The organism is Nonomuraea candida (assembly GCF_000725485.1).
GTDB classification, from domain to species: Bacteria; Actinomycetota; Actinomycetes; order Streptosporangiales; family Streptosporangiaceae; genus Nonomuraea; species Nonomuraea candida.
This window is the reverse complement of sequence record NZ_JOAG01000055.1, coordinates 1-56,063: the sequence shown is the minus strand read 5'-3', so window position 1 is coordinate 56,063 and position 56,063 is coordinate 1. Positions and strand designations below refer to the sequence as shown.

Genomic DNA, 56,063 nt, shown 5'->3' with positions numbered 1-56,063 from the left:
TCTGGACGGCCGACCGCGCCCCGCTGCTCGGCGCGCTGTCGATCCTGCCCGAATACCTCAGGAACGCCGCCACCGACTCCGGCTCCGTCGTGGACTACCGGGACTGGCAGGTGCCGCTGGGCCGGCGGTTCAGGGCGCTGAAGTTGTGGTCGGTGATCCGCTGGTACGGGGCCGAGGGGCTGCGCGCGCACATCCGCAAGGGCGTCGCGCTGGCCGGGGAGCTGGCGCGGTGGATCACCGCCGACCCCGGGTTCGAGCTGCACGAGCCGCGCCCCCTGGGCCTGGTGTGCGTGCGCCCGCTGTGGCCGGGACTCACCGAGGAGGAGGCGGACGAGGCCACGCTCCGGCTGATGGAGCTGCTCAACGCCAGCGGCACGATGTGCCTGACCCACACCAGGATCGCCGGCCGGGTGACGCTGCGCATCGCCATCGGCGCCCCGGCGACCGAACGGCGGCACGTCGCGCAGGCGTGGGCGCGCCTCCGCCGGGAGCACGCCGCCCTGCGCGCGGCACTCGCCGGCCGCCCGCGCGTCAGGAAGGGGCGCGGTAGCGGGTGACGAGTTCGGCGCCGATCCTGGCCAGCTCGGCCCTGACCTCTTCCGGCTCCTCGACCTCGACCCGCGCGCCCCACCCGGCGAGCTGCTCGGCGATCGTCACCGCCATCGGCGCGGCCACCCGCACCCTGACCCGCCCGTCCTCCGTCTCCCCCAGGGTCTGGCAGTGCCGCCCGAAGTGGTCGCGCAGGACGGGCAGGAACCGGGCGGCGATGAGCACGGTCGCCGAGACGGTCGAGCGCCGCCGCTCCATCTCCGTCACCACCTGCTCCCAGGCCCGCGCCAGCTTGAAGTCCCCCGGCCGCTCGAACTCCTCCTCCGTCACCACGGCCGCGACGATCCGGTCCACCCGGAATGTGCGCTGCCCGCGCTCGGTGCCTGCCAGGAGGTACCAGACGTCGTCCTTGTCCACCAGCCCCCACGGGTCGACCAGGCGTTCGGTGCGCCCGCGGTCGCGGCGGCCCTCGTACGCGAGCCGGACCCGGCGCCGCCGCACGGTGGCGTGCTGGAGGACCCGCACCAGCTCCGGCCGTTCCTTCTCCGGCTCGCCCCAGCGGGCCGGGTCCACCACGACCGCGCTTGCGGCGGCCTCCGCCTCGGCCCTGAACGTCTCGGGCAGCGCCCGCATCAGCTTGCGCAGCGCGGACCTGACCTCGGGGGCGGCGGGCGCGGCCGGCCCGGCGAGCAGGAAGAGCGCCTGGGCCTCGTGCGCGGTGAGCCCGGTGAGGTCGGTACGCGCCCCGCCCAGCAACTGCCAGCCCCCGCCCCGCCCCGGCTGGGGGTAGACGGGCAGGCCGGCGGCGGACAGGGCTTCGAGGTCGCGGCGCGCGGTGGCCACGGAGACCTCCAGCCGTTCGGCCAGCTCCGCCGCGGTCACCCGGCCGCGCGCCTGCATGAGCAGCAGCGCGGCCACCAGTCGCTCGGCACGCATGCCCCCATCATCCCTCGCAAACCGCTCACCTCCTGAGCACTTTGCCCCCGCCCCCGGGCACCATGGAACGATCGGACAACCAAACGAGACGACGGGCGGGGCGGGCATGGTGACACGGCGGGCGGGGCGGCTCGTGCTGCTCTGCGGGCTGCCGGGCTCGGGGAAGACCACGCTGGCCAGGCGGCTGGCCGCCGAGCTCCCGGCCGTGCGGCTGTGCCCCGACGAGTGGCTGACGGCGCTGGGCCTGGACGTGTGGGACGACCGGGCCCGCGACCTGCTGGAGCGGCAGCTCTGGCGGCATGCCCAGGACCTGTTGCGGCTCGGGCAGACGGTCGTCCTGGAGTACGGCTTCTGGGCCAGGCAGGAGCGGGAGGCGCTGCGCCTGGCCGCGCGGGCGCTCGGCGCGGCGGTCGAGCTGCGTTACCTCACGGCCCCCTTCGAGGAGTTGTGCCGCCGTCTGGAACGCCGGGGCACGACCGGCTCGCCGGGGACCGTGCCGGTCACCCGCGAGCTGCTCGAACGCTGGACGCCTCTCTTCGAGGCGCCCGATGAGGAGGAACTGGCGCTTTATGACGCGCCGCTGTGAACGGGGTGGAGCTATGGGGATTCGAACCCCAGACCTCCTCCATGCCATGGAGGCGCGCTACCAACTGCGCCATAGCCCCTTGCGATCAACAAGTGTAACGGACTTCCGGACCCCTCGCGCCACGCCGGCGACGGCCGTGAACCGCCCCGGGCCACGGCCGGACGGCCCCGGCCATGCGCCTGGTGACCCGAGGGGTGATCCGGCCCGGATGGCTCAGGAGGTGCGGTTCGGCCCGGATGGCTCAGGCGGCGCGGCGGGCCGGGATGCCGGCCTCGTCGACCAGCCGGCGCACGTTCACCCCGGAATCCCGCAGGATCCGGGCTGCGCCGTTCTTGCCGTCGGCCAGCAGGCCCCACAGCAGCCGCTCCCCCGTGACGGGCCCCGGCTTCCACATCGCCACCTCGATCACCTTCCTGGCGTGCATGGCCAGCGGGATCTCCCCCAGCGGCCCGTACAGCGTCACGCGCAGGGGGCGCACGCGGGAGCGGCGCAGCGTCCACGCGCCGGGGTCGTCCGCGAGCGTCGCGGTGCGGCGGCGCACCTCGTCGAGGTCGATGCCCAGCGTGGCCAGCAGCGCGCGGGGGTCGGGCACGCCCACGCGCTCGCGCACGTCGGCCGCGGAGGCGGTGAACGACGCCAGCGCGAACGGCCGCACCTCCGCCACCCCCAGCAGCATCAGCCCGGCGTCGAGCGCGGGCCGCCCGGCGTCGAGCGCGTGGATCCCCGCCCTGACCACCGCCCGGCGGGCTTCCTCTGTGAACCTGGCGAACATCACCCGTCTACCTCCCCGTCCTGCGCGCGTGCTTGCGGTGTGCCGACTGCCGCCTGACCCCGAGGGCGTCGGCGATCTGCTCCCATGACCAGCCCTGGGCGCGGGCGGTGGACACGTGAACCGCCTCCAGCTCTTCGAGCAGGGCTCTGAGCGCGGCCACGGCCCGCAGCCCCACCCCCGGGTCACGATCGACGGCCGCCTCGGCCAGCTTGGTGACTTCCATGTCGTCAGCATGCGCTGACAAGCACCCGCTTGTCAACACATGCTGACGGTCGTCCGCATCGTCAGGGTCTGCTCCTCCGGCGACAGTGTCAGCGCGACCTCGACCCGGCCCAGCTCCGCCGTGCCCCGCACGTGCGTGCCGCCGCACGGGATCGACGCCTCGCCCTCGGGCAGCGAGCAGTGCCACGTACGGCGGGCGGTCAGCCCGGCGTCCGGCGCCACCACCCGGACCGGGGCATCGGCGGCCACCCACGCCGCCAGCCGCTCGTTCACCTCCCGGGCGGCCTTCTCCGGGTCCAGGCCCTCGGCGGAGAAGCCCTTCTTGCGCAGCGACTTGCCCAGGCGGTAGACGTCCTGGCTGGCGTGCGGGGCGATGCGCGAGGAGGTGATCGCGCTCTGGTCGAAGTCGGGGTGGCCGAGCGCGTCGGTCCTGGCCTCCTTGCGCCAGTGACCGGCCAGGGCGGCATTGAGCGCGAAGGCCGCCAGGTGGCAGGCGGTGTGGCCGGCCGAGAGCGCCGCCCGGAAGTCCGCGTCGGCCTCCAGGTCCACCTCCGCCCCCACCGGCAGCGGCGCCTCGGTCACGTGCACGACCAGCCACGCCCACTCCTCGGCGCCGCGCCGGACCGGGATGTCCGCCCCGACGAACACCTCGCCGGCCTTCGACCGGGCCCCTGTGACGCAGTCGACGACCGGCAGCCCGCCGATCGTGCCGCGGTCCGCGGGCTGGTCGGGCCAGGTGTGGTCAAGGGGGTGGAACGGCGTCTCGGCGACGACGAGGCCGTGCCGGTCCCCCACCGGCACGGCCTCGACGATCGCGGAGCGGCCCCTGGTCAGGCCGCCGGGAAAGGTGACGAGGGTGGAATTCATCCGGCCATTCTGGCAGCCGTCTCCCGCTCGTCCTCCAGGTAACGGTTGCGGCCGGCGTACAGGCCGGTGACGAGCTGCGCGACGAGCACCACGAAGATCAGCGTGTACGGCAGCGCCCACCCGCCGGTCGTCTCCCGCAACACGCCCACCAGCAGCGGGCCCGCGCCGGCGATGAGATAGCCGACGCTCTGGCCGAACGCCGACAGCGCGGCCGTGGCCCCCGGCGTACGGGTGCGCAGCGCCAGCATCATCAGCGCCAGCGGGAACGAGCCCATCCCCAGGGCCACGAACACCACCCAGACCATCGCCGTGGAGATCGGCGCGAACCACAGCCCGAGGAAGCCGACCACGTAGAACGCGACCAGCGCGACCACGGTGGGCCGCTGGTCCCGGAAGCGTGAGGCGACCATCGGCACGGCGATCGAGACGGGGATGTTCAGCGCGGTGAAGACGCCGAGGATCAGCCCGGCCTCCGAGGTGCTGTAGCCGCCGTCGGTGAGGATCGTGGCGAGCCAGCCGAACATGATGTAGGCGATCATCGACTGCGTGCCGAAGTAGATCGCGATCATCCAGGCCAGCCGGCTGCGCACCAGCCGCCCGATGCCCGCCTCCCGGCCGCCCGTGTCCCGCTCCGGCTCACTGCGCAGCAGCGCAAGCCACGGAATGGCGGCGACGGCGGCCAGGGCCGCCCACACGCCGAGCGCGATGTGCCAGTCCCCCGAGGCGCGCTCGATCGGCACGGTCGCGGCGGCGGCCAGCATGGTGCCCGCCGCCAGGGCCGTGGTGTAGACGGTGGTCATGATCCCGGTGCGGGCCGGGAAGTGGCGCTTGATCAGCGTCGGGATGAGCACGTTGCCGACGGCGCCGCCGGACAGCGCGACCGCGCTGCTCAGCAGGAACACCGGGGCCGAGCCGACCATGGACCTGACCAGCAGGCCCACGCCCAGCGTGACGAGGGCGAGCAGCAGCAGGCGGTGCTCGCCGACGCGCCGCGACAGCGTCGGGGTGATCGCTCCCACGCTGGCGAAGGCCAGCACGGGCAGGGTGGTCAGCAGTCCCGTGCCGACGCTCGACATGCCGAGGGCGGCGGCGAGCTGGTCGAGCAGGGGGCCGACGCTTGTGACGCCGGTGCGCAGGTTGAGTGCGGCGAGGACGATTCCCAGCACGAGCAGCCAGGCCAGCGGCGCGGTTCTGTTACGGGACTCGCGGGACTCTTGGGCGAGCACGCTCATGACAGGGGTTGTCCTCCACTCATCAAATCATGGGACGAATGCCACCTTAACAGGACCGAAATGGACTTTTATTCCTGGCGCCTACGAAGACATGACAAAACCCCCGGGCATGGGCACCGGGGGTCTTGTGGCAGCTCAGAGCGCGGGGCGCGGACCGGCCTGGGGCCTTGGACACCGGCCGCGATCACCGAGAGGAGCTCTGAGCGCCGCGCTACGGCGGTCCTCCGAGAGTCCTACGAGGGTCCTTCGAGAGTCCTTCGAGGTCCTTCGAGGTCCTTCGAGGTCCTTCGAGGTCCTTCGAGGTCCTTCGAGGTCCTTCGAGGTCCTTCGAGGTCCTTCGAGGTCCTTCGGGGGTCAGAGCACGGGGCGGGGGCCCTGCGGCGGCTCGTGGCCCGGGGGGACCGGTCCGGGGGGCGGCAGGGTGCCGCCGGGCGGCGCGCCGGGCGGGTATTCGCCGCGGCCGACGGTGCCGGGCGGCTCGTCGCCGCCGCCGATCGTGCCGGGCGGCACGGGCCGGGTGGTGTCGCCGTACGTGGAGCCGTGCTCGTGCGGGCCGGGCACGTCGCCGCGCCAGCCGCCGGTCTCACCGCCGTCGCGCGACTCGATGAAGGTCTTGAAGCGTTTGACGTCGCCGATCACGCGCATCCGCACGAGTTGCAGCCAGTCGGCCGCGGTCTCGAGGAAGCCCTCGGGGTCGTACTCCATCTGGAGCGTGACCCTGGTCGTGGCGTCGTCGAGCCGGTGGAAGGTCACCACGCCGGCCTGGTGCGGCTTGTCCACGCTGCGCCAGGCGATGCGCTCGTCGGGGTGCTGCTCGGTGATCTCGGCCTCGAACTCGCGCCTGACCCCGGCGATCTCCGCCACCCACGCCGTACGCGTGTCGCTGAGCTGCTTGACCGACTCCACTCCCTCCATGAACTCGGGGAAGCTCTCGAACTGCGTCCATTGGTTGTATACCGCCCTGATGGGGGCCCTGACGTCTTCGGAATGTTCGATCGTGCTCATGGGGTGTGCCACTGCCCCCGCGGACCGGGGCCTAACGCCTGCGCCACAGCCAGTAGAGGCCCACCAGCGGCAGCACGAGGGGGATGAACAGGTAGCCCCTGCCGTACGCCGACCACACGGTCTCGTCGGGGAAGGCGGCGGCGTCGAGGAGGCTGAGCGTGCCGATGATCAGCACGCCGGCCAGCTCGATGCCGAGCGCCACCAGCGCCAGGCGGCGCGCGCCGCGCCAGAGCGCGACCGTGAGCAGGATGTAGACCAGCGCCGCGAACGCCGACAACGCGTAGGCCAGCGGCGCCTCGGCGAACCTGGTGGCGATCTGCACGCCCGCCCGCGCCCCCGCCGCCAGGGAGAACAGCCCGTAGAGCGCGATCAGCGCGCGCCCCGGGCCGGAGCCGATGGAGGTGGCGGTCACGCCACGCCCTGCCAGATCTGCAGCAGCCTGGCCGTCATCACCGCGATCGCGAACCCGGCCAGGGCCAGGATCCCCGACCCCCACCTGCTCCGCTCGGCCAGCGCCAGGAACACGCCGGCGGGCGGGATCAGCGCCTCGCCCCCGACGTAGCCGAACAGCGTCACCTTGTCGTCGGGCCCCGCGCCGCCGGCCACCGCGGCGATCACGAAGCCCGCCTGGACCAGCACGGCCACTTCGAGCAGGGCGAAGCCGACCAGGAGCACCATGCCCATCGGCTTGTCGCGGAAGGCGTTGATCAGGCTCATCAGCATCAGCAGCACGGCGCCGGAGATGACGATCGTGGAGACGACGGTGTTCATCGGGGCCAAGGCTACCGCCCGGATGCCTCGCCCCCGATTCCGGAGGAACGGCTGGCAGGGCGCGGGCGGTCAGGGGTTGCGCAGGTGGGCCTCGATGCCGTCGAGGACCCAGGTGAGCCCGCGCTCGAAGTTGTCGTCCGCGCCCGGCACGCCCTGCTCCAGGATCGGCGCCAGCCGCGGGAACTCCCCGCCGTCGATGAGCTCCCTGAGGTACGGCTCCGCCGGCGCGGCCCGCTCCTCCTCGGTGACCCCCTCCCGCCCGGGCGCGCCCCGCTCCGTCGCCTCCCTGACCACGAACCCGGTCACGTAGTCGTTGACGGCCGCCAGGAACCGCCAGGCGGTCAGCCGATCGACCCCGAGCCCGTCGAAGGCCGCCAGCTTCTGCTCCACGTGCCGCAGGCCGTTGGGCCCGACGGCCACCCGCTGCCCGATCAGATCGACCCGCCAGGGGTGACGCCGCACCAGCTCGCGCTCGCGCCGGGCGAGCAGCAGCAGCGCCTCCCGCCAGTCATCGGGCAGCGGCCCCTCGGCCAGCGTCTCGGCGGCGATCTCCGGCTTCACCGTGCTCGTGCCGCTCCACAGCCAGCTCGCCCGGGGCGGCGGCGCGCTCGACGCGGGGCTGCTGCTGGCGCCGATGGGGATCCGCGCGGCCATCACGATGCCGCTGGCGGGCCGCCTGACCGACAGCAGGGGGCCGCGCGGCGTCGGGGCGGCGGGGGTGCTGCTGGCGGTGGCGGCCATCGCGGCGTACGTGCTGCTCGGGGAGGGCCCGGCGCGGCTGTCCGAGGCGGCGTCCGGGGCGGCACCCGGGGCGGCACCCGGGGCAGTGTCCGAGGCGGCGTCCGGGGCGGCGTCCGGGGCGGCGTCCGTCCCGTTGTTCGGGGTGATGTTCGTGCTGGGGCTCGGGCACGGGCTGGTGGCCACGTCGGTGGGGGCGGCGGCGTACCGGACGCTGGAGCGCGCGGCCCTCCCGGCGGCGACCACGCTGAGCACGATCGCGGTACGCCTCGCGGCGCCGTTCGGGGTCGCGGTCCCGGCCGTGCTGCTGCAGGCGTTCACCGCGGCGGGGGTGGCGCGGCCGTTCACGTACGCGTTCTGGGCGGTGCTCGGGCCGGCCGCGGTCTCGCTGGCGCCCATCGCGCTCATAGGATCGAAGACGTGGAGAAGATCCTCGTCAGCGCCTGTCTGATGGGCCGCAAGGTGCGCTACGACGGCGGCGCGAAGACCAGCTCGGCCGCCTGGCTCGCCGGGTGGCGGGAGGAGGGGCGGCTGGTGCCGTTCTGCCCCGAGGTGGCGGGCGGGCTGCCCGTCCCCAGGCCCGCCGCCGAGATCGAGGGCGGGGCGGGCGGGGCGGCCGTCCTGTCCGGGGAGGCCCGCGTGCTGGCGACCGACGGGTCCGACGTGACGGCCGAGTTCCTGGCGGGCGCGGAAGGGGCGCTCGCGGTGGCCCGCGCGCACGGGATCAGGATGGCGGTGCTGAAGGAGGGCAGCCCCTCGTGCGGCGCGCTGGCCATCTACGACGGCAGCTTCCGGGGGCGGCGCGTCCCCGGCCGGGGCGTCACGACGGCGCTGCTGGAGCGCAACGGCATCCGCGTCTTCACCGAGGACCACCTCCCCGAGGCGGCCGACTACCTGCGCACCCTGGAGTCGTGACGCCGGCCGCCTCCTGTCCGCAGGATCTCCGCTACCTGCGCACCCTGGAGACGTAGAAGGCGCCGCTCAGGCCGGCGGCCAGGGCGACCGCCATCGTGCCGTGATACCAGGTGAGCAGCGGCGTCTCCTCGGCGCCGTCGCCGAAGGCCAGCGCCAGGATGCCCAGCAGCACGCCGCCCAGCGCCGCCGCGTGGCCGTAGACGAGCCCGTCCCACGCCCACGCCCGGCCGGCCAGCGCGCCGTACGCCCCCGCGAGCACGGCCGAGGCGCACAACGTCTCGGCGATCGCGGCCGGCACGATCACCGGCTGGCTCACCGGCCCGAGCGCGATCCCGGCGTGCAGCAGCCCGAACACGAGGAAGACCAGCGCGTAGAGCAGCGACAGCCCGCCCAGGGCCCTGCGAAGTGCGTCCATGCCGCCACGCTGCCACCACGCGGCGGCGGCGCGAATCGTCCCTAGGGAGTCGCCCGCGCTACGTCCGGCGACGTAGGCAGCATCCTGCGTACCAGGCGAATCACCTCGTCGATCGTCACCTCGGCGTCCCGCTCGGACTCGCACGCCGCCACCTCCCGCCCCGCCTCGCCCATCATCGTCGTCAGCAGCACCACGAGCACCTGGCTCTCGCGCGAGTCGTCCAGGCCGAGCAGGCGCTTGTTGCCGCCGATCCAGTCCCAGCCGCGCTGCCTGCGCAGGGTGGTGAACTCGGCGGGCCCGTCGTTCTCCAGGAACAGCCGGGCCACCTCGCGCTGTTCCCACGAGCCCTCCAGGTACGCCCGGGCCCCGGCCAGGAAGCGCTCCGCGGTGCCCGCCGTGGCCTTGGCGGCCCTGGACGTGCGCTCCTCCTGGCCGCGCATGAACTGCTCCCACAACGCCAGGAACAGGCCGGGCTTGCCGCCGAAGTGGTGGTACAGGCTGCCGACGCTGATCCCGGACGCGTCCACGATGTCGGCGACCGTGGCGTCGCCGTACCCCTTGGCCAGGAAGACGTCGCGGGCGGCGCGCAGCAGCGTGTCGCGGGTGCCGCTCGACCTGCTCCAGCCCCTGCTCCTCATCAGTACTCCCAGGTGTCGGTGCGCTGCTCGTGGCCGATGCAGAACACGCCCGTGCCGTGCCCGTCCCTGGCCAGGTCCACCCGGATCCAGCCGTCGGCGCGGGCCACCTTGGCGGTGTAGCCGCCGGCCGGGGTGGCGGAGACCAGCCGGCAGCTCCGGCCGCCGAGGGAGAACACCACCTCGCCGCCCGTCACGCTGATGACCTTGAGCGCGCCCCCGGACGCCGCCGCGCGCGCGGGCCGCGGGGACGGGGCGGAGGTCTTCGACGGCACGGAACGCGAGGGCTGCGGGGTCTTCCTGAACGAGGTCGCGGGGGGAGGGGAAGGTTCCGGCGAGGTGGCGCCCCGCGGCGCAGGGGTGGCGGGGACCGGCGCGGCGGGCCCGGCCCGCTCGTCCGCCGCGGCCGTCTGCGCGAGGAACGGCCCGACGTTCACGTCGTCCACGAACTCGTTGCGCAGCACGCCGCGTACGCCGAACCACGAGACCGACACGGCGACCGCGGTGGCTCCGCACCAGATCGCCGCGTATTTCAGGGCTCGACGCATGACAGGCATTATGTACGGTGGGGCCCCATGGCGACGGTTCTCGTAGTCGAAGACGACGAATTCGTCAGGTCGGCGATCATCCACGAGCTGGGCCTGCGGGAGCACGCCGTCCGCAGCGCGGGCTGCGCCCTCGACGCGCTCAGGGAGATCTCCCAGTCCCCTCCCGACGCCGTCATCCTCGACCTCGGGCTGCCCGACCTCGACGGCTCCGAGGCGCTGCGCATGGTGCGCGGCATCTCCGACGTGCCGGTCATCGTGGCCACCGCCCGCGACGACGAGGCCGAGATCGTCCGGCTGCTGCGCGCCGGCGCCGACGACTACCTGGTCAAGCCCTTCTCCGGCGACCATCTCAGCGCCCGGCTGGACGCCGTGCTGCGCCGGGCCAGGTCCGCGCCCGCGCCGCGCACGTTACGGGTGGGCGGCCTGGTCGTGGAGGTGGACCGGCGCGAGGCCGCGCTCGACGGCGCGCCGCTCGCGCTGACCAGGCGCGAGTTCGACCTGCTCGCCTACCTCGCCGCCCGCGCCGACCGGGTCGTCACCCGCAGGGAGCTGCTGTCGGAGGTCTGGCGGCTGGCCTACGGCGACGACCAGACGATCGACGTGCACCTGTCGTGGTTGCGCCGCAAGCTCGGCGAGAGCGCCTCCCGGCCCCGCTACCTGCACACCGTGCGCGGCGTGGGCTTCATGCTGTCGGCCCCCCGATGACCGGCCCCCCGATGACCGGCTCTCCGATGACCGGCCCTCCGATGACCCGCCCCACGACGACCGGCTCTCCGATGGCCGGCGAATCGCGAAGAGGGCCGCGATGAGGCGGACGCTGGCGGTGCTGATGGTCGCCGTCACCTCGATGGTCGCGCTCGCCTTCCTGGTGCCGCTCGCGCTGATCGTCAAGGAGACCGCGCAGAGCAGGGCGGTGGCGAACGCCGAGCGGCAGGCGTCGGCGCTGGTGCCGGTGCTGGCGCTGACGACCGGGAGCGACGACCTGGGGCACGCGATGGCGCGTACGGAGGCGGGCCGGCGCGGCCTGCTGGCCGTCCACGTCGAGGGCGGCGCGACCGTGGGCACGTCCCGCGCGCCGGCCGCCGAGGTGTCCGGGGCCGCGGCGCAGACCAGGGCGGGCACGGTGCCGCTGGACGGCGGGTACGCGCTGCTGCGCCCCGTGGCGCTGGACGGCGGCCGGAGCGCGGTGGTCGAGGTGTTCGTGCCCGCCGACGACCTCAACCGGGGCGTGTTCGCCTCCTGGGCGGTGCTGACCGGGGTGGCCGTGGTGCTCGTGATCGGCTCGGTGCTGGTCGGCGACCGCCTCGGGGCCAGGATCGTACGCGCCGCGCGCCGCCTCGGCACGGCCGCCACGGCGCTCGGCTCCGGCGACCTGAGCGAGCGCATCCACCCCGACGGCCCGCCGGAGCTCCAGGCGGCGGCGACCGCGTTCAACTCCATGGCCAGCCGGGTCACCCACCTCCTGGCGGCCGAGCGGGAGCTGGCGGCCGACCTGTCGCACCGCCTGCGCACGCCGCTGACCGCGCTGCGGCTCAGCCTGGACCAGCTCGGCCCGCAGGCGGAGTCCAGCAGGCAGGCCCTGGCCCGCCTGGAGGGCGAGATCACGACGATCATCTCGGCGGCCCGGCGGCCGTCGCGGGCGGCCAGGTCGTGCGACGCCGCCGAGGTGCTGCGCGAGCGGCTGGCGTTCTGGTCGGCGCTGGCCGAGGACCAGGGGCGGCCGTGGGAGCTGATCGGGGCCGAGCTGCCGGTGCGGGCGCCCGTGCCGGCCGGGGAGCTGACGGCGGTGGTGGACGCGCTGCTCGGGAACGTGTTCCGGCACACGGCCGAGGGGACGGCGTTCGGCGTCACGCTGCACGAGGGCAGGGACGTGGTCGGCATCCTGGTGGCCGACGCGGGGCCGGGCATCCCGGACCCGGAGGCGGCGCTGGAGCGGGGGGCCAGCGGGAGCGGGTCCACCGGGCTGGGGCTGGACATCGCGCGGCGGCTGGCCGAGTCGACGGGCGGCTCGCTGCGGCTGGACCGCTCGTCCCTGGGCGGGGCCCAGGTGCAGGTCTGGCTCCGTACCGACGGCGACACCTGAACCGTCTGGCGGCTCCGGACGGGAGCGGCTGAAGAGCTGCGTAAGGCAGCCTTAAAGGACACTTAAGCCGACTATTTCGGCATTTCAGGTGCTCCAAGGTGGTCAGCATGCAGATCAACCGCAAGGCGCTCGTCGCCACCACCCTGGCCGCCCCCACGCTGCTCGCGCTCGCCGTCGCCCCCGGCACCGCCTCCGCGCACGGCACGATGAGCAACCCGCCCAGCCGCCTGATGGTCTGCTACAGCGAAGGGCCGGAGAGCCCGAAGTCGGCCGCGTGCAAGCAGGCCGTCGCGATGGGCGGCACGCAGCCCCTGTACGACTGGAACGAGGTCAACGTCGCCGACGCCGCGGGCCGGCACCGCGAGATCATCCCCGACGGGGAGCTGTGCAGCGCCGGCCGGGACAAGTACCGCGGCTTCGACCAGGCCCGCGCCGACTGGCCGGCGACGACCATGACGAGCGGCGCCTCCCACACCTTCAGGTTCCGCGCGACCGCGCCGCACAAGGGCGCCTTCGAGCTGTACCTCACCAAGGACGGCTACGACCCCGCCAGGCCGCTGAAGTGGTCGGACCTGGAGGCCAGGCCGTTCCACAGCGTGCAGAACCCGGTCGTGGCCGACGGCTACTACACGATGACGGCCAAGCTCCCGTCCCGGCAGGGCCGTCACCTGATCTACGCGATCTGGCAGCGCAGCGACAGCCCGGAGGCGTTCTACTCCTGCTCGGACGTGGTCTTCGGGCAGAGCAACCCCTCCCCCGCGCCGACGCCGACCGGCAAGCCCACCGCGACGCCCAAGCCCACTCCCACGCCCGCCCCCACCGGCACGGGCACGGCGACGCCGGGGCCGACCGGCACGGGGACGCCGAAGCCCACGGCCACCGCCACCCGCCCGCCCGGCGGCGGCGGCTCCCTGGCCGCGGTCAACGCGGGCGTCGGCGTCTCTCCCGCCACCGTCGCCGTGGGCGCGCGGGTGAAGGTGACGGCCGTCTGCGGCGGCTCCCAGGTGCGCGACGTCACCTCGTACGCCTTCGCCACGCCCCGCAACGCGCCCGGCGTGCCCACGGTCGCCTGGGCGCCGGCCCTGAAGGCGGCCAAGGCCGGCACGCACGCCGTGACCGTGCGCTGCAAGGACGGCGGCGTCGCGCGCACCGCGCTCACCGTGAACTGATCGGGAAATCAGGCGTGTCCCTTCGGGGAAACTTTCCCGCCCCCTCGGCAGTCCTACTGAAGGGGCGCGTCGCAAGACGGGGGATTCGCGACAAGGCGATTCATCCTGGGCGCGCAAGGGGGCCCGATTTCCGACGGAAACGGGGAAGGGACACGGCAATGCCTGTCGACCTGCACAACGAACGACCCTTGGCCTGGGACTCGGCCACGCTCGACGCGGACACCAAGGCGATGCTCGACAATCTCCAGCCGAACATCCTGCGGGCGCACGTCCGTGAGCACCTGTCGGTGCTGTTCGTCCGGTTCAACGACGCGGCCGAGGGCCGGGCGTTCCTGCGCCGCGTCGCGACCACGAAGATGAAGTCGGCCCGCCGGCACCTGGAGGAGGTGCGCGACTTCGCCACCGGCCGCCGCCGCGGCACCCCGTACGTCGGGATCGGCATCAGCAAGGCCGGCTACCGCGACCTCGGCCACTCGGTCGAGGACGTGCGCAAGTTCGGCGACGCGGCCTTCCGCGACGGCATGAAGCGGCGGACCGGGTTCGTCAACGACCCGCCCGTGGAGGAGTGGGAGCGCGTCTATCAGCGGGAGATCCACGCCGTCATCCTGATCGGCGACGCCGAGCCGGGCCCGGTGGCCCGGCTGCGCGAGGAGATCCTCGGCGACCTGCCCGCGAGCGCCCGGCTGCTGGGCGAGGAGCGGGGGCAGGGCATGCGCAACCCCGCGGGCGACGGCATCGAGCACTTCGGATACGTCGACGGCCGCAGCCAGCCGCTGTTCGTCAAGGACGAGGTGGACAAGGAGCCGAAGCGGCACTGGGACCCGGCGTTCCCGCTGAGCAACATCCTGGTGCCCGACCCGTTCGCGCCCGACCCCGGCCGCCACCACGGCAGCTACCTGGTGTTCAGGAAGCTGGAGCAGAACGTGCGGGCGTTCAAGGAGATCGAGCGCGACCTGGCCGACAGCCTGGGCCTGGAGGGGGCCGACCGCGACCGGGCGGGCGCCATGCTCGTCGGTCGCTTCAAGGACGGCACCCCCTTGACGCTCAAGCCGAAGGCGACCGGCGGGCCGGTGGTCAACGACTTCAGCTTCGACGGCGACGACGGCTCCAAGTGCCCCTTCTCGGGGCACGTCAGGAAGACCAACCCGCGCTCGTTCGGACGTGAGGTGATCATGGCCAGGCGGGGGCAGACCTACGGCGAGCGCACCGACGAGCCGTGGGACGACTCCCCGCCCGGCGACCGGCCCAGCGGGGAGGTCGGGCTGCTGTTCATGGCGTTCAACAGCAGCCTGCCGGGCCAGTTCGAGTTCACCCAGCAGTCCTGGGCGAACAACGAGGACTTCGAGGTCGAGGCGACCGGCCACGACCCGGTCATCGGGCAGGGCGAGCGCGGCCTCAAGGTGACCTTCCCGAAGGTCTGGGGCCGGCCCGAGCAGTCCGAGCCGCACGCCCAGGTCGCGCAGACCGTCACGATGATGGGCGGCGAATACTTCTTCGCCCCGTCCCTGGCCTACCTGCGCAACCTGTAGCACACCCCCGTCGGCCCGGCCGGTGAGCCGCACCACCGGCCGGGCCGGCCCGGGGTGAGCAGAAGGATGTACACCGGGTTCAGCCCGGCGAAGGAGGCGGCCGCCCGCCCGCCGCCGGGATGATTCCCTCATGACGATCGCGCTCCTGCTCACCCTCGCGGCCCTGGCGCTGGTCGACAGCACCAGCTTCGGGACCTTCGGCATCCCCGTCTACCTGCTGCTGGCCCTGGACCGTTCGCGGGGAGCCCGGCTGGGGATCTACCTGCTCACCGTGGCCGTCTTCTACTTCCTGGTCGGGGTGGCGCTGATGCTGGGGCTGTCGGCGGCGATGGAGGCGCTGGGAGACACGCTGCACAGCCGGCCCGCCCACATCGCGCAGCTCGTCCTGGGCGTGGGACTGTTCCTGCTGAGCTGGCGGTTCGACCCGAAGTGGCGGGCCAAGCGGGGGCTGCCGCAGCGCACGTTCGAGCCGCGGGTCGGCGGGCCGGGGACGATGATGCTGCTGGGGCTGACCGCCGGGGTCCTGGAGGTGGCCACGATGGTGCCCTACCTGGCCGCGATCGGCATCATGACGACCAGCGGGCTGGCGGTGGCGCAGTGGCTGCCGGTGCTGGGGGCGTACGTGCTGGTGATGTTCGTGCCGGTGCTGGTGCTCATCGGGGTGCGCGCGGTGGCGGGCAAGTGGCTGGAGCCGAAGCTGGAGCGGCTGCGCGGCTGGCTGGCCAGGCACTCGTCGTCGATGCTGAGCTGGGGGATCGCGATCGTCGGGTTCCTGCTGGCCAGGGACGCGGCGGTGCGCCTGTTCCTGTGACCCCCGCCCCGGGGGCGACGATCAGGGAGCCTCGTAATATCGGATCTCCGGGGGGAGATCTCAGATGTTGCGGACGTTCCTGAGGACCGAGGCGGGCAGCACCAGCGTGCTGCTGGCCGCCACGGCGGCGGCCCTGCTGTGGGCCAACTCGCCCTGGGGCGACACCTACGAGGCGTTCTGGCACACGCCGATGGGGATCTCCTTCGGGGACGCCCAGTTCTCGCTGGACCTGCGCCACTGGGTCAACGACGGGCTCATGACCGTCTTCTTCTTCCTCATCGGGCTCGAGATCTCCTACGAGGTGCGGCTCGGGCAGCTCAGGGACCGGCGGCTGATCGCGGTGCCGGCGGTGGCGGCGTTCGGCGGCATGCTGGTGCCGGCCGGGGTCTACCTGCTGCTCAACTGGGGCGGGCCGGGGGCCGGCGGGTGGGGAGTGCCGATCGCCACCGACACGGCCTTCGTGCTGGGCCTGCTCGCCGTGGTGGGGGCGCGCTGCCCCGATCCGCTGCGGGCGTTCCTGCTGACGCTGGCCATCGTGGACGACGTGCTCGCGATCATGATCATCGCGCTCTTCTACACCGCCAGCCTGTCCGTGCCCGCCCTGCTCAGCGCCCTGCTGCTGCTGGCGGCCATCGTGACGTTGCGGTGGCTGAAGATCTGGCGGGCGCCGGCGTACATCGTGCTGGGGTTCGCGTTGTGGGTGGCCACGCTGGAGAGCGGCATCCACCCGACGCTGGTCGGCATCGCGCTCGGGGCGCTCGTCTTCGTGTACGCGCCCACCGACCACAAGCTGCTGCTGGCCGGGGAGGCCGTACAGGAGTTCACCAGCGAGCCCAGCGCGCAGGCCGCCAGGGAGGCGGCGCGGCGCGTGCAGCGGGCCGTCTCGGTGAACGAGCGGCTGCAACTGCGGCTGCACCCGTGGAGCAGCTACGTGATCGTGCCCGTCTTCGCCCTGGCCAACGCCGGGGTGCGCCTCGACGGCGAGACGCTGCGGGCCGCCCTCACCTCGCCCGTCGCCATCGGCGTGGCGCTGGGGCTGCTGCTGGGCAAGGTCGCGGGCATCGCGCTGGGCACCTGGCTGCCGCTGCGGTTCGGCTGGGGCGTCCTGCCGGGCAACCTGGTGTGGGGGCAGCTGCTGGGCGGGGCGGCCGTGTCGGGGATCGGGTTCACGGTGGCGCTGTTCATCGTGGAGCTGGCCTTCGAGGACCCGGCGGTGCGCGACCAGGCGAAGATCGGCATCCTGGCGGGCTCCCTGCTGTCCGCCGCGCTGGGCTGGCTGATCTTCCGGCTGGCGTGGGACCGGGGCGGGGTGTGCGCGCCGCCCGAGGCCGAGCCCGACGAGGAGCTGCCCACCACCCTGGCCGTGCCGGTCGGGCCGGGTGACCACGTGCGCGGCCCGGCCGACGCGCGGATCACGATCGTCGAATACGGCGACTTCGAGTGCCCCTACTGCGGCCGGCTCCACCCGATCCTGGAGGAGGTCCGGCGCAAGAACCCCGACGTGCGGCTGGTCTTCCGGCACTTCCCGCTGCGCTCCCTGCACCCGCGCGCGACGGCCGCCGCCACCGTCGCCGAGGCCGCCGCCGACCGGGGCAGGTTCTGGGAGATGCACGACATCCTCTACGACAACCAGCGCTTCCTGACCGACGCCGACCTGGAGCACTACGCCGCCGAGCTGGACGTCACCCCCTGGGCCGACGTCTCGCGCCACGTCGCCAGGATCGCGGTGGACGAGGAGTCCGGCCGCGACAGCGGCGTGCGCGGCACCCCCACCCTCTTCCTGAACGGCGTGCGGTACGAAGGCGGCCACGATCTCGACTCCATCACCCGCGCGGTGGAAGAAGCCCGCGAGTCCGCGTAGCGTCGTCGCAGTCGTCCCCTATCCCTGGAGCAGCTCTTGTTGTCCTCCCTTTCCGGCCTCGTCAACATCCTCACCCTGATCGTGCTGAGCGCCCTGCTGCTGGGCGGCATCGCGTTGATGGTGGCGCGCAAGAAGGAGCACGGGCGCGCGTCCGTGATGGGCATCGCGGGCTGCGTCGTGCTGCTGATCGGGGTGGTGATCTCCGGCGTCATGGCGCTCGGGTTCCAGGCCATCTACCAGGCTCTGGGGCCCGGCGGGTACGAGCCGTTCATCGTGGTCGTCAACCTGGTCACGCTGATCGTCCAGGGGGCCGGGACCGGGCTGCTGATCTTCGCCGTGGTCGCCCGGAGGAACCCGCCCCAGCCCGCCCCGCCGGCCCAGGGCGGCTGGCAGCAGCCGCAGCAGGGGTGGCAGCAGGGGCCCCAGCAGCAGCCTCAGCAGGCCCAGTGGCCGCAGGGGGCCCCGCAGCAGGGCGCGCCGCAGCAGCAGGGCGCGCCGCAGCAGCAGCCGCCGTTCCAGCAGCAGCAGCCCGGGTGGCAGCCGCCGCAGAACCCGCCCTTCGGCCAGGGCTGAACCGCCATCCCCGCCGGAGCCCCGCCCAGACCGCGACGCCGGCCCGCGCAGGGCCGCGCGCAGGGCCGCGCGCCGAGCCGGGCACCGGCACCGGTCCTGCTCAGGGAGTTCGTTCCGGGGCTCCGTCCGGCCGGGTGCGCAGGTAGTCCTCCCAGGTGATCCCGCCCGTGGGCCCGGTCTTCGCGGTGAGGTGGCCGGCCCGGAAGGCGTGGCCCAGCGCGCCGGGCACGCGCACCCGTAGCACGGGTCTGCGCAGCCGGCGGGCGCGCAACCAGGCCCGCGCGGCCGCCTCCATGGTGAGCGTCCCGGGCCCGCCGTACTCCTCGATCGCCCCGCCCGGCCCCCGCGCGGCCAGCGCCACCAGGTGGCCGGCCAGATCCCTGACGTCCACGGGCTGGGCGGGGATGCCGGGATCGACGACCACGAGACCGAGCCGGGCCATGCCGGCCAGCGCCTGGTCCACGAACTCGTGGAACTGGGTGGCCCGGACGATCGTCCATGGCACGCCGCCGTCCCGGACGAGGCGTTCGGCGCGCACCTTCGTACGGAAATATCCCCACGGCACCCGGTCCGCGCCCACGATCGACGTGTAGATGAGGTGCCGGACCCCGGCCTCCCTGGCCGCCGCCAGCAGCGTGGACGTGCCGTCGAGCTCCACCCGGAGCGTGTAGCGGCCCTTGTAGGGCGCCGAGGCCAGGTGCACGATCACGTCGGCCCCCGCCACGGCCGCCGCCACGCCCTTGCCGGTGGTCAGGTCCGCGACCACCCAGCGCACGCCGCCGGCCGGGGCCCGCGCCGTACGGCTGGCCGCGCGCACGTCGTGCCCCGCCGCGACCAGCCCGTCCAGCACGGCCCGTCCGAGACGTCCGCTTCCGCCCGTCACGAGTACAGATGTCATGACTCCTGGACGGAGCTACGGGCAGAGGTGTGACAAGTTTTCGTAGCCGATCCCTCCCTGCCCGAAGGCGAACATGACACGAGAGCAGCCCGGCCCCCAGGAACAGGACCCCGACGAGACGCTCCGCCTCCGCTTGCCCGGCCCCGCCGAGGAGCGGTCCGGGCAGGGCCCGCCGGAGGCGCCGTCCACCCAGCACCTGCCCTACACCCCGGACATGCTGCCCGACGTGCCGGTCTACGAGGCCGAGCCGCCGCGCTCGGCCTGGCGGTGGGTGGTCGTGGTGGGCGGGCTCGTGCTGCTCGTCGCGGTCGTGGCCGTCGCGGTGATCCTCTGGTTGGCCGCCTCGTCCCCCTGACCCCCGGCGCCCGGCCCTGACCCCGGACGCCCGGCGCGGCCCTGACCCCGGCGTCCGGGCCGGTCTCAGGCGCGCGATTAGGATGATCATTTGGTGGACATAAGCCCTATCGACAGTTTGGGAGCGCTCCCTAAAGGCGTTCCATCCTGACCGGAAGGGCGTTACGTGTCCCCTTTATCGTCCCGGCTCGCAGCGGTCTTATCCGGCGCCGCCCTCGTGCTCGCCGCCGCGCCACCCGTCCACGCGACCGCCCCACCCGTCCACGCGCCCGCCGCACCGGCCCAGGCCCCGCCCTCAGGCGCCGGGGCCGAGCCGGCCGGCGCCACGACCCTCACCCTCATCACGGGCGACGTCGTCGAGTACGCCCCCGGCAAGGACGGCGTGCCCTCCATCGCCATCAAGGAGTCCGACCGGCCGGGCGGGGCCGAGGTCACGTTCGCCACCCTGCCCAGCAAGGACGGCGGCTACCTCGTGCTCCCCTCGGACGCCGCCGCCCTGGTCGCCGACGGCACCCTCGACGAGGAGCTGTTCGACGTCGAGACCCTGGCCCGCGACCGGCGCGCCGAGGCGATCCCGCTGCTGGTCACCTACGCGGGCGACCCCGCCCCGAGCGCGTTGTCCAGATCCGCCCGAGCCCTGCCCGCCGCCGCGGACGTGCGCGTGCTCGACAGCGTCAACGGCGCCGCGATGACCGTCGCCGCCGGCCGGGCCGGGGCGTTCTGGGCGGGCCTGACCGCCGACCGCGCCGCGGCCGGCCGCTCGGCCACCGGCATCGCGAAGATCTGGCTGGACCGCAGGACGCGCGCCTCGCTCGACCGGAGCGTGCCGCTCATCGGCGCGCCCGCGGGCTGGCGGAAGGGGTACGACGGCAAGGGCGTCAAGGTCGCCGTCCTCGACACCGGCATCGACGTGAACCATCCGGACTTCGCCGGCCGCATCCTCGCCACCGAGAACTTCTCCACCGCCCCCGGCATCGCCGACAGGAGGGGGCACGGCACGCACGTCGCCTCGACGCTCGCCGGCGCGGGCGCGACCTACAAGGGCGTGGCGCCCGCCGCGTCGCTGCTGGTCGGCAAGGTCCTCGACGACCGCGGCGACGGCGCCTGGTCGTGGGCCATCGCGGGCATGGAGTGGGCCGCCGCGCAGGGCGCCGACGTGGTGAACCTGAGCCTGGGCAGTTGTTGCGGCAACGGCACCGACCCGATGAGCCTGGCGCTGAACGAGCTGACCAGGAAGCACGGCACGCTGTTCGTGGCGGCCGCGGGCAACGAGGGTGCGGCGCTCAGCGTCAGCGTGCCCGCCGCGGCGGACGAGGCGCTGGCCGTGGGCGCGGTGGACAAGGTCACGGGCACGGAGCTGGCCGGGTTCTCCAGCAGGGGCCCGCGGCTCGACGACGCGGCGGTCAAGCCGAACATCGTCGCCCCCGGCGTGGAGATCGTCGCCGCCCGCTCGGGCGACTCCACGCTGCCCGGCGTCCCGGGCGACGGGGCGTACACGACCTTCGACGGCACCTCCATGGCGACCCCGCACGTCGCCGGCGCGGCGGCGATCCTCGCCCAGCAGCACCCCGAGTGGCGGGCGGCCGAGCTGCGCGACGCGCTGACCTCCACCGCCGTGCGCAACGACGGCCACACCTGGTACGAGCAGGGCAGCGGCCGGGTGGACGTGGCCCGCGCGGTCACGCAGACCGTCTTCGCCACGTCCGCCGTCGCCTTCCGCCTGCCGGGCCGGGCTCCGGCCACCCGGCAGATCACCTACCGCAACACCGGCGCGGAACCGGTCACCCTCGACGTCTCCCTGCTCACGCGCGGCTGGAGCGGCGAACCCGCCCCCGACGGCGCGATCAGGCTCGGCGCGCGCACCGTGACGGTCCCCGCGAACGGCACCGCCACCGTGGACCTCACGGTGGACCCGTCGATCGGGACGCAGGGCGCCTACGGGGGCTGGGTGACGGCGAGCGCCGGGGAGACGCGCGTGGTGACGCCCTTCAGCTACTACACCGGCCCGGCCACGCACCGGCTCGGGGTCTCGCTGGTCAACTCGTACGGCAAGGGCGAGTTCTTCCCCGGCTACCACGCCGAGCCCATCGTCTACGCGATCCCGCTGAAGCGCCCGAACAGCCCCGAGGACCCGTTCAACCCGTACGGCTACTACTACCTGCGCACCGACTACGACGGCGCCGGCGAGTTCCGCCTCCCGGCGGGCGACTACGAGGTGATCGGCATCCTGCCGGAGACCCACCTCACCCACCGCAACAGCTGGGTCATCAAGACCGTCAGCCTCGACGGGGACGAGACGGTCACCCTCGACGCCCGCGACACCGTCCGGATCAGGCCGAGCCTGCCCAGGCCCGCCGACGGGAGCGGCGACGCGTTCTACGTGCGCACGTTCGCCGACCGCACCCTGCCCGTCTCGATCTTCGGCGGCGCGGTGGGCGGCGGCCACGAGCTGTACGTCACGCCGGTCTCCGGCACGAAGGCCGGCAAGGTGCGGCTGTCGCACCAGTGGGACCTGGAGCCTCCGGTCCTGTCCTCCGTCACCGCCGGGGACCTGCGGCTGCGCCCGGCCTACGACATGGAGTCCATGCGCACCCTGGCCGCGGTCACCGAGCTGCCCGTCGTGTCCGTGGGCCGGGGCCGGCCCGAGGACTTCGACGGCGTGGACGTGACGGGCAAGGTGGTGCTGGCCGGCATTCCGGTCGGGGGCGGCGACCGGCCGTACGTGACGGCCGCGGCCACCATGGACGACACCGCCACGTACGCCCAGCGGCGCGGGGCCGCCGGCGTCCTCGCCTACCTCGACGTGGACGGCGGCCAGGCGCGGCTCCCGGCGGGCGGCTCGCCGTCGTTCCGGCCGCTCGGCCTGAGCGCCGACGAGGGCCGGGCCGTGCGCGCCGCGCTCGGCCGGGGGCCGCTCTCGCTGCGCCTCGAACCCTACGCGGGCCCCGACGTGGTCTATCGCCTGCGCTTCGACGCGCGGGGACGGGTGCCCTCGCGCGCGCCGGAGGTGGCCATGAAAGACCTCGTACGGGTGGACGCCGCCTACCACGCCGACGCGCCGGACACCTTCGGCTGGGAGTTCGGCGAGTCCACGACGGGCGAGGAGCCGGGGCGGATGACGTACGGCAGGGCGATGGCCATGCCCGCCGCCCGTACCGAGTACTTCGGCCCCGCCTCCGACGACGTCGTCTGGTCGCGGACGATCACCAACGCGAGCCTGGAGCTGCACTCGTCGGACCGGTTCACCCGGCGCGACAGGCGGGTGCCCGAGCAGTGGTTCAAGGCGCCGCTGACGCCCGGGGCCGCCGACGTGCCGTCCGGCTACCCGGTCACGGTGCCGTGCGCGATGTGCCGGGACGGGGACCGGTTCGTGCCCGGGGAGCAGTGGCGCGACTCCGACCCGCGCCACTACAGCAACCTGGGCCCGGTGACGTCGGCGCCGGTGCTGACCGTCGGGGACCTGCGGCCGCCGGTGCAGGGCCGGCGTCCCCGCTGGTTCGCCGTGCCGGACGGGTCCGGCACGTACCGGCTGGAGACGGTGGACACGACCGGCCGCGCGTTGTCGCGGAAGGTGAGCACGACCACGTCGTTCGCCTCCTCCCCGCCGTCGGGCCCGCCGCGCGGCCACACCTGCACGTTCGGCCCGCCGTGCGCCGTCCAGCCGGCGATCCAGCTCGCGTACGACCTTCCTCTCGACCTCCTGAACCGGGCCGCCGCCGGCCGCCCGTTCGCCTTCGACCTGCGGGCGGGCGCGCACTCCACGGTGCGCAGGGCGCCCGAGGTGAACCGGGTCGAGGTGGAGTTCTCCGTCGACGACGGGGCGAGCTGGCAGCAGGTCCGCCGGGTCACGAAACGCGGTGACGGCCGTCACCGGGTCGAGCTGACCCATCCGGCCCTGGCCGGGACCAGCGGGTTCGTCTCATTGCGGGTCACCGCCTCGGACCGGGCGGGTGGCTCGGTGACACAGACGATCGAGCGCGCGTACGGCCTGCGCTGACCCACCGGCCGGGGACCCCCAGGTCCCCGGCCACCGTCGCCGCCCCCAGGACGACCCAGACACACCGTCGCCCTCAGGACGACCCAGGCACACCGTCGCCCTCAGGACGACCCGGACACACTGTCGTCCCCAGGACTACCCGGATGCCCGGTCGTCCACAGGACGACCCGGACACCCGCACCTCCATCCCCAAAACCCCGCTCGGACCTCTGCCACCCCGCCGCCGCCGGGCATCCTCATCTCCACATCGCCCACCACCTTCCCCGGCAAGGAGCCACAGGATGCCCGGCGGCCCGCCCACACTCGGTTTCAGCCTGATCGTCTACGCCACGGTCGGCCTGGTGACCCTGATCGCCCTCAAACTGCGGAGGAGGCGAGACAGGTGACCCGGCGCCCACCCAGTCCACCCAGTCCGGCCAGTCCGCCCGACCAGCCCGGTCCGCCCGACCAGCCCGGTCCGCCCGACCAGCCCGGTTTGCCTGGCCCCCTCGGTCCGGCCGCGCCCCCGACGGTCACCGTCATCGTCCCCGCGCACAACGAGGAGCAGGGCCTTCCCGCCACGCTCCGCTCCATCCAGGCCCAGTCGGTCCCCCCGGAGCGGGTGATCGTGGTGGACGACGGCTCGACCGACCGCACCGGTGAGGTGGCCGCCTCCTACGGCGTCACCGTCCTGCGCCCGCCGGCGAACCTGGGCAGCAAGGCCAGGGCCCAGAACCACGCGCTCCCCCACTGCGACACCGACCTGGTCCTGGCCGTCGACGCCGACACGGTCCTGGCCCCCGACTACATCGAGCGGCTCAGGCCCGCCTTCGCCGACCCGGCGGTCAACGTGGCGGCCGGCAACGTGCAGACGCGGTTCGCCCGCACCCCGTGGGAGCGCGGCAGATCCACCGAATACCTCTTCGGCTTCCACTGGCACCGCCCGATCCAGCACCTGGCCGGCAGCCCCATGGTCTGCTCGGGCTGCTGCTCGATGTTCAGGCGCGCGTCCCTGGTGGCGGCCGGCGGCTTCCCCGAACGCACGATCGTCGAGGACATGGACTTCACCTGGAGCCAGCAGCTCGACGGCCACCGGGCGGTCTACGTGTCCGACGCCGTGGCCTGGGCCGCCGACCCGGAGACCCTCACCTACCTCCGCAAGCAGGTGTGGCGCTGGATGGCGGGCTTCATGCAGAACATCCGCCTCCACCTCCCCCGCCTGCTCACCCGCAAGCCGATGCTGGCGACCTGGGTCGTGCTGGCCCTGCTGGAGATCCTCGTGGCCCCGTTGTGGTGGGCGGCCCCGCTGCTGCTGCCCCTGACCCTCGACGAGTCGTTCTCCCTCACGATGGCCTGGTGGGCCGGCGGCGAGCTGCTCCTGACCGTCCCCACGCTCCTCTACGCGGCCAGACGCCGCCGTCTGCCTCTCGGGCAGGTCCTGTTCAACCTGCCCTTCGTCTACCTCACCAAGGCGGTCAACCTCTACTACGCCTGGAAGGCGCTCCTGGTCGAGCTCGTCCTGGTCCCCTTGCGTCTGTCCAGCGGCCTGGTCGTCTACGAGAAGGGCCGCTGACCCGGCACACCGAGAAAGCATGAAATCACTGTCGGTAGTCGATCGGCAGCAAGGAGTAGCCATAGGATGTCGTGCCGATCGCAACGTTTCATCCCCCAGAAGGGACGCGTCCCACCATGACCGCTCGCCGCACCACCGTCGCCACCGCCTCAGCCCTGGCCCTGGCGCTGGCTCTGGCACTCGCGCCCTCGACCGCCGCCCACGCGGCCGCCGGCGTCTTCACCTACAGCTTCCCCACCCCGGACGGCACGCGCAGCAGCGAGCTGGTCGACGCCGACAGTGGCCTCTGCATCGACCTCCCGGAGGTGCGGGACACCCCCTACAGCGCGCACACCCCGGTCAACTACACCGACGCCACGGCCACGGTCTTCACGGGCGATGACTGCACGGGCGACTACTACTCGCTGCGCCCCGGCGGCAGGGCGAGCAGCCGGCTGCTCCTCAAGTCGGTCGTCTTCTCCTGACCGGCGTCTTGGCGCTCGGCCGACCCGGGTGACCGTCTCCGCGGACCGGTCACCCCGGTCGCCCGCGCACAACGGCGAGAAAGGAAAGAACCACAAAAGGGGTGGAGCTATGGGGATTCGAACCCCAGACCTCCTCCATGCCATGGAGGCGCGCTACCAACTGCGCCATAGCCCCTGGTCACCGCTACGAGTCCACCCGTTGCGGCGCTCCGAGAGCATATAGCCATTCGCCCCCATTCGCCTAATCGCGTCGTCCGCTCCGCGCCCTGGCCACCAGAACGGCCAGGCCGTCGAGTTGCCGCCGGAAGCCGAACTCATGGACCGAGTCGAGGTCCATGTCCAGCTCCGGCCGCTCCACGAGCTTGGCGAGCGTGGGATAGTCCCCGGACACGCTCCGGCGGCGGTTCGTCGCCGTACACCGTGTCGGCCATCAGGTGGATGAGCTCGTCCTTGCCCGCCACGTGCCGGTACAGAGACATGGCGGAGGCGTCCAGCTCGGTCGCGATGCGCCCAGATCGTCATGCCCGCCTACTCGTCCGGCCGGGTGACGCTCCTCGGCGACGCGGGTGACGCTCCGGGGCCGGGCGGCATGGGCACGGGATTGGCGCTGATCGGCGCGTACGTGCTGGCGGGCGAGCTGGCCGGGGCCGACGACCACGGGAGCGCCTTCCGCCGGTACGAGAGCCGCATGAGGCCCTACGTGGCCGCCTGCATGCGCCAGGCGCAGGGGGCCGACACGTTCCTGGTGCCGCGGAAGAGGTCGCGACGCCCTCACAGGGCATCGCCCGGCCGTACGGCCCCCGAGCCGTACGGACCGTCAGGCCTCGGCCTCGGGCTTGTCGTCGCTGTGCACCGGCTCGGGCAGGGTGCCGGCGTTGTGCTCGAGCAGCCGCCAGCCCTTGCGCCCTTCCTGCAGCACGGACCAGGAGCAGTTGCCCAGCCCGCCCAGCGCCGGCCACAACTCCTCGGGCAGCCCGAGCAACTCGCAGATGCCCAGCCGCAGCGCCGCCCCGTGGGAGGCCACGACGAGCAGCCCGTCGTCGTCGAGCCGGCTCGCCCAGCGGCGCATCGCGGTCGCCACCCGGGCGGCCACGTCGGTGACGGGCTCGCCGCCGGGCGCCTCCCAGGCCGCGTATTCCTCGGGCCAGCGCGCGGCGATCTCCGCACGCGTGAGACCTTCCCACTGCCCGCCGCCGCGCTCGCGGAAGTCCTTGTCGACCGCCACGTCGAGCCCGACGATGCGCCCCAGCGCCAGCGCGGTGTCGTTGGCCCGCTGGAGGTCGGAGGAGACGATCAGGGTGGGCCGCAGCGAGGCCAGCAGCGACGCCGCCCGCGCCGCCTGCGCGACGCCGGTCTCGTCGAGGGGGATGTCGGAGTGCCCCTGGAAGCGCTGCTCGACGTTCCACAGGGTCTGGCCGTGACGCAGGCACACGATCCGCTTGCTCATGCGGCGGCCCCGCACGAACGCGTGAAGATGGGGCTCACGCGCGGGCCCGCTGGAGGTTGGCCTGCATGACGCTCTCCGGCAGCCCGATGGCCGGGCAGTCCTTCCACAGCCGCTCGAGGGCGTAGAACGTGCGGTCTTCCTCGTGCTGGACGTGCACGACAATGTCGATGTAGTCGAGCAGCACCCAGCGCCCCTCACGCTCGCCTTCGCGGCGCACGGGCTTGGCGTCCGCCTCGGTGCGCAGCCGCTCCTCGATCTCGTCGACGATGGCACGGACCTGACGGTCGTTGGTGGCGGAGCAGAGCAGGAAGGCGTCGGTGATGACGAGCTGTTCGCTCACGTCGTAGGCGAGGATGTCATCGGCCAGCTTGTCGGCCGCGGCCTCCGCGGCGATGCGCACGAGCTGGACGGATCTGTCAGATGCGGTCACGATGCGGGTCTGTCCTCCTGTGTCGGCAGCATGCCCATATATTGAGGGTACCCTTCCAGCCCGAAACCCCTCACCTTTGCCGTCGGCGGCTTCATCCGTGGGCGTGGTACAGCCCGCGCTTGTTGATGTACTGGACGATTCCGTCGGGCACCAGATACCAAATCGGCTCACCCTTTGCCACCCGCTGGCGGCACTCGGACGAGGAAATGGCCAGCGCGGGGATCTCCAGCAACGTCACGCGGCCTTCCGGCAGGCCGGGGTCGTGCAGGGTGTGCCCGGGGCGCGTGCATCCGACGAAATGGGCCAGCTCGAACAGCTCGTCGGCCTGCTGCCAGTCGAGGATGGCGCCGAGCGCGTCGGCGCCGGTGATGAAGAACAGCTCAACCTCAGGACCGTAAATATCCGAAATATCACGCAAAGTGTCGATGGTGAACGTCGGCCCCGGCCGATCCACGTCCACCCTGCTCACGGAGAACCGGGGATTGGACGCCGTGGCGATGACCGTCATCAGATAGCGGTCCTCCGCCGCCGACACCTCACGCTCGGACTTCTGGTACGGCCGTCCCGTCGGCACGAACACCACTTCGTCGAGCTGGAAGTGGTGGGCCACCTCGCTGGCGGCTACGAGGTGCCCGTGGTGGATGGGATCGAAGGTCCCACCCATCACCCCCACTCGCCGCATCCCCTGCACACCAGGCGCGTTCATCATGAAACGGACCTTACGCGGACGCTTCCCCCCAACATGATGGGACCCCCCTTCGTGATGACCGCGCATCACTTCCGTTGCGGACGTAGCATGCCGGGCATGACGACCACCCCGGACCGCAACCGCGTCCAACTGCCCGGCATCTCGTCCCGAGCCTACGAACACCCCGCAGACCGGTCCGCCCTGGTCGCTCTGCGCAAGCTCAGTGGGTTCGACACGGTTCTCAAGCAGATGTCCGGTCTCGTCAGCGAGCGCCGCCTGCGCCTGATGTACCTGGCCTCGGCGGTGCGCGTCAGCGAGACCCAGTTCCGCTCCCTGTACGACATGGGGCGCGACGCCGCCTACACCCTCGACCTGCACCGGATCCCCGAGATCTACGTCCAGCAGGACCCGCACGTCCAGGCCAAGGCCATCGGCTTCGACGACCCGTTCATCGTCGTGACCACCGGCCTGCTCAACCTCATGAACGAGGAGGAGCAGCGCTTCGTCATCGGCCACGAGACCTCGCACATCCTGTCGGGGCACGCGGTCTACCGGACGATGCTCGACATCCTCACCCGCCTCGCCACCCGCGTCGCGTGGATCCCGCTCGGCTACATCGGCCTGCGGGCGATCGTCGCGGGCCTGGAGGAGTGGTACCGCAAGTCCGAGCTGTCCTCCGACCGTGGCGGCCTGCTCGTCGGGCAGAACCCCGAGGCGGCCAAGCGGGCGCTGATGAAGCTCGCCGGCGGCGACTACACCCACGAGATGAACATCGAGGCGTTCCTGGAGCAGTACCAGGAATACGACACCGCGGGCGACCTTCGCGACGGCTTCCTCAAGGTCCTCAACCTGCTCGGCACCACCCACCCGTTCGCGGTGGTGCGCGTGGCGGAGCTGGACCGCTGGCAGCGCAGCGGCGAGTACGACCGGATCCTCGGCGGGGACTACCCCCGCAGGGAAGACGACCCCAACGCGCGAGTGACCGACGAGATCAAGGCGGCGGCCGAGTCCTACCGCGCGTCCTGGCAGCAGTCGCAGGACCCGTTCATCGGGGTGCTGCGCGACGTCGCCGAGGGCGCGGTCAACGCGGGCGAGCGCATCTTCAACCGCTTCTCCCGCCGTGACGGCGGCCAGGGCTGACCTGCCGGGCCGACCGGTCCGGCGGCCGTCGCAGGCGGCCGGATCAGCCATCCGCGGCCGATCCCGCTTGATCAGCCGCGTCCGCGTGACCTTCACGAGCCTCGCGCCACCGGCGGGAGAGACCCGTGAAGGTCAGAGCAGGAGAGCGATGGCGCGCACGGCGGCCGCGCACAGGGCGACGAACCCGCCCAGCACGGCCAGTGCGCGCAGTCCTTCCCTGCGCAGGTCGGGCAGGCGATGCCCGATGCGCTCGATCTCGCGCCCGGTGATGCCCCCGCAGAGCATCCCGAACACCACGCCCGCCACCGTGACGGGCGCGGCCTGCTGCCACCAGTCGGCGTCGATCTGCCCGCCGCCGGTGGCCCAGAGCGCCCCGCCCGACGCCACCGCGACGGGCACGCCCGGCCACACGACGGCGGTGACCGCCGCCCCGGCCAGCGCGATCGGGGCCAGCAGCACGCGCAGCGCCACCCGCGTACGCCGCGAGCTGCGTTTCCTGACCATCCAGTGACTCATCCACAACGTCCTGGTCAGCACCACGAACGCGGTGGTGATCGCGATCGAGGCGATGGGCCAGATCACCGAGGCCACCACGCAGGGCACGGCCAGCACCGCGAGCAGCAGCAGCGCGCCGTTGCCCGCGGGCAGGGTGGTGGACGACTCGCCCTTGCGCCGCAGGTCCGGCTTGATGCCCGCCCGGCTCCTGACGGCCTCCGCCGTGCGCTGCCGCGTGGCGCTCACCTTGGCCCGCGGCCCGGTGTCCGGGCCGGCGCCGCGGCCGCGCGGCGCCGGCACCTTCCCTTCGGCACGGCCGCGCGCCACCGGCGCCACGCCCTTGCCCTCGGGCACGGCCCTGCCACCGGTACGCCCGCCACTCTCCGGAACGGCCCGGGCCCGCCCCCCGCTCTCGGGAACGGTCCTGCCACCGGCGCGCCCGCCGTTCTCGGGCACGGCCCGGGCCCGACCGCCACTTTCCGGAACGGCCCTGCCACCGGTACGCCCGCCGTTCTCGGGCACGCCCCGGGCCCGCCCGCCGCTCTCGGGAACGCCCCGGCCGGCGGCGCGCCCGCGCGGCGCGGGCACCTTCCCCTCAGCGGGCACGGCGTTGGGCCGGCTGCGCGCCTTGGCCTCGCCCCGGGCGGCGGCCGCCTCCTCCGCGGCCCGGCTGCGCACGACGGCGCCCTTGCCCGCCTCCTCGGCCACGTCGGCCGCCCGCCCCGGCGCCGCCGCGGACTCGGTCTCGGCCGCGCTGGTGGCCCTGGCCAGCCTCGACAGCCGATCGGCCAGCAGCGCGGCCGTGGGCCGCTTGCCCGGCTCCCTGTTGAGCGAGGCGCGCACCAGGGGCAGCAGTTGCACCGGCACGCCCTTGAGGTCGGCCTGCCCGTTCAGCACCGCGTACATCTGCGCCTCGGCCGTGCCCCGCCCGAACGTCGGCCGCCCGGTCGCCGCGAAGGCCACCGTGGCGGCCCAGGCGTGCACGTCGGCGGGCGAGTCGACGTGCTCGTCGGCGAAGATCTCCGGCGCGGTGTAGCCGGGGGTGCCGAGGAACGTGCCGGTCATGGTCAGCCGGGTCGCGTCGAGCACCTGGGCGATGCCGAAGTCGATCAGCACGGGCCCCCGGGCGGCCATGATGATGTTGCCCGGCTTGAGGTCGCGGTGCACGACCCCGGCCGCGTGGATGATCGCCAGGGCCGCCGCGATGCCCTGCGCCATGTCGACGAGCTGGGCGACGTCGAGGGGGCCCTCCTGGCGTACGCGGTCGAGCAGCGTGGCGCCCTCGATGTGCTCCATGACCAGGTAGGGCCGGGCGCCGTCGAGGTCGGCGTCGAGCACCTTGGCGACGTAGGGGCTCTCGACCCTGCGCAGCGCGCGCACCTCGCGCTCCAGCCGGATGCGCGAGGTCTCGTCCTCGGCCAGGTCGTGCAGGACCTTGAGCGCGACGCGCTCGCCGCGGCGGGTGGTCGCGAGGTAGACCTCGCCCATGCCACCCCGGCCGAGCCGCTCGACCAGGGTGTACGGCCCGACCTTGCCGAGCTTGCTCACCGTCCCTCCCCGCCCGGCGCGCCCATAAGGGACACAACCCTAGCGCCGGTACGCGAGTTGCCGTGTGAGGCACGCCGAAGGATTATCGGCGTGTGTGGTCGCAGAGCATGCTGTCGAGCTCTGTGGTGGGTTCCTCCGACAACCGCCTGCGCCCCTTCCTGCGCCAGTTGACGTGACCGCGGCTCTCCAGCCACAGCAGGAGCCGATCGGCGCCGAACAGCACCGCGGCCGAGAAGACCAGGGCGACGACAATGTCCATGTCTCCCAGTCAAACCACGACCCCGGCCGCGGGTCAGGCCGACACGCCGACTAACAGGGCACCACCGTGCCCTCTGACGTGCGCAGATGCCCCTCCCCGGTGTAGACCCACTTGGTCGAGGTCAGCTCGGGCAGGCCCATCGGGCCGCGGGCGTGCAGCTTCTGCGTGGAGATGCCGATCTCCGCCCCGAACCCGAACTCCCCGCCGTCGGTGAACCGCGTCGAGGCGTTGACGGCCACGGCCGCCGAGTCGACCAGGGAGACGAACCTGCGGGCCGCCTTCTGCGACCGGGTGACGATGGCGTCGGTGTGGCCGGAGCCGTAGCGCCGGATGTGCGCCACCGCCTCCTCCAGCGAGCCGACGACGGCGGCGGCGATGTCGAGCGAGAGGTATTCGGCGAAGAAGTCGTCCTCGGTGACGGGCACCACGCCGGCGCCGTAACCGGCGATGCGCTCGTCGCCGTGGACGGTCACGCCCGCCTCGCGCAGCGCCTCCAGCGCCTTGGGCACGAACGCGTCGGCGACGTCGGCGTGCACGAGGAACGTCTCGGCCGCGTTGCACACCGACGGCCGCTGCGCCTTGGCGTTGAGGAGGATCTGCACGGCGAGGTCGACGTCGGCCTCGGCGTCGACGTAGACGTGGCAGTTGCCCACGCCGGTCTCGATCACCGGCACCGTGGACTCCTCGACCACCGAGTTGATCAGGGACGCGCCGCCGCGCGGGATCAGCACGTCGACCAGCCCGCGGGCGCGCATGAGCTCCTTGACCGAGTCGCGCGTCTGCCCGGGGACGAGCTGCACGGCGCCCGCCGGCACCTCGGTGCCCGCCAGCGCGTCCTGCATGATGCGCACCAGCGCGGTGTTGGAGGAGTAGGCGCTGGACGAGCCGCGCAGCAGCACCGCGTTGCCGCTCTTGAGGCAGAGCGCGGCGGCGTCGACGGTGACGTTGGGGCGGCCCTCGTAGATGATGCCGATCACGCCCAGCGGCACCCTGAGCTGGCGCAGCTCCAGCCCGTTGGGCAGCGTCGAGCCGCGGACGACCTCGCCGACCGGGTCGGGCAGGTCGGCCACCTGCCGCACGGCCTCGGCGACGGCGGCGATCCTGGTCTCGTCGAGCCGGAGCCGGTCGATCATCGCCTCCGACGTGCCCTGCGACCTGGCCCGCTCGACGTCCTGGCCGTTGGCCTCGACGATCTCGGCGGCGTGTGCGACCAGGGCGTCGGCGACCGCCCGCAGCGCCCGGTCCTTGGGCGCCCGCGGCAGCGGGGCCAGCTCGGCGGCGGCCTCTCGCGCCGCACGGGCGACCTTCAAGAACTCATCGGACATCGCTGGCTCCTCGTCAGGGCTCGGCTTAGTTGTGGGCTTCCAGTATGACGATGTCGTCGCGATGGATCAGCTCGCGTTCATATTCCGGACCCAGCGCGCTGGCCAGCTCTCTCGTGGAGCGGCCGAGCAGGCCGGGGATCTCGGCGGCGTCGAAGTTGACCAGGCCGCGGGCCACCACGACGCCCTGAGGGCCGCACAGGTCGACCGGGTCGCCCGCCGCGAACTCGCCCTCCACCGACGTCACCCCGGCCGGCAGCAGCGACTTGCGCCGCCCCACGATGGCCTCCACGGCGCCCTGGTCGAGGTGGAGGCGGCCGCGGCCGGTGGTGGCGTGCGCGAGCCAGAGCAGGCGCGTGCCGGGGTGGCGGCCGCCGGGGTGGAAGTAGGTGCCGACGTCGGCCCCGGCGAGCGCCTGGGCGGCGTGGGCGGCCGCCGTGAGCACCACGGGCACCCCGGCCCCGGTGGCGATCCTGGCCGCCTGCACCTTGGTCACCATGCCGCCGGTGCCGACCGCCGCGCCGTTCTTGCCCAGCTCGACCCCGACCAGGTCTTCCGGGCCGCGGATCTCCGCCAGCCGCCGCGAGCCGCTGCGGCTGGGCGGGCCGTCGTAGAGGGCGTCCACGTCGGACAGCAGCACCAGGGCGTCGGCGTGGATGAGGTGCGCCACCAGCGCCGCCAGCCGGTCGTTGTCGCCGAAGCGGATCTCGTCGGTGGCCACGGTGTCGTTCTCGTTGACGATGGGCACGATGCCCAGCTCCAGCAGCCTGGCCAGGGTGCGCTGGGCGTTGGCGTGGTGGGCGCGCCGCATCATGTCGTCGGCGGTCAGCAGCACCTGCCCCACGCGCAGCGCGTAGCGGGCGAAGGAGGAGGTGTAGCGGGCCACGAGCACGCCCTGCCCGACGGAGGCGGCCGCCTGCTGGGTGGCCAGGTCGCGCGGTCGCGCGCTCAGCCCGAGCGGGCCCAGGCCCGCCGCGATCGCTCCCGAGGAGACCAGGACGATCTGTGTCCCCGTACGGCGCCGCGCCGCCAGCACGTCCACCAGCGCGTCCACGCGATCGACGTCGATCATGCCCTGGGGGGTGGTGAGCGAGGAGGAGCCGACCTTGACGACGACCTTCGACGCTGAGCTGATCTGTTCCCGCACGTACGCAGCCTATCGGCTCGCCGGAAGATCACCGCTACCGAATACCCGCTATGTCTGCATTGACTGCATTAGTGCAATGAATGTAATTTTTCGCTCGTGGAAACTCGAACCTATGTCGTCACCGGCGCCGCCTCCGGCATCGGCGCGGCCACCGCCGACCACCTCGCCGCGTCCGGGGCGAAGGTCATCCGCTGCGACGTGCGCGACGCCGACGTGCTCGCCGACCTGGCCACCCCGCAGGGCCGCCACGCCCTGGTGTCGGAGGTCACGGCGGCCTCCGGCGGCAGGGTCGACGGCGTGGTCGCCGTCGCCGGGGTCGCGCTGCCGTCCGAGCTGACCGTGCGGCTCAACTTCTTCGGCACGATCGCCACCCTGGAGGGCCTGCGGCCGCTCCTGGCCGCGTCCGCGCAGCCGAGGGCGGTCGCCGTCTCCTCGCTGAGCGCCATCGTGGCCGCCGACGACGGCCTCGTGGAGTCCTGCCTGACCATGGACGAGGAGGCCGCCGCCGCGACCGCCCGCGCGCTCGTCGAGTCCGGGCGGGGGCGCGCCGTCTACCCGTCGAGCAAGCTCGCGCTCAACCGGTGGCTGCGCCGCGCCGCCCTGTCCTGGGCCGGCTCCGGCATCCCGCTCAACGCGGTGGCGCCGGGCGTGGTGGACACGCGGACGGCGCGCACGACGTTCCTGGACGATCCGCAGGCCCGCGCCCTCGTCGCCGCGGCCATGCCGCAGCCCCTGGGCTTCCCCGGCCCGGTGGACGCGGTCGCGTCCCTGCTCGCCTGGACGGTCGGCGCCGCCAACTCGTTCATGACGGGCCAGATCCTGTACGCGGACGGCGGCGCCGAAGCCACCCTCCGCGCCTGAAGACACGCGGGTCCTCACACCCGCCCTCGGAGGCACGCGCAGACGGGCCCGGGTGCACAGGTCCGCACGCCCTGCCCTCCCGGAGGCACGCGCAGACGGGCCCGGGTGCACAGGTCCGCACGCCCTGCCCTCCCGGAGGCACGCGCAGACGGGCACGCGGCCCGTCGTGTCGGGTCGCGTGCTAGGCCAGGCGGTTGTCGGTCCCCCGTGGCCCCTGCCGGACCGCCTCGGCGTTCAGCGTCGGCTGCCAGTCGAAGACGTAGCCGCCCTCCATGGGCCCGATGACCACCTCGGCGCCGGCCTTGGCGCCCGCCTTGGCCAGCTCCTCCTCGACGCCCAGCCGCTCCAGCCGGTCGGCGAGGTAGCCGACGGCCTCGTCGTTGGTGAAGTCCGTCTGCCGGATCCACCGCTCCGGCTTCTCGCCGGTGACCTGGAACAGGTTCTCGTTGACCCGGCGTACCTTGAACCCGGCCTCCCCGAGCTGCTTGGGCCTGATGACCAGCCGCGTGGGCTCCTCGACCGGCTTGTTGGCCCTGGCCGCCGCGACCCACTCACCCATCGCGTACGTCATCTCCCGCAGCCCGTCGTGCGTGGCCGCCGAGATCGTGAACACCTGCAGCCCCCGCGCCTCGAACTCGGGCTTGACCATCTCGGCCAGCTCCCGCGCGTCGGGCACGTCCGCCTTGTTCAGCACGACCATCCGGGGCCGGTCCTCCAGCTTCCCGTACGCCCGCAGCTCGGCCTCGATCACCTCGTAGTCCGTGACCGGGTCGCGGCCGGGCTCCATGGTGGCGCAGTCGATGACGTGCACCAGCATGTCGCACCGCTCGACGTGCCGCAGGAACTCGTGCCCGAGCCCCTTGCCCTGCGACGCGCCGGGGATCAGGCCGGGCACGTCGGCGACGGTGAACACGTTGTCCCCCGCCGTCACGACGCCCAGGTTGGGGATCAGCGTGGTGAACGGGTAGTCGGCGATCTTCGGCTTGGCCGCGCTCAGCGCCGCGATCAGCGAGCTCTTGCCCGCGCTCGGGAACCCGACCAGCGCCACGTCGGCGACGCTCTTGAGCTCCAGCACGACGTCGAGCGCGTCGCCCGGCTCGCCGAGCAGCGCGAACCCGGGCGCCTTGCGCCTGGTCGTGGCCAGCGCCGCGTTGCCGAGCCCGCCGTGGCCGCCCTCGGCGATCACATATCGGGTGCCGGCTCCCACGAGGTCGACCAGCACCTCACCCGTGGCCGCGTCCTTTACCACGGTCCCGTTCGGCACGGGCAGGATCACGTCGTCGCCGTTGGCGCCGTCACGGTTGGAGCCCTGCCCCTGCTTGCCGTTCGGGGCCTTGCGGTGCGGGCGGCGGTGGTAGTCGAGCAGGGTCGCGGTGTTGGGGTCGACCTCAAGGATGACGTCGCCGCCCCGGCCGCCGTTGCCTCCGTCGGGGCCGCCGAGCGGCTTGAACTTCTCCCGGTGGATGGAGGCGCACCCGTTCCCTCCCTCACCGGCCCTGATGTGAAGGACCACCTGGTCCACAAAGTCCGGCATCCCGCATTCCTCCATCGCCCCAGCAGGGGCATCTCATTCCAACACACGGCCTCTCGGCGGCCGGGCCCTCAGCGCCGACCTACCCGGCCCCCGCCGGCCCACGTCAAGCGGCTCGGGCCCGCCTCAGGCGACCCCGCCGCAAGTGACGGCCACCACCGCACCGGCCGGGCTGGTTCAGCCCGTTCTCATCCGGTCTGAAGAGATGAACACCACCGCGCCCGCCCCTCTTCCACGGCAGGCCCGCATCACGGAGCCCCGGTCGCGGCATGCGGCCCCGGCCGGCTTCGTCCTCCGTCCCGCCGGAGCCCGCCCGGCCATCGGCCGCCGGGCACCGGTCACCCCGGGAAACGCCAAGGGGTGGATCGACATCCGATCGAGTCGATCCACCCCTGAAGCAACAAACCCGAGGTCGAAGGAGAAGGAGGAACCCCTACTCCGCGACGGGGACGATGCTCACGGCCCGACGGCCGCGCTTGACACCGAACTGCACGTGACCGGCGGCCAGCGCGAACAGCGTGTCGTCGCCACCACGGCCCACGTTGTCACCGGGGTGGAAGTGGGTGCCGCGCTGGCGGACGATGATCTCGCCCGCGTTGACCAGCTGGCCACCGAAGCGCTTGACGCCCAGACGCTGGGCGTTGGAGTCACGACCGTTCCGGGTGGACGACGCGCCCTTCTTGTGTGCCATCTCTCAAACTCCCGTTCAGGCCTGCTCGATACCGGTGATCTTCACCTGGGTGTACCGCTGACGGTGACCCTGGCGCTTCTTGTAACCGGTCTTGTTCTTGTACTTGAGGATGCGGATCTTCGGGCCCTTGGTCTCGCCGAGGATCTCGGCGCTGACCGTGAACTTGCCCGCCTCCGTGGTCACATCGCCGTCGTTGACGACGAGCACCGTCGGCAGCGAAACCGAAGAGCCGACCTCGCCGGCGACCTTGTCCACCTCGAGGACGTCACCGACGGAGACCTTCTGCTGCCTGCCGCCGCAACGAACGATCGCGTACACCGCGGAACCCTTCTACTGACTCACTGTTGATTCATTTCGACCCTCGGCCGCCTCACGAAGAGGCGACCGCCGAATGCTGCGCCTGTCATTCGGCCTGTCTCAAACCGACGAACCGAGTAAGCGCGCCAACAGGGCACGTCACCTGACGCACCGATTCACCAGGGTACCGGATTAACGGTGCCCTAGGCGAACCGGACGGATCGTCGGAAGTCCGCCGAGCGGCTACTCGGCCGACTTGGCTCGGCGGGAGCGTCGCCGCCCTCTGCCGGAAGTCTGGCTTGCCTGGTCGTCCTCGGCCGGGACGTCTTCCAGCGCACCGGTCACGGTATCACGCCCGGCGGAGTCCTTGGCCGCGGAAACCTTGTCGGAGACCGCCTTCTCGACCGCCATCTTGCCCTGCGTGCCGCGCGGCTCGGGCTTGCTCTCCACCGGCTCCGTGGAGACCAGCAGACCGCGCCCGTTGCAGCACTCGCACGGCGTCGAGAACGCCTCCAGGAGGCCCTGACCGACCCGCTTACGCGTCATCTGGACCAGCCCCAGCGAGGTGACCTCGGCCACCTGGTGCTTCGTCCTGTCGCGCGCCAGGCACTCCAGCAGCCGCCGCAGCACGAGGTCGCGGTTGGACTCCAGCACCATGTCGATGAAGTCGATGACGATGATGCCGCCGATGTCCCGCAGCCTGAGCTGACGGACGATCTCCTCGGCCGCCTCCAGGTTGTTCCTGGTGACCGTCTCCTCCAGGTTGCCGCCCTGGCCGGTGAACTTGCCGGTGTTGACGTCGACGACGGTCATCGCCTCGGTACGGTCGATCACCAGCGAGCCGCCGCTCGGCAGCCACACCTTGCGCTCCAGCGCCTTGGCGAGCTGCTCGTCGATCCGGTACGACTCGAACACGTCACCCTGCTCGCCGTCCCACTTGGACAGGCGCTCCGCCAGGTGCGGGGCGACGTACTTGACGTACTCGTCCACCGTGTCCCAGGCGTCGTCGCCCTGCACGACCAGGTTGGTGAAGTCCTCGTTGAACACGTCGCGCACGACCCGGATGGTCAGGTCGGGCTCGGCGGACAGCAGCTCGGGCGGGCTGGCCGACTTGGCCTTCTTCTGGATGTTCTCCCACTGGGCCGACAGCCGGGCCACGTCGCGGGCCAGCTCCTCCTCGGAGGCGCCCTCGGCCGCCGTACGCACGATCACGCCCGCGTTCTCCGGCATGACCTTCTTCAGGATGCTCTTGAGGCGCGTGCGCTCCTTGTCGGGCAGCTTGCGGCTGATGCCGGTCATCGACCCGTCAGGCACGTACACGAGGTAACGCCCCGGCAGGCTGATCTGCGAGGTGAGCCGGGCGCCCTTGTGGCCGATCGGGTCCTTCGTGACCTGCACGAGCACCGACTGGCCCGACTTCAGCGCCGACTCGATGCGCTTGGGCTGGCCCTCCATGCCGACGGTGTCGAAGTTCACCTCGCCGGCGTACAGGACCGCGTTCCGGCCCTTGCCGATGTCCACGAACGCCGCCTCCATGGAGGGCAGCACGTTCTGCACCTTGCCGAGGTAGACGTTGCCGACGTAGGACTGGCTGGCCTCGCGGTTGACGTAGTGCTCGACGAGCACGCCGTCCTCCAGCACCGCGATCTGCGTGCGGTCGCCCTGGCGGCGCACCACCATCATCCGGTCCACCGACTCGCGGCGGGCCAGGAACTCCGACTCGGTGATGATCGGCGGACGCCTGCGGCCCAGCTCGCGCCCCTCACGGCGGCGCTGCTTCTTGGCCTCCAGGCGGGTCGAACCGCGCACGCTCTGCACGCCGTCGGAGGCGGTGTCGAGCGCCGTCGTACGGCCGGAGCGCGGCGCGCGGATGCGCACCACCGTGTTCGGCGGGTCGTCGCCGGCCGGCTCGGTGCCCTCCTCGGTGCCCCGGCGACGGCGGCGGCGACGGCGGCGCGAAGAGGAGACCTCCTCTTCCTGGCCCTCCTCCGCCTGCTCCTCGTCGCCCTCGTCCTCGGACTCCTCGCCCTCGTCGGACTCGTCGCGCTCGCGGGCCTTGCCACGGCCCCTGCCGCCCCTGCGACGGCGGCGACGCCGGCCGCCGCCCTCCTCTTCCTGCTCGTCGGAGGTGTCGAGGTCGCTCTCGTCCTCGCTCACCGTCTCGTCGACCGGCTCCTCCGCCTCCTCGGCCTCCTCGGGCTCGGCGACGGGCAGCGGCTCGGCCCTGCGCACGGCGGCGGGCTTGGCCTGGCTGGGGTCGGGCGCCTGGAACAGCGGCGCGAAGATGGCGGCGGGCCGCTGGAACGCGGTGCCCGGCTCGCTCTGCCTGCGCGCGGACAGCCCGAACGGGTCGGCGAGCAGGCTCGGCCGGTCGTTCTCCTCGTCGAGGTCCTCGCCGGCGGGCTCGTCGTCGAGCGGCTCGTCCTCGGGCAGGATCTCCAGAATGTCCTCATCGACGCCGAGGTCCTCGGACCCGATCGCGTCCTCGCCGACGTCCTCGCCGACACCTTCGCCGACACCCTCGTCGCCGGCCGCGACACCGGCCGTGACCGTTCCCGCACCGGCTGCCGCCGGCACCTCACTGGCCCGCGCCGGGGCCTCCTCGGCCGATCCGGCCGGAGTCCCGCCGACCGGCCCGGCCAGGGCGTCGCCGGTCTGTGCGGCCGGAGTCTCACCGGCCTGCGCGGCCGGAGCCTCGCCGCCCCGCGCCCGAGTCTTACGGCTCCGGGTGACCGGAGCCTCGCCGGCCTGCGCGGCGGCGTCGTCCTGTCCTGCCTGCGTCACCGCGTCCGCGGCGGCGCCACGAACCCGGCGGCGCGTCGTACGGCGGGCGGCGGGCTCGGTCGCGATACCGGTCTCATCACCGAACGGCGCGGCCGCCTCACCACCGCCGGAGGGCGCCGCCACTTCGGCGCCCTCGGCCGGAACGGCCACGGGCGCACCGGCCCGGGCCGCGGAGTCCTCGACGGAGCGCACCTCGGCGACCGGCGCCGGGGCCTCCTCTGCCTTCTTACGCGTCCTGCGCCGCTTCACCGGCGCCTCCACGACCTCCGCGGCCTCGGCGCCCGGCTCGGCAGGCCCGGTGACGGGCTGCGCGGCCTCGGCGCCCGGCTCCGCCGGCCCCGTGACGGGCTGCGCGGTCGCGGCGGGCTCGACCGGCCCGGTGACGGGCTGGGCGGGCTCGGCGGTCCCCGAGACGGTCTGCGCCGGCTCGACCGGGCCGGTGACGGGCTCGGCTCCCGTGGCGCCGGCCTCGGCGGCCGTGCCCTCCGGGAGCGCTCCCGCGGCTTCCTGCGCCTCGGCGGCCTTCTTCGTCGTACGCCGCCGCGTCGTCGTGGCGGTGGACCGGGTCCTCGTGGCGCGCTTCGGCTTCTCCGCCGCCGTCTCGGCGACGGCCTCGGCCATGGCGGCCTCGGCCGGGCTGCCCTCTTCCAGCTCGGGCGCGGGCTCACCCGCGGCGCGCTGGGCCGCGGTCCGCTGCACCGGCTGCACCTCGGCCACCTGCGGCGCGGCCTGCGCGGCCGCCACGGTCACCGGGACTGCGGCAGGCTCCTCCGGCAACTCCGGCGGAGGACCCGCGGGGCGGCTGGCGGAGCGGCGACGCCTGGTCACCTCGGGCTGTTCAATTGTCTCCCCGTCAGGGCCAGTGGCCCCGGCGTTGGGCTCGTTGTCGAGCATGCGGGCGCTCTCCCGTCAGCTCCCGGGCGCGTCGCCGCGCCGCGCAGGAGCCCTCGTGTCTCGTTGTCCGCCGGCGCTCCCGCAAAGAAAGCGCCGACGCCAAGTCCTGTCAGCGGTCGTGCCCGGCTCGTGCCGGACACCTCCTTAACCGGCGACGTGCTCACCCGCCGGTCCCGCCTCGCCGCCGCGCGTGGTTTCGCGGTCCAGGTCGAGCGGGTCGGCAAGCGCACCGGTGCTCGCGTCGAGCGGCCCCTGCGCCAGCCTGGTCACCTCGGGGGGAACCGGCGGCGCGAAGTCGGCCACAAGGCGCAGCCCTGTGAGCACATCGTCGGGTCGAACGGCAGGCGTAAGGTGCCGAACAACCATGCGCAGTATGACACACGGCCCTCCCTGCACCTGAGCTGCGGTTCTGTCTGTTCCCTCGGACACCGTGAGCCCCAGGACGGCCTGCCGCGCGTCGAAGCGGCGCGGGCCCTTCTTGGTCAGGCGCTCGACTTCCACCGTGCCTGCCGCGAGAAACTTCTCCACCGCCACCTCGGCGAGCTCGCGATCGGCACCGGGCAGCCGCACCTCCCAGTCGGAGACCTCCAAGCGGTCGGCCAGCCCTCCGGGACCCGCCTCCACAACGTCGAGCACATCGAGCCCAAGCGGCAACGACTCGTCCAGGTCCTGTCTGACCCGGGCGGGATCGCACGGCGTGGTGACACCGATCTCGAGGTATTCGGCTTCGCTCGCGACGCCGGTCGGCGCCGCGCCCGCGTAGGAGATCTTCGGGTGGGGCGAGAAGCCCGCGCTGTAGGCCACCGGAATGCCGGCACGGCGAACCGCCCTCTCGACGGCTCGCGAGATGTCGCGGTGGCTGGTGAAGCGCAGGCGGCCGCGCTTGGCGTAACGCACACGCAGGCGTTGCACCGTGGGCGCGGGCGGAGGCCCTTCGGGAACAGGTTTCAGAGCTTGTCGTCCTTCCCTTGTAAGAGTTCCTTCGTCTCAGGATAAGCCGCTCCGGCGTATGTACGTGTACGCCGAGACACGGCTCGCCCACTGAGCGCGCTAGACCACCGTAAGAGGAAGGAGTTTCCGCCCCGTCGGGCCTATCTGGATCTCGGTGCCCATGGTCGGGCAGACGCCGCAGTCGTAGCACGGCGTCCAGCGGCAGTCCTCGACCTCGCCGCCGGAGACGGCCTCCTGCCAGTCCTGCCACAACCATTCGCGGTCGAGCCCGGCGTCGAGGTGGTCCCACGGGAGGACTTCGTTCTCCTCGCGCTCGCGCGTGGTGTACCAGTCGACGTCGATGCCCGCCTTCTCGGCCGCCGACATCCAGCGCTCGTAGGAGAAGTGCTCGCTCCAGCCGTCGAACCGGCCGCCGTCCTCCCAGACGGCCCTGATCACGGCGCCGACCCTGCGGTCGCCCCGCGACAGCAGGCCCTCCACGATGGACGGCTTGCCGTCGTGGTAGCGGAAGCCGATGGCCCGGCCGTATTGCTTGTCGCCTCTGAGCGAGTCGCGCAGCGCCTTGAGCCGCCGGTCGACGGTCTCGTGGTCGGCCTGCCCGGCCCACTGGAACGGGGTGTGCGGCTTGGGCACGAAGCCGCCGATGGAGACCGTGCAGCGGATGTCGCGGCTGCCGGTCGCCTCCCGGCCCGCCTGGATGACCTTCTTGGCCAGGTCGGCGATGCCGAGGACGTCTTCGTCCTGCTCGGTGGGCAGCCCGCACATGAAGTAGAGCTTGACCTGCCGCCACCCCTGCGAATAGGCGGTGGTGACGGTGCGGATCAGATCTTCCTCGGTGACCATCTTGTTGATCACCTTGCGCATGCGCTCGGAGCCGCCCTCGGGCGCGAACGTCAGGCCCGAGCGCCTGCCGTTCCTGGAGAACTCGTTGGCCAGGTCGATGTTGAACGCGTCGACCCTGGTCGAGGGGAGCGACAGCGAGGTGTTGGTGCCCTCGTAGCGGTCGGCCAGCCCCTTGGCCACGTCGGCGATCTCGGAGTGGTCGGCGGACGACAGCGACAGCAGGCCGACCTCGTTGAAGCCGGACTCCTTGATGCCGTTGTCGACCATCGCCCCGATGGTGGTGATGGACCGCTCGCGCACCGGACGCGTGATCATGCCCGCCTGGCAGAACCGGCACCCGCGCGTGCAGCCGCGGAAGATCTCCACGCTGAACCGCTCGTGCACCGTCTCGGCCAGCGGCACCAGCGGCTTCTTCGGATAGGGCCACTCGTCGAGGTCCATCACGGTGTGCTTGTGCACCCGCCACGGCACGTCGGCCCGGTTGGGCGCGACGCGCTTGATGCGACCGTCGGGGTGGTATTCGACGTCGTAGAACTTGGGCACGTAGACCCCGCCGGACTCGGCGAGCCGCATGAGCAGCTCGTCACGCCCGCCCGGTCTGCCCTCGGCCTTCCACTCGCGGATGACCTCGGTGATGGCGATGGAGATCTGCTCCCCGTCGCCGAGCACGGCCGCGTCGAGGAAGTCGGCGATGGGCTCGGGGTTGAAGGCCGCGTGGCCGCCCGCGAGCACGATCGGGTCGTCCTCGCCGCGGTCGACGGCCGGCAGCGGGATGCCGGCCAGGTCGAGCGCGGTCAGCATGTTGGTGTAGCCGAGCTCGGTCGAGAACGACACGCCGAGCACGTCGAAGGCGCGCACCGGCCGGTGCGCGTCGACGGTGAACTGCGGCACGCCCTCGGCCCGCATGAGCGCCTCGAGATCCGGCCAGACCGCGTAGGTGCGCTCGGCCAGGGTGCGGGGGAGCTCGTTGAGGATCTCGTAGAGGATCGCCACGCCCTGGTTGGGCAGGCCGACCTCGTAGGCGTCCGGATACATCAACGCCCACCGCACGTCGGCCGAGTCCCACTCCTTGACGGTCGAGTTGAGCTCACCCCCGACGTACTGGATGGGCTTCTGCACCTTCGGCAGCAGCGCTTCCAGGCGGTGGAAAATCGACTCGACAGACATACCCTCAAGGGTAGCGGCGATCAGACAGTGGCAGGTCCGGGGATGTCAGCGTCATTTCCGCCGAGAACCGCCTTTCGTGACACGTCAGCTCGGCGGCGACGACACCCGGCGAGGTCGTGCGGGTGGTCCACGGGCAGCGGGAAGCACGCACCGCCAGAGCCCTGAGGACGCACGGCTAACTGAAGGCCTGTCTTCGCATCTTGATGGCCTGCAACAACCCGACCGCGATGAGATTCGCGAACGTGGCGGTGCCCCCATATGACACGAACGGCAGCGGCAGCCCGGTGATCGGCATGATCCCGATCGTCATCCCCACATTGATGAACGTCTGGAACGCGAACCAGCACACGATCGAGCCCGCCACCAGCGTCCCGAACCTGTCCTCGCACTGCCTGGCGATCTTCAGCCCGCGCAGCAGCACCACCCCGAGCAGCAGCACCACCGTGACCGACCCGAGGAACCCGAACTCCTCCCCCGCCACTGTGAAGATGAAGTCGGTGTGCTGCTCCGGCACGAACCGCCCGGTCGTCTGCCCGCCCTCGAGCAGCCCCTTGCCCAGCAACTGCCCCGAACCGATGGCGATCATCGACTGGGTGCTGTTGTAGCCCACCCCTCGCGGGTCCACGCTCGGATCTACGAACGCGGTGAACCGCGCCACCTGGTACGGCTCCAGCATCTGGAAGTAGAACACCGCGAACACCCCGAGGCCCGCGATCAGCGTCAGCAGCGCGATCAGCCGCTTGCGCACACCCCCGATGATCAGCCCCGCGGCGGTGATCACCGCCAGCACCATCGCCGTGCCCAGGTCGGGCTGGAGCATCACCAGCCCCATCGTGATCGCGGCGGCGAGCAGCGCCAGCGCCACGTCGAGCCCGCGCGGCCGATCGGTGCCCTCGGCCGGCTGGGCCAGCAGCATCGCGATGATCAGCAGCAGCCCGACCTTGGCGAACTCGGACGGCTGCACCGCGAACCCCCCGCCGAGCAGGATCCACGAGTGCGACCCGTTGATCGTCGCCCCCAGCGGCGTGATCACCAGCCCGAGCCCCACCAGCGACACCAGGAACACCAGGGGCGCGTACGCCCGCATGGCCCGGTGGTCGACCATGGCCACCAGCCCGCACATCACCGCGCCGATGGTCTCGTTGAGCAGGTGCTTCTTCACCAGCCCCGTCGAGCCGGGCGCCCAGGTCCTGGTGGAGGACCACACGAGCAGGGTGCCGATCACGCACAGCCCGGCCACCGCGACCAGCATCACGCCGTCGAGCCGCCGCACGGTGGAGTCCTCCCCGGCGATGCGCCGCAGCAGCGAGGGACGCCGCATGGCGATCGTCCGCGTGCTCATCCCCCGGCCACCAATCCGTCGGGCGCGAACGTGGGCAGCCGTGTCGTCAGCCGCCCGCCGGGCACGGCGGGCTTGCGCTTGATGCCGTAGATCCCCTCGTAGATCTCGCGCACGGCCGGCGCCGCCGTCTGCGCGCCCATGCCGCCCTGGGAGATCATCGCGACCACGACGTACTGGGGGTTCTTCGTCGGCGCGAACGACGCGAACCACGAGGTGTCCTGTTTGCCCCACACCTCCGCGGTGCCGGTCTTGCCGCCCACCCGCACCTTGTTCATCGGGAAGCCGGCGAAGGCCCCGGCCGCGGTGCCGTCGGCGGCCACCTGGCTCAGCGCGTTCTTGATGTAGAGGCGCTCCTTCTCGCTGAGCGGCAGCTTGCCCACCACCGGCACGGGGATGGTCCTGACCACCTTGCCGTCGGGCCGCACCTGCGCCCATCCGATGCGCGGGCTGCGCAGCTTGCCGTCGCTCACCAGCGCCATGTACGCCCTGGCCAGTTGCATCGGCGTGACCAGCACGTCGCCCTGCCCGATGGAGAAGTTGGCCGAGTCACCCGGCCGCAGCAGGAAGCCCTCGGTGCAGTTCTCCAGCGCCAGCCGCTTGAGGAACTCCGCCCGCGCCCGGTCCTTCACCTCGGGATAGCCCTTGCGGGACCGCTCGCAGTTGGTCGCGCTCGTCTGGTTCCACAACTCCTTCTTCCAGGCCCGGTCGGGGATGCGGCCGGGCGACTCGCCGGGCAGGTCCACGCCGGTCGGCCGGCCGAACCCGAACGCCCTGGCCATGTTGGCGAACACCTCTTTCGGCTTCCGCTTCGGATGCCGCCCGCCGTCCTTGAGGTACTGCTCGTAGGCGGCCCGGTAGAAGATCGTGTCGCACGACTTGACCAGCGCCGTGTGCAGCGAGAGCGAGCCCAGCGCGATGCCGCGGAAGTTGTTGAAGGCCCGGCCGCCCACCGCGTAGGAGCCGGGGCAGGAGTAGGTGCCGTTGAGCGGGTAGCCGGCCCGCAGCATCGCCGCCACGGACGAGATCTTGAACGTCGAGCCGGGCGCGAACTGCCCGTTGATCGCCCGCGACACGAGCGGCTTGCCGGACTTCTCCGACAGCAGCCACTGGTAGCCGCGCGCCGAGATGCCGCCCGCCCAGATCTCCGGGTCGTAACCGGGCGCGCTGGCCAGAGCCACCACCCGCCCCGTACGGGCGTCGAGCACGACCGCGGCGCCACCGTCGGCCGCCGGGGCCGACTTCATCGCCCGCGCCAGCGCCTTCTCCGTCACGGCCTGCACCCGCGAGTCGATGCTGGTCACCAGGTGGTCGCCGGGCACGGGCGTGATCTGCTCCTCGACGCCGAGCGCCTTGCCCATCCGGTCGACCTGCACCCTGCGCAGCCCCGACTTGCCCCGCAGCGCGTCGTCGTAGACGTATTCGAGCCCGTCGCGCCCCGCCAGGTCCACGCCGGAGAAGCTGGCCTTCAGCCCTTCGCGCTTCTCCAGCTCCGCCTCGGTGACCGGCTGCAGGTAACCGAGCATCTGCGCCCCGGCCCTGCCGCCCGGATATTGCCTGACCGAGTGGATCTCCGCGGTGACCCCGGGGAACTCCTCCTGCCGCTCCAGGATCTGCAGCGCCTCACGGGTGTCGACCTTCTCGTCCAGCGGAACCGGTTGGTACGGCGAGCCGGTCCAGCACGGCTTGCCCACGCCCGGCCCGCAGGGCCTGATGCGCTGCTGCAGGTCGGACACGGGCCGGCCGAGCACCGCCGACAGCTTGCGCAGCACCTTGACGCCGCCGTCCTTCATCCTCGACAGCCGGGTCCTGTCCACCGAGACGACGAGCGCGGTCTTGTTGCGCACCAGCGGCCGGCCGGAGGAGTCGAGGATCTGCCCGCGCACGGCCGGCACGATCACCGCACGTGTCCTGGTCTCGGTGGCCCGGGTCACGAACTCGTGCCCGCGCACCACCTGCACCTGCCACAGCCGCACGGCCAGCACGACGAGCAGCGTCAGCACCAGCACGTGCAACACCAGCAACCGGGCCCGCATCCTCATCATGTCGAGAACCTCGCCTGTCTGCCCCACGCGGTCAGCCAGACCAGGATCGGCGAGACCACCAGCGTGTAGACCACCGTGACGGGCACCTGCTCGGTCAGCGTGGACATCGTCACCCGCGGGTCGGAGATCAGCCCGCCCACGGCCGCGGCCAGCAGCGGCGCCATCAGCACGCACAACACGACGGTCGTCACCGGCCCGCCCGCGCCCCGCCCCGCGACGTAGCCGACGAGGGCCAGCACGAACGCGTACTGGCCCACCAGGTGCGCCGACGGCGGCATGACGTCGACGAGCAGCCCGGCGAAGAACCCGAGCACCGCCCCCGGCGCGGCCCCCCTGCCCAGCGCGGCGCCGACGACGGCGAGCAGCACCAGGTCGGGCGCGCCGCCGGCGGGCAGCGGCACCCGGTTGACGAGCATCACCTGCGCCAGCAGCGCCAGGACCACGGAAACGCCCCCGATCACCGTGAGCCCTCCTTGGGCGGCAGCACCGCGTCGCGTGGATCGCGTCTGGGCGGCTCGACCACCACGCCGACGACGTCGAGCGCCGTCAGATCCGCGTACGGCCGGGCGTAGGCGACCCGCGTCAGCTCGCCGGGCGTGGACTCCACCCGCTCGATCACCCCGATCGGCACCCCGGGCACGTAGGGCCTGCCGTGCTGCGACCCGAAGCTCACGATCCGCCCGCCCCTGCTCAACGGCGCCGTGGAGTCGAGCAGCCGGAACTGCACGAGCCGCCCGTTCTCCCCCACCCCGTGCACGACGCCGATCTCCTTGCCCTTCTCCAGCCGCGCCCCCACGGCCGAGGCGGGGTCGCTGAGCAGCACCACCGTCGAGGTGCGCGAGGAGGCGTGCAGCACCCGCCCCACCAGCCCGTCGCCGTTGAGCACGGTCATCTCCGGCCGCACCCCGTCATTGGTGCCGACGTCGATCTGCACCGCCTCTTCGAAGCCCGGCTGGCCGCGCCTGGCGATCACGTTGCCCGGCACCACCTTGTAGCCGCCCGTGCCGGCCAGCCCGAGCAGCCGCTGGAGCTCCTTGGCGCGCTCGGCGTCGAGCTTGCCCGTCAGCAGGCCCGCCCGCAGCTTGGCGTTCTCCTCCTTGAGCGCCTCGATGTGCTCCCTGGCGGCCGGCGCGGCCAGGATCGCCTGCACGAACGTGGTCACGGGGCGCACGACCCCGCCGCTCAGTTGCTCCGCCGTGCCGAACAGATAGGACCCGGCCGCGCGCAGCGGGCGCAGGGGTGAGCTGTCCCCGGTGCGGTGGTCGACGGTCAGGATGATCAGGGCCGCCGTCAGCAGCACTCCCAGGATCAGCCGGGCACGGCGCGAGTCTCTCATCAGTGTCGCGACTCCGGAACCAGGACCTGCTGCAGCGCCTCGAACTCCTCGGCGCACTTGCCGGAGCCGATGGCGACGGAGTCGAGCGCGTTGTCGACCAGGTGCACGGGCATGCCCGTCTCGTTCTTGACCCGCTCTTCGAGCCCCTTGAGCAGGGCTCCGCCGCCGGTGAGCGCGATGCCGCGGTCCATGATGTCGCCGGAGAGCTCGGGCGGGCACTTGTCGAGCGTGGTCTTGACCGCGTCGACGATCGCGTTGACCGGCTCCTCGGTGGCCTTCCTGATCTCCTCGCTGGACACGATGATCGTCTTGGGCAGCCCGCTGACCAGGTCGCGCCCGCGGACCTCCGCGTGCGACTCCTCGCCGTACGGGCAGGCCGAGCCGATCGCGATCTTGATCTCCTCGGCGGTGCGCTCGCCCAGCATCAGCGAGAACTCCTTCTTGGCGAACGCGATCACCGCCTGGTCGAGCTCGTCGCCGCCGATCCTGATCGACTGGCTCGTGACCACGCCGCCCATCGAGATGATCGCCACCTCGGTGGTGCCGCCGCCGATGTCGACCACCATGTTGCCGGTGGGCTCGTGCACCGGCAGGCCGGCCCCGATGGCGGCGGCCATGGGCTCCTCGACGATGTAGACCTTCCTGGCGCCGGCCTGGTAGCCGGCCTCCTTCACCGCCCGCTGCTCAACGCTGGTGATGCCACTGGGCACCGCGATGATGATGCGCGGCTTGGCGAAATGCCGCCGTCTGTGGACGCGCTGGATGAAATAGCGCAACATCCGTTCGGTGACGTCGAAATCGGCGATCACGCCGTCCTTGAGCGGACGGACCGCGATGATGTTGCCTGGCGTGCGGCCGATCATCCGTTTGGCCTCGATGCCGACCGCGACGATCTTGCCGGTCACGGTGTTGATCGCTACGACGGACGGCTCGTTGAGCACGATGCCCCGGCCGCGCACGTAGACCAACGTGTTGGCGGTGCCCAGATCGACCGCCATGTCACGGCCGAGGAACGCGAGCTTGCTGCCCATGGGGAACGGAGCCCTCCGTAACGTCGTTAGCGAATGACTACGGATCGAATTCGAATCGTAACGTGACGTACCCACCTCTGGGCGCAATGAGCCACCGCGCCAATCAAAAATCTCCAGCCCCTACCTCAACCGCAATTTTGCCCGGATTGCACCACAACATCCGATCGCGCGGCGGATCGCGCCAAGAACCGACCGCGAGAAACCCTACGGCAGCCCACCGACAGAATCCGGCCCCGGCGACCGCCCCTCAGCCCCCGGCCCCTCAGGAATACCGCCATCGGCGAAACACATCATTCCCGCCCTCGAACCAGAACCACACGACACCAGGGGCGCCAGGAGGGACGCGGAGAGCGCGCGGGCGGCCGCGGCCGGGCACGCAGGGCGACGCGAAGAGAACACACCGGGGACCAAGAGGGGGCATAGAAGGGCCCGAGGGGGCCCAGAGAGGATGCAAAGTCCAGAGGTGACACAAAAGGGACTAAATGGGTCTACATAGCGCGATATAGGGGCTAGAGAGGCCGAGAAGGACAAGAACACGGCAGGGCAGGACACGGCAGGACGGGACGGGGCAGGGAGGGCAGGGCAGGGAAAACGGCGCCAGGGCACGAAACGCGGCGCGCCCGCCCAGCCGAGGGCGGCTGAGCGGGCGCGGAAGCTCCGGATCGAGGTACTAGAACCGGTCCGGGAAGAAGATCTTGATCTCCCTCGCGGCCGACTCGGGCGAGTCGGACCCGTGGACGACGTTCTCGCCGATCTCCAGGGCGTGGTCGCCGCGGATCGTGCCGGGAGCCGACTTGACCGGGTCGGTGGCGCCGGCCAGCGCGCGGAAGGCCTCGACGGCGCGGGGGCCCTCCAGCACCATGGCCACGAGCGGCCCCGAGGTGATGAACTCGACGAGTTCACCGAAGAACGGCCGCTCGGAGTGCTCGGCGTAGTGCGCCTTGGCGGTCTCGGCGTCGAGGGTGCGCAGGTCCATCGCCACGACCTTGAGGCCCTTGCGCTCCACACGGGCGATCACGTCACCGATGAGGCCGCGCTTTACCCCGTCGGGCTTGATCAGGACAAGAGTGCGCTCGGACACTTGAAGTTCTCCTTCGAACAGAGTGGGTCGCGGCATCAGGCGCGGGGCCCGGCCGCTGGGACGCGCGACACGCGCCGCGGTGGCAGGGCCCTCAGCTTACCGTTTCCGCCCCCGCCCTCGTTTCCGCCGGCAAGGCACGCGAAGCAACACCCTTGGGAGCACCCCTGGGAACGCCCGGAAGCGATCGGGGCGACCCGGACACCTGGCCCAGGCGCCATATCCAGGCGCCGAATCCAGGCCACGAGCCCGCGCACCCAGCCCAGGCACCCCAGCCTAGACACCCCGGCCGAGGCACCCCAGCCCAGGCACCCCAGCCCAGGCATGCACGTCTGCAGGAAGAACTTCACGAAGCTAGGAAGAACTACCCGAAGTGGAGCCCTCCTCCGGCGACTGCCCCTGAGGCGGCACCGCGGGCTCCTGCCCCCGCTCACGCTCCTCGGACACGGCCCCGACCTTGTCGAAGGCGTTCCCGGCCGGACCGTCCGCACCACGACCGTCCGCACCACGACCGTCCGCACCACGACCGTCCGCACCACGACCGTCCGCACCACGACCGTCCGCACCACGACCGTCCGCACCGCGACCGTCCGCACTCCCGCCGGCCCCGTGCTCGTCGCCGCGCTCATCGCCCTGCCCGTTGCCGGGCGCCGGCACGAGCAGCACGTCCGCAGGCGCGGGCGCGGGCGCGGGCGCGGCCGCGGGCGCAGGCGCGGGCATCCCCCCGCAGGGAACCGGCGGCGGCACCGGCTCACGCGCCGCCGCCCCCGCCCCGGACCGCCGCGCCATCACCGACGCCAGCACGATGATCGCCACCACGAGGAACCCGCCGATCAACGCCCACCAGTGCAGCGCCCCCACGAACCTGTCCACCAGCTCCTGGGCCGACCGCACCCCGTCGAGCATCCACATCTGCACACCCGTGCCCAGCAGGAACCCCGTCAGCACCCCGGCGCAGCCCAGCGACAACCCGAACGCCGCCGTGCCGAGCCCGACCTCCTGCAGCGCGGCCGTCAGCGCCACCGCCGCCCCCACCGCCAGCAGACTGAACGGCACCGCCAGCACCAGCCCGTCGGGGGACGGCACCACGAGCCGTACCGAGCAGAGACCGACCACCATGGCCAGCAGCCCCAGCGGCGCCAGCCACCGCCCGGCCGCCCGCGTGAACAGCCGCACCACCACCGACGCGGCGATCGCGAGCAGCCCTGCCACGGTGTAGGGCACCCACAGCCCCCGCAGCCCCGGCCCGCCGAGACCGCCCATCTCCACCAGCGTGACCTGCGCGGCGCTGGGCAGCAGCACGACGCCGACCGCCACCATCGTGTACGCCAGCGTCCGGCTCTCCGCACCCCCGATCGAGGCCAGCACCATCAGCCCCACGACCGCCACGACGGCCAGCAGGATGACCGGCCCCGCCCGCCAGCCCTCGCTCGCCGTGCTGATCGCCGCCACCGCGATGGCCGCGGCGGGCACCGCGGCCAGCAGCAGCCTGCCGCGCTCGCGCAGGTCGGGCACGGGCGCGGCGGGCAGCCCGAGCGCCATCCACGCGACCAGGTGAACCGCCGCCAGGCCGAGCGTGATCCCCGACACCAGCGGGTACGGCTGCAGCGTGACCCGCCAGCTGCTCACCTCGTCGAGCGGCCACAACGCCAGCGCCTGCGCCGCGAGCAGGCTGAGCCCGAACATGCCCACCCACAGGGCTCGCAGGACCGGCGCCCGGTCCCAGACGGCCGCCAGCGTCACCGCCAGCACGAACCCCGACCCGACTCCGCGCACCACCCGCACCACGCCGACGAGGAGCTCCGAGCTCGCGTAGCCACCCGCCGCGTCGGACAGCGCCACCAGCGCCAGCCCGCCGACCAGCAGGTGCGCGACCGGGATGCGCCGCGAGAGCGCGGCCGCGAGTGGCACCGCCAGCATCAGCGCGGGCAGGGCGAGCCCGTTCGCGCACATGAGCCCGGCCTGGTCGAGGCCGGGGGGCAGCAGCCCGGCGACGACGGAGAGGGTGTTGGGGATCGCGACCACCGCCAGGGGCAGCGCGGCCACGACGATCAGCCCGAGCAGGATGTCGAGCGACCAAGGGTGTCGGAGGCGCGCCGGAGACGGCGGCCGCTGGATCGGGGGGACGGCCATGTAGGCCGACTTTAGCGGGAAGTAGCGCCCTCGACACGCCGAGCGACGATAATCGCCGTGATCCACAGCGCCGCGAAGAGCGCGCCGAGGAAGAACATCATCGGCACGACGAAGCCCGTGCAGATCGCCAGCACCTGGACGACGCTGCCCGCGATGTAGCCGAAAGGCCGCTTGAGCAGGCCCGCGACGACCACGCAGAGCACGGCCAGGCCGATGCCCACCGTCACGGCCAGCCCCGGCGCGACCCCGCCCACGCTGATCGCCACGGGAGTGCTCAGCCCGACCACGATGGCCTCCATGCCGAGCACGGTGCCGCCGAGCCTGCGCATGCCCGGGGTGACCTCGAAGCTCATCGGGTGCCCTCCGCCTTGAGCAGCAGCCGCGCGTCACCCGCCGTCACGACGGACCCGGTGATGAACACGCCCGTGCCGCTGAACTCGCCCTCGGCGTCGGCGATGCCGATCGCCTTGTCGATGGCGTCGTCGAGCCGCTCGACGACGTGGACGCGCTCCTCCCCGAAGAGCGGCACGGCCAGGGCCGCCAGCTCTTCGGCGGTCATGGACCTGGGCGAGGAGTTCCGCGTCACGACGATCTGGTCGAGGATCGGCTCCAGCAGCTCCAGCAGCCCGTCGACGTCCTTGTCGCGCATGACGCCGACCACGCCGATCACCTTGGCGAAGTCGAACGCCTCGTGCAGCCCCTCCAGGGTCGCCTGCATGCCGCCCGGGTTGTGCGCGGCGTCGACCACGACCGTGGGGGTGCGCCGCACGACCTCCATGCGGCCCGGGGACGACGCCTGCGCGAACGCCTGGCGTACGAGCTCGACGTCGAGCGGGTCGTCACCTCCCGTCAGCGCCTCCACGGCGGCCAGCGCGCAGACGGCGTTGCTCGCCTGGTGCGCGCCGTACAGCGGCAGGTAGACCTCGTCATAGACGCCCTTGAGCCCGCGAAGCGTGAGCAGTTGCCCGCCGATCGCCACCTCGCGGCTGAGCACCCCGAACTCCAGCCCTTCGCGCGCGACGACCGCGCCGACGTCGGCCACGCGCCGCATGAGCACCTCGGCCGCGGCCAGCTCCTGCTGGGCGAGCACGGCCGTCGAGCCGGGCTTGATGATGCCGGCCTTCTCCGAGGCGATGCTGGGGATGTCGGGCCCGAGCCGGTCGGTGTGGTCGAGCGAGATGGGCATGATCACCGAAACGGTGCCGTCGGCGACATTGGTCGCGTCCCAGGAGCCGCCCATGCCGGCCTCGATGACCGCGACGTCGACCGGGGTGTCGGCGAACGCCGCGAACGCCATGGCCGTCAGCAGCTCGAAGAACTGGATGCGCCGCCCCTGCGTGTCGGTCATCTCCACATAAGGGATGACCTCCTCATAGACCTGGGCGAACCGCTCCTCGCTCAGCGGCTCACCGTCCACGGTGATCCGCTCGCGCATCGACACCAGGTGCGGGCTGGTGAACCTGCCCACGCGCAGGTTGCGCTCCCGCAGCAGCGCCTCGGTCAGCCGCGCCGTGCTGGTCTTGCCGTTGGTGCCGGCGATGTGTATGACCGGGTACGCCCGCTGCGGCGAGCCGAGCAGGTCAAGGAGAGCCGCGATCCGGTCGAGCGTCGGCTCGAAATCCCACTCGACGCCACGATCCATGATCGCGCGTTCAACCGCTCGATAATCCACCCTTCAACCCTACTGACCGCCGATAGCGGTCCGTACCCGGGTCGAACATATTGCGAAACATATAGAAAAATGGAGGGTACCGATTGCGACGGCCGAGGTGCCACCTTGGGAAACAGCCTGCCCTACCCCCCGGCGGGCCGCTCAAGAGGAGGCCATCGTGGAAGGCGAGAACACCCGCGCCGACAAGCAAGGCGGCATCAGCAGGAAGACGCTGTTCAAAGCGGCTCTCATAGCGACACCTGTTCCCTTACTCATCGGACAGGCCCCGGCGCTCGCCCGGCACATCGCCGAGGCCGGCGAGCCGCTCACTCCCACCCCCTACTGCGACGACGGCGACGACCCTACGCCGCCGCAGATGGAGGGCCCGTACTTCAAGCCGAACTCCCCGCAGCGCGCGGTCCTGCCCGGCACGGGCACCGCGCTCACCGTCAGCGGGTACGTCTTCAACCTGGCCTGCCAGCCGCTGGCCAACGTGCTGCTGGACTTCTGGCAGGCCGACAGGAACGGCGCCTACGACAACGTCACCTACAACTTTCGCGGCCACCAGTACACCAACGCCCAGGGCGCCTTCAAGCTCACCACCATCGTCCCCGGCCTCTACCCGGGACGTACGAGGCACATCCACGTCAAGGCCCAGGCCCCCGGCCGTCCCATTCTGACGACGCAGCTCTACTTCCCCGGTGAGCCCCGCAACAACACCGACACCATCTTCGACCCCCGACTCCTCATGACCGTCCGCACGGTCGGCTCGGGGCGGGAGGCCACCTTCGACTTCGTCCTCAACGTCCCGGGCAGCCAGCCCACGGACCCACCGACAAGCCCGCCTCCGGGCGGCGGAACCTGGCGGGTTGGGGTGACCTACCAGGCGGGTGACCAGGTCACGTATGGCGGCGCGAGCTACCGGTGCCTCCAGAGGCACCTGTCACAGGCGGGCTGGGAACCACCCAACGTGCCGGCCCTGTGGCAGCGCGCCTGACCGTACCGGTCCCCGAACGCAAGAGAGGGCCACCTCGGCTGCTGGGGGTGGCCCTCATTGCATGCCCAAAACCCCGACCCGCCCACGCCCATCCGCGACCACCGGACCTGCCAGCACACGGAGGAACCTGCCCCCACGCAGGAGGCCGACCCCACACGCCGGGCCCCAAACGCGGAAAGGGCCCCGAGATGTCGGAGCCCCGAACGAACAACCCGCCCGACCGCATCCAGGCCGGCCGACTCCCGCCACACCCCTCAGCCCCAGGCCCCGGCGGCCGGCCCCCAGCCTCCCGGCTCCCAGTGCCATCAGCCCTCGGTCTCCCGGCTCCCAAAGCGCCGGCACACACCCCCGGAAACGCAGAAAGGCCCCGACGCGCGGCGTCGGGGCCTTCCCAAAAATTGTCCGGCGGTGACCTACTCTCCCACACCCTCCCGAGTGCAGTACCATCGGCGCAGAGAAGCTTAACTTCCGGGTTC

The 56,063-nt window shown here is 72.4% G+C and carries 54 protein-coding genes, 2 tRNA genes and 1 rRNA gene (1 of these 57 running past the window's edge); 18 read left to right on the top strand and 39 right to left on the bottom strand.

Features of this window, described 5'->3' with window-relative positions; all coding sequences use genetic code 11:
• Positions 1-557 carry the end of a pyridoxal-dependent decarboxylase gene (locus IO39_RS38140; protein ID WP_245642524.1) on the top strand. Its footprint begins 943 nt before the window's first position, so the window shows 557 of its 1,500 coding nt (coding positions 944-1,500); its start codon lies beyond the left edge, outside the window; the stop codon is at positions 555-557.
• On the opposite strand, the gene IO39_RS38135 is transcribed toward IO39_RS38140, so the two are convergent.
• A complete protein-coding gene (locus tag IO39_RS38135) occupies positions 532-1,485 on the bottom strand; it encodes a helix-turn-helix transcriptional regulator (protein ID WP_043634458.1) in 954 nt (317 codons plus the stop codon). The genes IO39_RS38140 and IO39_RS38135 overlap by 26 nt on opposite strands.
• Positions 1,486-1,591: 106 nt before the next feature.
• Here IO39_RS38135 and IO39_RS38130 point away from each other — a divergent pair, with 106 nt between their 5' ends.
• On the top strand, positions 1,592-2,071 hold the full coding sequence (locus IO39_RS38130; RefSeq protein ID WP_043634457.1) for a P-loop nucleotide/nucleoside kinase family protein: 480 nt from the start codon (positions 1,592-1,594) through the stop codon (positions 2,069-2,071).
• 6 nt (positions 2,072-2,077) lie between these two features.
• Here IO39_RS38130 and IO39_RS38125 read toward each other — a convergent pair.
• The 9 genes from IO39_RS38125 to IO39_RS56300 form a co-directional block, all read right to left on the bottom strand.
• Positions 2,078-2,150: transfer RNA gene (locus tag IO39_RS38125), tRNA-Ala, on the bottom strand.
• A gap of 162 nt (positions 2,151-2,312) precedes the next feature.
• On the bottom strand, positions 2,313-2,843 hold the full coding sequence (locus tag IO39_RS38120; RefSeq protein WP_043634454.1) for a Clp protease N-terminal domain-containing protein: 531 nt from the start codon (positions 2,841-2,843) through the stop codon (positions 2,313-2,315).
• Positions 2,844-2,850: 7 nt separating this feature from the next.
• Complete coding sequence (locus tag IO39_RS38115; RefSeq protein WP_043634498.1) at positions 2,851-3,066, bottom strand: hypothetical protein; 216 nt, start codon at positions 3,064-3,066, stop codon at positions 2,851-2,853.
• A gap of 32 nt (positions 3,067-3,098) precedes the next feature.
• Entirely contained in the window at positions 3,099-3,932 is an 834-nt protein-coding gene (locus IO39_RS38110) for an alanyl-tRNA editing protein (protein WP_043634451.1), read from the bottom strand.
• Positions 3,929-5,164 carry a CynX/NimT family MFS transporter gene (locus IO39_RS38105; protein ID WP_043634447.1) on the bottom strand — a complete coding sequence of 412 codons (1,236 nt, stop codon included), beginning with the start codon at positions 5,162-5,164 and terminating at the stop codon, positions 3,929-3,931. The genes IO39_RS38110 and IO39_RS38105 overlap by 4 nt, the downstream gene beginning before the upstream one ends.
• A 354-nt stretch (positions 5,165-5,518) precedes the next feature.
• Positions 5,519-6,169, bottom strand: a complete 651-nt coding sequence (locus IO39_RS38100; RefSeq protein ID WP_043634446.1) for an SRPBCC family protein — start codon at positions 6,167-6,169, stop codon at positions 5,519-5,521.
• Positions 6,170-6,200: 31 nt separating this feature from the next.
• A complete protein-coding gene (locus tag IO39_RS38095; RefSeq protein WP_043634445.1) occupies positions 6,201-6,581 on the bottom strand; it encodes a hypothetical protein in 381 nt (126 codons plus the stop codon).
• Complete coding sequence (locus IO39_RS38090) at positions 6,578-6,940, bottom strand: hypothetical protein (RefSeq protein ID WP_043634444.1); 363 nt, start codon at positions 6,938-6,940, stop codon at positions 6,578-6,580. The genes IO39_RS38095 and IO39_RS38090 overlap by 4 nt, the downstream gene beginning before the upstream one ends.
• 69 nt (positions 6,941-7,009) lie before the next feature.
• A complete protein-coding gene (locus IO39_RS56300; RefSeq protein WP_052423894.1) occupies positions 7,010-7,501 on the bottom strand; it encodes a TetR/AcrR family transcriptional regulator C-terminal domain-containing protein in 492 nt (163 codons plus the stop codon).
• Position 7,502: 1 nt separating this feature from the next.
• On the opposite strand from IO39_RS56300, the gene IO39_RS56295 reads away from it, so the two are divergent.
• Positions 7,503-8,129, top strand: coding sequence for an MFS transporter (locus tag IO39_RS56295; RefSeq protein ID WP_043634442.1), 627 nt, complete (start codon positions 7,503-7,505; stop codon positions 8,127-8,129).
• Positions 8,099-8,593, top strand: coding sequence for a 2-thiouracil desulfurase family protein (locus IO39_RS38075; protein WP_043634440.1), 495 nt, complete (start codon positions 8,099-8,101; stop codon positions 8,591-8,593). The genes IO39_RS56295 and IO39_RS38075 overlap by 31 nt, the downstream gene beginning before the upstream one ends.
• Positions 8,594-8,624: 31 nt before the next feature.
• On the opposite strand, the gene IO39_RS38070 is transcribed toward IO39_RS38075, so the two are convergent.
• The 3 genes from IO39_RS38070 to IO39_RS38060 are packed head-to-tail and all read right to left on the bottom strand — an operon-like array spanning position 8,625 to position 10,191.
• Positions 8,625-9,008, bottom strand: a complete 384-nt coding sequence (locus tag IO39_RS38070) for a hypothetical protein (RefSeq protein ID WP_043634437.1) — start codon at positions 9,006-9,008, stop codon at positions 8,625-8,627.
• A gap of 41 nt (positions 9,009-9,049) precedes the next feature.
• Positions 9,050-9,646 carry a TetR/AcrR family transcriptional regulator gene (locus tag IO39_RS38065; protein WP_043634435.1) on the bottom strand — a complete coding sequence of 199 codons (597 nt, stop codon included), beginning with the start codon at positions 9,644-9,646 and terminating at the stop codon, positions 9,050-9,052.
• A complete protein-coding gene (locus IO39_RS38060; protein ID WP_157549526.1) occupies positions 9,646-10,191 on the bottom strand; it encodes a hypothetical protein in 546 nt (181 codons plus the stop codon). The genes IO39_RS38065 and IO39_RS38060 overlap by 1 nt, the downstream gene beginning before the upstream one ends.
• 27 nt (positions 10,192-10,218) lie before the next feature.
• On the opposite strand from IO39_RS38060, the gene IO39_RS38055 reads away from it, so the two are divergent.
• The 7 genes from IO39_RS38055 to IO39_RS57035 all read left to right on the top strand — a co-directional run bounded on the left by IO39_RS38055 (position 10,219) and on the right by IO39_RS57035 (position 18,217).
• Positions 10,219-10,896 (top strand): response regulator transcription factor, encoded by a 678-nt coding sequence (locus IO39_RS38055; RefSeq protein ID WP_043634424.1) that lies wholly within the window; start codon positions 10,219-10,221, stop codon positions 10,894-10,896.
• A gap of 100 nt (positions 10,897-10,996) precedes the next feature.
• Complete coding sequence (locus IO39_RS38050; RefSeq protein WP_084774189.1) at positions 10,997-12,274, top strand: sensor histidine kinase; 1,278 nt, start codon at positions 10,997-10,999, stop codon at positions 12,272-12,274.
• 107 nt (positions 12,275-12,381) lie between these two features.
• The gene (locus IO39_RS59210; RefSeq protein WP_052423897.1) at positions 12,382-13,443 is read left to right on the top strand and encodes a lytic polysaccharide monooxygenase auxiliary activity family 9 protein; all 1,062 of its coding nucleotides are present in this window, start codon (positions 12,382-12,384) and stop codon (positions 13,441-13,443) included.
• Positions 13,444-13,601: 158 nt separating this feature from the next.
• A complete protein-coding gene (locus tag IO39_RS38040; RefSeq protein ID WP_043634421.1) occupies positions 13,602-14,972 on the top strand; it encodes a Dyp-type peroxidase in 1,371 nt (456 codons plus the stop codon).
• A 130-nt stretch (positions 14,973-15,102) separates the two neighbouring features.
• Positions 15,103-15,783: a GAP family protein gene (locus tag IO39_RS38035; protein WP_043634418.1), complete on the top strand. Its 681-nt coding sequence runs from the start codon at positions 15,103-15,105 to the stop codon at positions 15,781-15,783.
• Between the two features lie 64 nt (positions 15,784-15,847).
• Positions 15,848-17,644, top strand: coding sequence for a Na+/H+ antiporter NhaA (gene nhaA, locus IO39_RS38030; RefSeq protein ID WP_043634415.1), 1,797 nt, complete (start codon positions 15,848-15,850; stop codon positions 17,642-17,644).
• Between the two features lie 36 nt (positions 17,645-17,680).
• Positions 17,681-18,217: a hypothetical protein gene (locus IO39_RS57035; RefSeq protein ID WP_211267315.1), complete on the top strand. Its 537-nt coding sequence runs from the start codon at positions 17,681-17,683 to the stop codon at positions 18,215-18,217.
• 100 nt (positions 18,218-18,317) lie between these two features.
• Here the strand turns inward: IO39_RS57035 and IO39_RS38020 are convergent, their stop codons facing one another.
• Positions 18,318-19,115: an SDR family oxidoreductase gene (locus IO39_RS38020; RefSeq protein ID WP_043634411.1), complete on the bottom strand. Its 798-nt coding sequence runs from the start codon at positions 19,113-19,115 to the stop codon at positions 18,318-18,320.
• Positions 19,116-19,188: 73 nt separating this feature from the next.
• On the opposite strand from IO39_RS38020, the gene IO39_RS38015 reads away from it, so the two are divergent.
• The 4 genes from IO39_RS38015 (at position 19,189) to IO39_RS38000 (ending at position 25,482) form a co-directional block, all read left to right on the top strand.
• Complete coding sequence (locus IO39_RS38015; RefSeq protein WP_157549524.1) at positions 19,189-19,470, top strand: hypothetical protein; 282 nt, start codon at positions 19,189-19,191, stop codon at positions 19,468-19,470.
• A gap of 165 nt (positions 19,471-19,635) precedes the next feature.
• Complete coding sequence (locus IO39_RS38010) at positions 19,636-23,466, top strand: S8 family peptidase (RefSeq protein ID WP_157549521.1); 3,831 nt, start codon at positions 19,636-19,638, stop codon at positions 23,464-23,466.
• 475 nt (positions 23,467-23,941) lie between these two features.
• Complete coding sequence (locus IO39_RS38005; protein ID WP_043634487.1) at positions 23,942-25,018, top strand: glycosyltransferase family 2 protein; 1,077 nt, start codon at positions 23,942-23,944, stop codon at positions 25,016-25,018.
• 116 nt (positions 25,019-25,134) lie between these two features.
• On the top strand, positions 25,135-25,482 hold the full coding sequence (locus IO39_RS38000) for a hypothetical protein (protein ID WP_043634401.1): 348 nt from the start codon (positions 25,135-25,137) through the stop codon (positions 25,480-25,482).
• Positions 25,483-25,584: 102 nt separating this feature from the next.
• Here the strand turns inward: IO39_RS38000 and IO39_RS37995 are convergent.
• The 5 genes from IO39_RS37995 to nadD form a co-directional block, all read right to left on the bottom strand.
• A tRNA-Ala gene (locus IO39_RS37995) sits at positions 25,585-25,657 on the bottom strand.
• A 66-nt stretch (positions 25,658-25,723) separates the two neighbouring features.
• Positions 25,724-25,873, bottom strand: a complete 150-nt coding sequence (locus IO39_RS55265; protein WP_157549518.1) for a hypothetical protein — start codon at positions 25,871-25,873, stop codon at positions 25,724-25,726.
• 426 nt (positions 25,874-26,299) lie between these two features.
• Positions 26,300-26,929: a histidine phosphatase family protein gene (locus tag IO39_RS37990; protein ID WP_043634397.1), complete on the bottom strand. Its 630-nt coding sequence runs from the start codon at positions 26,927-26,929 to the stop codon at positions 26,300-26,302.
• A gap of 34 nt (positions 26,930-26,963) precedes the next feature.
• The gene (gene rsfS / locus IO39_RS37985) at positions 26,964-27,359 is read right to left on the bottom strand and encodes a ribosome silencing factor (RefSeq protein ID WP_043634393.1); all 396 of its coding nucleotides are present in this window, start codon (positions 27,357-27,359) and stop codon (positions 26,964-26,966) included.
• 91 nt (positions 27,360-27,450) lie between these two features.
• Positions 27,451-28,068, bottom strand: a complete 618-nt coding sequence (nadD, locus tag IO39_RS37980) for a nicotinate-nucleotide adenylyltransferase (RefSeq protein ID WP_043634390.1) — start codon at positions 28,066-28,068, stop codon at positions 27,451-27,453.
• A gap of 87 nt (positions 28,069-28,155) precedes the next feature.
• On the opposite strand from nadD, the gene IO39_RS37975 reads away from it, so the two are divergent.
• A complete protein-coding gene (locus IO39_RS37975; RefSeq protein ID WP_439331497.1) occupies positions 28,156-29,187 on the top strand; it encodes a M48 family metallopeptidase in 1,032 nt (343 codons plus the stop codon).
• Positions 29,188-29,319: 132 nt separating this feature from the next.
• Here IO39_RS37975 and IO39_RS37970 read toward each other — a convergent pair whose 3' ends face one another.
• The 4 genes from IO39_RS37970 to proB form a co-directional block, all read right to left on the bottom strand.
• The gene (locus IO39_RS37970; protein ID WP_043634387.1) at positions 29,320-31,230 is read right to left on the bottom strand and encodes a serine/threonine-protein kinase; all 1,911 of its coding nucleotides are present in this window, start codon (positions 31,228-31,230) and stop codon (positions 29,320-29,322) included.
• 82 nt (positions 31,231-31,312) lie between these two features.
• Positions 31,313-31,489, bottom strand: a complete 177-nt coding sequence (locus IO39_RS56290; RefSeq protein ID WP_169789191.1) for a hypothetical protein — start codon at positions 31,487-31,489, stop codon at positions 31,313-31,315.
• Positions 31,490-31,539: 50 nt separating this feature from the next.
• Positions 31,540-32,814 carry a glutamate-5-semialdehyde dehydrogenase gene (locus IO39_RS37965; protein ID WP_043634385.1) on the bottom strand — a complete coding sequence of 425 codons (1,275 nt, stop codon included), beginning with the start codon at positions 32,812-32,814 and terminating at the stop codon, positions 31,540-31,542.
• A 25-nt stretch (positions 32,815-32,839) separates the two neighbouring features.
• Entirely contained in the window at positions 32,840-33,958 is a 1,119-nt protein-coding gene (gene proB, locus IO39_RS37960; protein WP_211267314.1) for a glutamate 5-kinase, read from the bottom strand.
• Positions 33,959-34,054: 96 nt separating this feature from the next.
• Between proB and IO39_RS37955 the strand changes: the two genes are divergently transcribed.
• Entirely contained in the window at positions 34,055-34,819 is a 765-nt protein-coding gene (locus IO39_RS37955) for an SDR family oxidoreductase (RefSeq protein WP_043634382.1), read from the top strand.
• A 181-nt stretch (positions 34,820-35,000) separates the two neighbouring features.
• Here the strand turns inward: IO39_RS37955 and obgE are convergent, their stop codons facing one another.
• The 15 genes from obgE to IO39_RS37880 all read right to left on the bottom strand — a co-directional run bounded on the left by obgE (position 35,001) and on the right by IO39_RS37880 (position 54,581).
• Entirely contained in the window at positions 35,001-36,353 is a 1,353-nt protein-coding gene (obgE, locus tag IO39_RS37950) for a GTPase ObgE (protein ID WP_043634379.1), read from the bottom strand.
• Positions 36,354-36,783: 430 nt separating this feature from the next.
• On the bottom strand, positions 36,784-37,041 hold the full coding sequence (gene rpmA / locus IO39_RS37945) for a 50S ribosomal protein L27 (RefSeq protein WP_012893687.1): 258 nt from the start codon (positions 37,039-37,041) through the stop codon (positions 36,784-36,786).
• 15 nt (positions 37,042-37,056) lie between these two features.
• The gene (gene rplU / locus IO39_RS37940) at positions 37,057-37,359 is read right to left on the bottom strand and encodes a 50S ribosomal protein L21 (RefSeq protein WP_043634375.1); all 303 of its coding nucleotides are present in this window, start codon (positions 37,357-37,359) and stop codon (positions 37,057-37,059) included.
• Between the two features lie 222 nt (positions 37,360-37,581).
• Entirely contained in the window at positions 37,582-40,872 is a 3,291-nt protein-coding gene (locus IO39_RS37935; RefSeq protein ID WP_245642523.1) for a ribonuclease E/G, read from the bottom strand.
• A gap of 288 nt (positions 40,873-41,160) precedes the next feature.
• Entirely contained in the window at positions 41,161-41,913 is a 753-nt protein-coding gene (locus IO39_RS37930) for a TIGR03936 family radical SAM-associated protein (protein WP_245642522.1), read from the bottom strand.
• 153 nt (positions 41,914-42,066) lie between these two features.
• Positions 42,067-43,977: a TIGR03960 family B12-binding radical SAM protein gene (locus IO39_RS37925; RefSeq protein ID WP_043634370.1), complete on the bottom strand. Its 1,911-nt coding sequence runs from the start codon at positions 43,975-43,977 to the stop codon at positions 42,067-42,069.
• Positions 43,978-44,152: 175 nt separating this feature from the next.
• Positions 44,153-45,319: a rod shape-determining protein RodA gene (gene rodA / locus IO39_RS37920; RefSeq protein WP_043634367.1), complete on the bottom strand. Its 1,167-nt coding sequence runs from the start codon at positions 45,317-45,319 to the stop codon at positions 44,153-44,155.
• Positions 45,316-47,361, bottom strand: coding sequence for a penicillin-binding protein 2 (gene mrdA / locus IO39_RS37915; RefSeq protein ID WP_043634364.1), 2,046 nt, complete (start codon positions 47,359-47,361; stop codon positions 45,316-45,318). The genes rodA and mrdA overlap by 4 nt, the downstream gene beginning before the upstream one ends.
• Complete coding sequence (mreD, locus tag IO39_RS37910) at positions 47,358-47,822, bottom strand: rod shape-determining protein MreD (protein WP_043634361.1); 465 nt, start codon at positions 47,820-47,822, stop codon at positions 47,358-47,360. Before mreD ends, mrdA begins: the two co-directional genes overlap by 4 nt.
• Positions 47,819-48,697 carry a rod shape-determining protein MreC gene (gene mreC, locus IO39_RS37905; protein WP_052423892.1) on the bottom strand — a complete coding sequence of 293 codons (879 nt, stop codon included), beginning with the start codon at positions 48,695-48,697 and terminating at the stop codon, positions 47,819-47,821. Before mreC ends, mreD begins: the two co-directional genes overlap by 4 nt.
• Positions 48,697-49,728, bottom strand: a complete 1,032-nt coding sequence (locus IO39_RS37900; protein ID WP_043634358.1) for a rod shape-determining protein — start codon at positions 49,726-49,728, stop codon at positions 48,697-48,699. The genes mreC and IO39_RS37900 overlap by 1 nt, the downstream gene beginning before the upstream one ends.
• A gap of 670 nt (positions 49,729-50,398) precedes the next feature.
• The gene (gene ndk, locus IO39_RS37895; RefSeq protein ID WP_084774187.1) at positions 50,399-50,845 is read right to left on the bottom strand and encodes a nucleoside-diphosphate kinase; all 447 of its coding nucleotides are present in this window, start codon (positions 50,843-50,845) and stop codon (positions 50,399-50,401) included.
• Positions 50,846-51,160: 315 nt separating this feature from the next.
• Positions 51,161-52,939, bottom strand: coding sequence for a hypothetical protein (locus IO39_RS37890; protein WP_043634353.1), 1,779 nt, complete (start codon positions 52,937-52,939; stop codon positions 51,161-51,163).
• Positions 52,940-52,950: 11 nt separating this feature from the next.
• Positions 52,951-53,292, bottom strand: a complete 342-nt coding sequence (locus IO39_RS37885; RefSeq protein WP_084774185.1) for a DUF4233 domain-containing protein — start codon at positions 53,290-53,292, stop codon at positions 52,951-52,953.
• Complete coding sequence (locus IO39_RS37880; RefSeq protein ID WP_052423891.1) at positions 53,289-54,581, bottom strand: bifunctional folylpolyglutamate synthase/dihydrofolate synthase; 1,293 nt, start codon at positions 54,579-54,581, stop codon at positions 53,289-53,291. Before IO39_RS37880 ends, IO39_RS37885 begins: the two co-directional genes overlap by 4 nt.
• Positions 54,582-54,768: 187 nt before the next feature.
• Between IO39_RS37880 and IO39_RS37875 the strand changes: the two genes are divergently transcribed.
• A complete protein-coding gene (locus tag IO39_RS37875; protein ID WP_043634347.1) occupies positions 54,769-55,587 on the top strand; it encodes a dioxygenase family protein in 819 nt (272 codons plus the stop codon).
• A 400-nt stretch (positions 55,588-55,987) separates the two neighbouring features.
• Here the strand turns inward: IO39_RS37875 and rrf are convergent.
• Positions 55,988-56,063 (bottom strand): 5S ribosomal RNA (rrf, locus tag IO39_RS37870); the annotation flags it as partial.

Coding starts and splice junctions, on each gene's coding strand:
- IO39_RS38135 (WP_043634458.1), bottom strand. CDS start 1,485: ATGCGTGCCGAGCGACTGGTGGCCGCGCTGCTGCTCATGCAGGCGCGC.
- IO39_RS38130 (WP_043634457.1), top strand. CDS start 1,592: ATGGTGACACGGCGGGCGGGGCGGCTCGTGCTGCTCTGCGGGCTGCCG.
- IO39_RS38120 (WP_043634454.1), bottom strand. CDS start 2,843: ATGTTCGCCAGGTTCACAGAGGAAGCCCGCCGGGCGGTGGTCAGGGCG.
- IO39_RS38115 (WP_043634498.1), bottom strand. CDS start 3,066: ATGGAAGTCACCAAGCTGGCCGAGGCGGCCGTCGATCGTGACCCGGGG.
- IO39_RS38110 (WP_043634451.1), bottom strand. CDS start 3,932: ATGAATTCCACCCTCGTCACCTTTCCCGGCGGCCTGACCAGGGGCCGC.
- IO39_RS38105 (WP_043634447.1), bottom strand. CDS start 5,164: ATGAGCGTGCTCGCCCAAGAGTCCCGCGAGTCCCGTAACAGAACCGCG.
- IO39_RS38100 (WP_043634446.1), bottom strand. CDS start 6,169: ATGAGCACGATCGAACATTCCGAAGACGTCAGGGCCCCCATCAGGGCG.
- IO39_RS38090 (WP_043634444.1), bottom strand. CDS start 6,940: ATGAACACCGTCGTCTCCACGATCGTCATCTCCGGCGCCGTGCTGCTG.
- IO39_RS38070 (WP_043634437.1), bottom strand. CDS start 9,008: ATGGACGCACTTCGCAGGGCCCTGGGCGGGCTGTCGCTGCTCTACGCG.
- IO39_RS38065 (WP_043634435.1), bottom strand. CDS start 9,646: ATGAGGAGCAGGGGCTGGAGCAGGTCGAGCGGCACCCGCGACACGCTG.
- IO39_RS38060 (WP_157549526.1), bottom strand. CDS start 10,191: ATGCGTCGAGCCCTGAAATACGCGGCGATCTGGTGCGGAGCCACCGCG.
- IO39_RS38055 (WP_043634424.1), top strand. CDS start 10,219: ATGGCGACGGTTCTCGTAGTCGAAGACGACGAATTCGTCAGGTCGGCG.
- IO39_RS38050 (WP_084774189.1), top strand. CDS start 10,997: ATGAGGCGGACGCTGGCGGTGCTGATGGTCGCCGTCACCTCGATGGTC.
- IO39_RS59210 (WP_052423897.1), top strand. CDS start 12,382: ATGCAGATCAACCGCAAGGCGCTCGTCGCCACCACCCTGGCCGCCCCC.
- IO39_RS38040 (WP_043634421.1), top strand. CDS start 13,602: ATGCCTGTCGACCTGCACAACGAACGACCCTTGGCCTGGGACTCGGCC.
- IO39_RS38035 (WP_043634418.1), top strand. CDS start 15,103: ATGACGATCGCGCTCCTGCTCACCCTCGCGGCCCTGGCGCTGGTCGAC.
- nhaA (WP_043634415.1), top strand. CDS start 15,848: ATGTTGCGGACGTTCCTGAGGACCGAGGCGGGCAGCACCAGCGTGCTG.
- IO39_RS38020 (WP_043634411.1), bottom strand. CDS start 19,115: ATGACATCTGTACTCGTGACGGGCGGAAGCGGACGTCTCGGACGGGCC.
- IO39_RS38015 (WP_157549524.1), top strand. CDS start 19,189: ATGACACGAGAGCAGCCCGGCCCCCAGGAACAGGACCCCGACGAGACG.
- IO39_RS38000 (WP_043634401.1), top strand. CDS start 25,135: ATGACCGCTCGCCGCACCACCGTCGCCACCGCCTCAGCCCTGGCCCTG.
- IO39_RS37990 (WP_043634397.1), bottom strand. CDS start 26,929: ATGAGCAAGCGGATCGTGTGCCTGCGTCACGGCCAGACCCTGTGGAAC.
- nadD (WP_043634390.1), bottom strand. CDS start 28,068: ATGATGAACGCGCCTGGTGTGCAGGGGATGCGGCGAGTGGGGGTGATG.
- IO39_RS37975 (WP_439331497.1), top strand. CDS start 28,156: ATGCCGGGCATGACGACCACCCCGGACCGCAACCGCGTCCAACTGCCC.
- IO39_RS56290 (WP_169789191.1), bottom strand. CDS start 31,489: ATGGACATTGTCGTCGCCCTGGTCTTCTCGGCCGCGGTGCTGTTCGGC.
- IO39_RS37965 (WP_043634385.1), bottom strand. CDS start 32,814: ATGTCCGATGAGTTCTTGAAGGTCGCCCGTGCGGCGCGAGAGGCCGCC.
- obgE (WP_043634379.1), bottom strand. CDS start 36,353: ATGCCGGACTTTGTGGACCAGGTGGTCCTTCACATCAGGGCCGGTGAG.
- rpmA (WP_012893687.1), bottom strand. CDS start 37,041: ATGGCACACAAGAAGGGCGCGTCGTCCACCCGGAACGGTCGTGACTCC.
- IO39_RS37925 (WP_043634370.1), bottom strand. CDS start 43,977: ATGTCTGTCGAGTCGATTTTCCACCGCCTGGAAGCGCTGCTGCCGAAG.
- rodA (WP_043634367.1), bottom strand. CDS start 45,319: ATGAGCACGCGGACGATCGCCATGCGGCGTCCCTCGCTGCTGCGGCGC.
- mrdA (WP_043634364.1), bottom strand. CDS start 47,361: ATGATGAGGATGCGGGCCCGGTTGCTGGTGTTGCACGTGCTGGTGCTG.
- mreC (WP_052423892.1), bottom strand. CDS start 48,697: ATGAGAGACTCGCGCCGTGCCCGGCTGATCCTGGGAGTGCTGCTGACG.
- IO39_RS37900 (WP_043634358.1), bottom strand. CDS start 49,728: ATGGGCAGCAAGCTCGCGTTCCTCGGCCGTGACATGGCGGTCGATCTG.
- ndk (WP_084774187.1), bottom strand. CDS start 50,845: ATGCCGCGACCCACTCTGTTCGAAGGAGAACTTCAAGTGTCCGAGCGC.
- IO39_RS37890 (WP_043634353.1), bottom strand. CDS start 52,939: ATGGCCGTCCCCCCGATCCAGCGGCCGCCGTCTCCGGCGCGCCTCCGA.
- IO39_RS37885 (WP_084774185.1), bottom strand. CDS start 53,292: ATGAGCTTCGAGGTCACCCCGGGCATGCGCAGGCTCGGCGGCACCGTG.
- IO39_RS37880 (WP_052423891.1), bottom strand. CDS start 54,581: ATGGATCGTGGCGTCGAGTGGGATTTCGAGCCGACGCTCGACCGGATC.